Raw genomic sequence first — 55,831 nt, forward strand, 5'->3', positions numbered from 1 at the left:
CCTCGGTTTCGGCCGGAACGAACCCCTCCAGCGTCCCGGACCCGTAGCAACTCACGTCAGGGCAGACAGAAGCACCCCCGGCGCACGCCACGGGATTTACCACGCCCACGGCGCGCGCCGAAGGCGCGCTGCGCTGCTGACCTGCGGTTTCGCGGTGACGCAGGACCCTGGGGGTGTGTCACCCGGTGACGCATGCCTGCGTCACCGGGTGACGCAGGTGACGCGGGGTGACGCAGGAATCGGCGGTCTGCGTCACCGCTGTTTCGGCAGGTCACTGGCCGTTTTCGAGGTGTGGGTGACGCAGGTGACGCGGGGTGACGCAGGAATCGGCGGTCTGCGTCACCGCTGTTTCGGCAGGTCACTGGCCGTTTTCGAGGTGTGGGTGACGCAGGTGACGCAGCGTCTTCCTACCTAGGACAAAGAGAGGGTGGTGTCTGTTGTAGGGCGCGGCTCAGAGAGTGAAGAGGGAGCCGCTGCGCGGCGCGCCCCTTACAGGGCGGCGCTGCCGCCGAACAGCAAGAGGAGCACGCGCGGCCGGGTGCTCCTCTTGCTTGTGCGGGCGGTCTCGGTGCCGGCCGGTCAGAAGGCCGCTTCCTGCTCCGGCGAGGGCGGCGCGGCGGCCGGCCGCGCGATCTCGATGTGGCGGGAGGTGTTGGTGCGTCCCCAGTCGATGAGGACGCCGCGGGCGGCGAGGGTGGGCTGAAGGCGCTTGAGGCGGTCGGAGAGCACCTTGCCCGTGGTCGGCCACCCTTTGGGCAGGGGGCGGCATTCCTCGCCGGTGTAGAGGCCGGTGAGGCTGTGCAGCCATTCGGCGGACGTCATTCGCTGCTCGGTGCCCGGGTCGATGCCGGCGGCGTGCTTGAGCACCGTCTGTGCCAACAGGTCGCCCTCGATGACGTCGTCGTTGAGGTCGTCCAGGCTGGCCCGGTAGGCGGCGAGAGCTCCCAGCCCGGTGGCCGCGTCCAGCTGCGCGCACAGGTGCGCAAAGTCCGCCATGCGCAGGTCAGTCGGGATGTCCGCCTCCGCGGCGCGTACCTGCACGGTGAGGTCCAGGAGCGAGCCGAGGATGACGGGCAGCACCTCGGCGAAGTCGGACCACAGTTCCGCCTCCGTACGGCGGACGCGGGGGCGTTCCAGCCGCAGGGGGAGGAGCCGTTCGGCGAGGTCGGGGCGGATGACACCCACATCGATGCCGGTGAGGAGCAGGGGGCGGCGGTAGCCGATGCGGAAGACGTCCCCGTCGGTGAACAGGGCACGCTTGACGTTCTCCGCCCCGGTCACGATGCAGCACATCGCGTCGGACAGTTCCGGCGTCATGTGGGAGAGGTTGTCCAGGGCGGTGACCCATCCGGCAGCCACCGCCGTGATCAGGTTCTCCTCGTCCTTCGGGGCCCGGCGCAGGTCCCCGGTCATGCCCTCGATGATCCGCACGAGCATCCGCCCACCGGTGGACTTGCCCGCGCCCTGGGGGCCGGTGAGGAACGGGGCGGGGACGGGCACGGCCGGTCCCAGGCAGCCGATGAGCCACGCGATGGCCAGGCACTCGGTCTCCGCGGTGGCGAAGTTACACAGCCGCATCAGCAGGTCGATGCCCTTGCGGTTCGTGTCCTTGGCCGGGAGGGGCAGTTCCCCGGTGAGCTGGGTGCGGCGCCAGCAGACTTCCTGTGGGTCGGGGACGGCGAGGTCCCATCCGGTGGGGTGGATGCGCACCGACTGCCCGTCGCTGCGTCCCAGGTCCAGCCAGGTGGCTCCGTCGAATCCGGGGGCGACGCGAATGTGCACGGGCTGCACGTCCTCGGTCAGCGCGAGCGCTTCGATCAGGTCGAGTGCTTCCTTCATGGCGGTGCCGTTAAACACGCCGATGCCGTCCTTGAACAGTCCGACCATGAGTTCCTGCCGGTGACTGCCCGTGGTGCCTTGGGAGCGGATGGGGCGGGCCACGGGGTGGCCGTTGCGCTGCGCGTACACGGTCCCATCCGCGGTGCGGAAGTACCGGAAGTGGGATTGCGCGTAGTCGGTGATGATCTCGCGCGCGGGGTTCTTGTCGTCGTCGGACATGGTCACAGTCCCAACGTCGTGCGGGCGTTGGTCCACGCGTCCATGCAGTGCCGGGCCGTCTCACCCTTGCTCTGCGCAGCGGTGAACAGCCGGGCGATGTGGGTGTCGGTGAGGCAGCCGCACCGGCCGTGCGTCGACAGCACGGCCAGGAACGTCCGGAACACGGTCGCGTGCACCGCGCTCCGTGCCTCCGTGATGCGCTGCTCCGCCATGGCGATGCCACGGTCCAGGTATGCGGGGGTGCGGTGCGGGCACTCCCCGTTCCCGGCTCGTGCCGGCACCACGACGGCCTGCGGCGCCGGGCGGACCGGGGAGGGTTCCTTGACGGCCAGCGCGCGGACAACGTCTGGCAGATCGGCCATCGTGCCGGTGCCCGGGCCGAGGTAGCGGGCATAGGCCATGGTCGACTTGATGTCGACACCGGGGCGCACCGCGTTGTGGGACGACATGGTGCCCCGGTAGATCCAGTGCTCACCGCGCGTCGTCGGCACGATCCGGGTAACGGGCAGGGTCTCGCGCGCCCACGCGACGGCCGCCGCGTCGTCCAGGTCCACCACGGTCAGACCGGCGCCGCCGGGGTGGTAGGCCACGGTGACGGCACGGCGCCATGCGGCCGTCCAGGCCGGGGAGGTGAGGACGGCCGGGTCGGTGGTGGCGGCGGCCCACGCGTGGCAGACACCGGGGCACCGGCACGGGCCCGCGCTCTTCATGTTCGGCCGGCCACCGCACACGTTGCCCGCGCAGCGGCGGCAGTTGCCGAACGGCACCTTCCCCGCCCGCAGGGGCAGCACCGGCACCCCGGTCGCGGCCAGCGTCAGCACGATCTGCAGGAGTTCGGGCAGCCGCGGCCGGGGGCCGGGCACTCGCCGGATGGTGGTGGGTTGGGTCATGCTGGGAGACCTCCACAGGTCAGGTGATGGCAGGTGGACAAGGGCGGCCCCGGTCTTTGGCGAGAGGGGGGCCGCCCTTGGCGTAGCTAGCCGTGGAAGTGGTTGCGCTTGAAGACGGCCCGGCGGATGTTCACCGTGGTCCCGCCGCGGTGGCCGCCGGCTCCGAGTACCTGGACGGCGATCCAGCCGCCGAAGACGACGGCCGCCAGGATGATGAGCTGGGTGACGAACGCGGTCAGCGCGGCGATGAACGAGGTGAGCAGCAGCAGGCCGCCGCACACCGCGAGGAACCCGACGCCCCCGAGGGCGACGTTCACCGCCGTGCGGGAGACGGCCGGCTTCGCAACGACGGGCGCGGGCTGCGGGTGGTCGATGGCGTAGCCGGTGACGGTGCGGCCGTCCGGCAGGACGATGCTCGCCACCGCCGGAACGGTGCCCGGCTGGACGGGGACGACCGGTGCCGGCTGGACGACGGCGGGCGGGAGCGGGGTCGGGTGATAGGCGGTCACGGACCGCTCGGCGGGCACTCGGCGGGCGTGTTCGGGGTACATGCGGAATCCCTTCCGGCGCGAGGCCAGGGAGGCAACGGCACCCCCTTCGGAGTGCCGTACGGAGGGGTGTTTGGAGGGTCTGACCTGCGTGCCTCCCTGACTCCCTGCACGATCATTCGGGCAGGTCAGGGCCAGGGAGGCGGGTCAGGGAGGTGTTCAGGGAGTTCTCCCTGTCTCCCTGACCCGTCGGCGGTTGGCTCCCTGTCGTCAGTCGGCGGAAGCGGAACCCTCGGTGTCGCGGTCGGTCAGGGCGCGGGCGACGCGGTCCCGGGCCACGCACATGACGCCGTCGGACTTGTACGGCCCGGCGCCGGCGTCGTCCAAGACGCGCTTGAGGTCGAGGAACGACCAACCGCCGTACGCGCCCGGGTTGCGTGCGGCGAGCCGGGCGAGGACGTCCTTGGTGCGGACGCGGGGCGCGTCGCCGACGACGGCGGCGATGTCGGCGAGCGAGTCATGCTCCTGGCCCCGCTCGATGGCGTGCAGCGTGGTGATGCCGTCCCGCAGTGCCTTGGCCCGGTCGGTGATCGCGGTGGCGGCGTCGTCATCGATATAGTGCGTGCGCACCGTGATGGACGACTGACCGGCCGGGATGGTGATCCCGTCGGAGGCGACCACCAGCGTGCCCCGGTCCAGGCCGGGCCGGAGCAGGTTCGGTGCGGCCCCGCCGTCGACGGCCTTGTCCCCGAGCGCCATGCGGGCCTGCGACTCCGTGCCCAGGGCGAGGGACGCGCGGGTGTGCGCACCCTCGCGCACGAGCTTGGGCAGGTTCTCGTTGGTCGGGTCCTGAGTGCCCTGCCACATCAGCACGTTCACCGCACGCCCCTGGTTGTGGATCTTCCGGACGGCCATGAAGTACCGGGAGTTCGCCTTGGACCCGCCATAGGGGCGCTTGTCGGCGTCCTTGGCCGGGCACATGAACGCCACCTGCGCCTCATCCACCAGCACGATGAGCGGCGGGAAGGTGGTGCCGGGCGGGGCCTGGATACGGCGGTTCATCTCGTCCACCGCACCCTCAACCATCTCCGTCACCTGGATCACGTGCTCATCCGTCGGCCCCTGGATCAGCGTCGTGGCGAGCCCATCGAACATGGCCCAGTCACCCACACCCTTGAGGTCCCCCATGAGGAACTGCACCGAGCGATCCAGCGACAGCCACAGGGCCAGCGAGCGCAGGGCCACGGTCTTGCCCTGATTGGACAGGCCCGTGATGAGCAGGTGGCGCTGATACAGGGACAGGGCAGCGGCGTCGCCGCGCAGGTCCTGACCCCACGGCGCCTTGCCCTTGGTGTAGTCGGCGGTCATCGTGTCGTCGGTGACCAGCGGGGAGGGGCCGATCGGCTCATCCAGCGCCCCACTGTCGGCGATCCACAGCCGCACCGTCCGCGCGGCCTGCGGGATCGTGATGAACACCTCGTGCTCGTGCCGAGTGAGGTTCTCGGCGAGCTTGCGGCGCTTGCTCTGCACCTCGTTGGTGGACACCCCCGAGGGAAGCGTCACGTCGACCTCCACGCCGCATCCGGCAATCGTGATCGGCCCGAGCATGGACGCGCCGGCGTCGCCCATCTCCTTGATGGCCCGCGCCAGCGCCGGGACGCCCAGGTCTCGGAGGGCCTTGACCACGATGGACGGCGTGATCGGCTCCCCCTCGCCCGAGCGGACGTTCGCCGGGAGCGCCCAGGCGGGGGCGGCGTGCTGCTTACGGCCGACCGACCACAGGGCGAGCAGCGCGAGGAACGGGCCGATCGTGATCGCCGGGCCCCACACCACCTGCACGATCCGGATCAGTAAGGCGATGAAGTCGATGGTCGCGGACAGCGGCGTGACGACGTCCCCGGCCTGGCCACTGTTGAGGGCCATGACGATGCCGAGGGCGACCAGCACACCGACGCTCATGCCGGCACCGACGGCTACGCCCTTGGCGGCGTCCACCGGGGAGTGCAGGAGGTCCATGCGGCGGTGGTGACGGGCGGCGCGGAAGCGCTGCAACCGCTCCTCCCACTCCTCCGCCGCCTCCAGGTTCCCCGCGGCCTCCGCCGCCCGGATCATCCGCTCATACCGCGAGCCGGTACGGCCGTCCCACGCACGGCGGGCCACGATCCGCCCGCCGTTGAACGTGTACAGACCGTGCCGAACCATGGCGCGGCCGGCCGACCGGGTGCGCTCGTGCGTGACCGCGTGCTTCACGGCGCGGCCGGAGCGCACCCACAGCGGCACCGGCCGCGCGGGCGGCGCGTCCGGGACGACGGTGAGCACGGTCGGGGCCGTGTCGCCGGTCGCGGGTTCGGCGGGCGGGTTCGTGTGCTTGTAGAGGTGAACGACGTTCTCAGACATGCTGGGAGATCTCCTGACTGCCCCCAGCGGGGGCGGGAGGGAGGGAGAACCGGGGTGGCCGTATCCGTAGGAAGAGGCGGCCACCCCGGCGCGTGACGGGGCTGGTCACCACCAGCCGGACGACTTCTTGGCGGCCTTGGCGCGGGCGGCGTCGTTGATGAGCCGCAGCCGCTCGGCGTACAGGGCGGACAGTTCCGCGTTCAGCCGCGTCTCGGCGGCGCTGCTGGTGGACTCCATCTGCGTCTCGGCGCGGCCGGTGCTGCGGCCCCGGGCGACGCGGTAGGCGCCGCCGGCGGCGGCGCGGAGCAGAGCGCGGCGCTCACGCCCGTTCAGCGGCCACAACTCACCCCGCTGAACCGCTTCCAACTTCTTCGTGGTCGCTCGAATCTCGCGGTCCAGGCGGCGCAGTCGGCGTTGCTCACAGGGTGCTCCCATCGGGCCCGTGCGGGCCGGGGTCGGCGCAGGGCACGCACGTGCCCAGCGCGGTGGGGATGACGTATCCGGCATCGCGTCGGCAGGAAGGGCAGGTGCGGCGCGCCCGGTTGGCCGCGGCCAGCGCCGCCCGCCGGGCGGGCGTCATGGGCCGGACCGGTAGGGCGAGGTCGACGCGGTACAGGTAGGCGACCAGCGGCCCCCGCCGGCGGCGGGGGCGCTCCAACTGCGCGGCCACGTCCTGACCACCGGGCCGCAGGCCCAGGGCGCGGAGTTGACGGCGCGTGGCGTAGCCGTCCGGGGCCAGGCGCCACCGGTACACCGGCAGCGCCCCCATCACGCCACGCGCTTCCACGCAGCCCGAAGGCGCACCTCGGAGGCGGAGTGACCGGCGGCCCGGAAGCGGGCAGCCATCTCCCGGTAGGAGAGAGCCGGGGTCTCGCTGGTGCGGATGTCGTCGACGATGACGTCCAGGGCGTCATCGGTGAGCGCCGGCGCGGCCTCCAGCGAGCGGGGCGTCAGCGGCTCGGTGGGCCCCCACACGGGGAGTTCCCAGCGGGGTGTGACACCGGGTGTGACGCGGGCCGTCACGCTGGTGAGCGCCCTGCCGGTCTCCTCACCGGCGCGGGCCGTCTCCAGCGTCGACCACGCCCCGGACAGCGTCTGCGCGGTCTTGGCTTGGACGCGTGCGACGCGGGCCCCGGCCTCCGTCACGGCCGTCAGCCGGGTCTCCTCGGTGGCCGCTTCGGCGCGCAGTCGGGCGCGGGCTACGGCCGCTTCGTCGCGCGCTTCCTGCTGGATCCCGCGGATCGCGTCCAGGGCGACCGGGGTGAGCGCGGTGCGCTCCCACAGGCCATGGACCAGCCACAGGGCCTTGGCCGCGAGCGGCAGCCACGCCACGGCCAGCCACGCCCCGGCGGAGTGCTCGACGCTCAGCGCGTGCGCGACCAGAACGGCGGTGGCGAGGACGCCGAACGACCAGCCGACGGCGGTCACCGTGCGGTTGTGGTCACCCTGCGCGGCCAGACGCCGTTCATAGGCGAGGGTGGCCAGCCAACCGCCGTCGATACCGAGACCGACGACCAGCGCGACCAGCCACGGCATCGCCGAACCGAGCCACATCACCACCACCGCGAGGGTGAGCACCATGGACACAGCCGTCATCGCGACGGCCGGCAGTACGGTCTTGGCCCTCATGCGGTGGCCCCTTCCTGCTCGCGCACCGCGACGGCCGAGATCAGAACGACCGGCGTGGAGTCGTCGTCGGGGTCCCGGCTGTCCTCCGTCCAGGACCACGCCGCGTCCGGCGCCACCTCGTAGCCGAGGGCGGCCAGCGCCGCCCGGCGCTCCGCCCCGGTGGGCACCGGCCCGGACCGCTCCCACCGGAAGGTCGGCCAGTCCGGCACTCCGTACAGCACGACGTACAGACGCCACGCGCTGCCGTCGCTCGACATCTGCGCGGTCAGCGTCTTCACGCCGCACCCCCGGGAAGGCTCGCGTCGGCGGTGCGGTTGAGCATGGCGACGCGGGCGGCGAGCGCGCGGCGGCGGGCCCGGCGGATGCGCCGGGTGTCCAGCTCGGTCGGCGTGCGGTCGAGGGTGACGATGTGCGCGTCCAGCAGCTCGATGCCCGCCAGGATGACGGGCATCTCCCGCTCGATCGCGTCCAGCTCGGTGTTCGTCGGCTCCATGAAGTCGGCGAACGCGGTAACAGCGTCCTGAACAGTGACGATGTGGTCCATGGGTCGTGGTTCCTTCCAGCGAGGAACGGCCCGTCGCGGCTCCCGGGGTGCCACCCGGGAGCCGCTTGCCGTTGGAGTCGGTTCCGGCTCCCCTCAACGCCGCTCGTACGAGACGAGCGGCGGAGGCAACCGGCCGCCGCGCGATGCGGCGAGGGTCGGAGGTACGCGGGCCTGAGCCGCGCCGGACACCTTTTGCGGGAGGTGACGGCCCGTACTGCGCGATATGGATCTGTGCCTCAGTCCCGCTCCTCCGAGGAATCGCATCTCGGTCTCTTCGCGTGGCGTGCATGCCCTTGGGCAGATCCGGTCTTTTGAGTCGGTTCGTGTCCCTGACGGGAGGTGACCGACTGGTCTCCGCTCATCTAGGCCGGCATGGTCACGGCCGTTAAGTCCATGGCGGATCACGCTTTTCAGTTTTCGCGCAGGTAGGCACACTTGGAGGTGTTGCACCACATGCTCAACTTGTTGGTACAAGCTGATGCAGTGATGCTGCACTGACGGACAGTGAGACGTCAAGGGGTTAGGGGCCACATGTACCAACAAGTTGCGCGAGTACGTCATGATGGGGCCATGAACAAGCAGCCGAAGTACCGGCAAGTGGCCGACGTCCTGCGCCGCGAGATCGTCAACGGCACCCATGCACCTGGATCGCGGCTGCCCTCTGAGAACGACCTACAGGAGCGCTTCGACGCGTCGCGGAACACCATCCGCAACGGGCTGAGGCTACTGGTCAGTGAGGGGCTGATCTCGTCCAGTCAGGGACTGGGGTACGAGGTCAAGTCGCACGAGGTGTTCGAGCTCAACGCGTCCCGCTTCGAAAACCTGACGTTTCCGCAGAACGGCGACGCGTACAACACAGATGTGACGAACGCTGGGCGCCGGCCGCACCAGACGTTCCGTGTCGAGATGCTGCCGGCGTCGCAGGAGATCGCTGGACGACTGAAGATCGAGCCAAGTACGAAGACGGTACTGCGGTTCTGTCATCGCTACGTGGACGACGTTCCATGGTCCACGCAGGCGACCTACTATCCAGCGTGGCTGGTCGACGCGTCGCCGAGACTCGCTGAGCCTGGAGACATCAAAGAGGGCACAACGTCGTACCTGGCTGCGCAGGGTATCGAGCAGGTCGGGTACTTCGACGAGATCGCGGCACGAATGCCCACCCCGGAGGAAGCGCGACTCTTGGAGATCGGAGCGGGTGTGCCGGTGATGCTCTGGACTCGAACAGGCTACTCAGTAGACCGCCCCATCCGGTGCACCATCACGACGTTCCGGGGGGACCTGAACCGGATGAACTACGAGATTGGCGACCTAGCCGCCCGGAGCGAAGACAAGTGATCGTCACCCCCGCAGAGCCGCACGACGTATCAATACTGCTGGCTTTCCGCGAGGAGGCCGCAGCTTGGCTGCGCGGTCTCGGGTCCGATCAGTGGAGCCGTCCGTACCCGGCTGACAAGCTGCTGGCCACGATCGAGGCGGGCACCGTGTTCATGCTGCGCGACGGGCACACCACTGCCGGCACCATCACCCTGACCCCGGACGCCGAAGACGGGCTGTGGACTGACGAGGAACTGGCCGAACCGGCGATGTTCGTCAATAAGCTCACCGTCGCGCGGGAGTACGCCGGACGGAACATCGGCACTCGGCTGCTCGACTGGGCAGGTGAACGAGCGTACCGGGCGGGCGCCCGTTGGGTTCGCCTGGACGCTTGGACGACAAATGAGGCGCTCCAGCGGTACTACACCACCCGAGGCTTCACGCACGTCCGCACGGTCCGGGAGGGCACTGCGGTGAACGGCGGGCCGCGTGTCTCCGGGTGGCTTGCGCAGCGAGCCGCACGGCCGGCAGACCATGGATTCACGGACCGTACGCCAGCGCCCGAGCGACTCCCGTTCGCAACTTAAACGGGAGTCGCACGACTGCCCGGCCTACCCGATGAGGTGGCGGAGGAAGTCGGTGACGAACTTCTCGACCTCCTCCTTCGCGCTTGCGTCGCGAACGTCGATGCGGTCGATGTACTTGACCCCTGCATGACGAAGAAGCCGTTCCCTGCTCTTGTCGTCAGAGCTACGGCCCTTGTGATGCGGCCCGTCAACCTCGATCACTCCTACGTATCCCCTGTAGGTGACCAGCAGGTCCGGCTCGAAAACGTGGTCACGCACCTTCATCGCGCTGAGAGGGACGATTCCTATCGTGTCGTTGTCTGGGAGTTCTTGCTGCCGCTCACGCAGGACGGCGTAGACACGCCACTCCCACTCGTTCGTGAGGTGCAAACCGTCAGCTTGCGGATGAGCTTGCCCAATCCGCACCTTGCGGGCGTGGTTGGAAGGGCGCGCCTTGCCACCGGCCGCCAATTGCTCCCGCCAGTTGGCCCCCACCTCGGGCAGAATGGCGCGTGCCCGCAGACCCGAGACGCCAAAGTTTTCTCGGTCACAGACCTCTTGCATGGCTGACAACGCGCGCTGTTGCACCTCTTCGGTGAAGCGCTCTAGCTGGGGGTGATCGAGGTCGAGTACGACTTCGAACCAAGGCTTCCCCCAGTCCTCCTCCTGGTACTCCAAGTCGCAGAAGTCGGCCTGCGCCAGCAGAGCAGCGATGTCCTCGTGCCCCCGTTGATGTAGAAGGGTGGCGCTGACGGCCAGAACCTTCTCAGCGCGGGCGCGGGCGAAGTCATCGTGCGAGTAGTTGTCGGGGTTCTGCAAGATCTCCTGGAACGGAACGGAAGCTGCGTTCATGCCCTGATTCTGGCAGCCTCCACTGACAACAGGTCCTGCGGCGGGCGAAGTTGATCAGCCACGGTAGGGATATGAGGGATGGCTGCGCACACGCGTCTGGCGAGGCTGCTCCTCTTCGTGAGTGAGGTCCGAGGTGACATCGCCGGGCCCTCGCTGGGGGTCGCGTCCCGCGAGGTGGTGTAGGCGATCATGCGCCTCGACGTACGGCACGCGGCTCGCGATGATCTCCATGCCGGGCGCGGTACGCGAAGGAGCCCGGTCAGGCGCCGGGAGTGCCCCGACCGGTCGAAGTGCTCAGCGTGACCTGCGAGTTCCGGTCCGCTGATCGGCTGCACCACCCGGCGGGACGCCATCCCTCGATGCCCGTACGCTTCACGCTCGTGAGGGCAGAACGTGCGACGTATCAGCTCTGAATTTTCGGACTCTATGGATAGCGTCAGAACGAAGCGTCAGCGACGCCGTGCAGACGCGGGAGCTTCCGCTCGCCCGTCAGTTCGGCTACGCCGAAGGTGCCAACTCCACACCGTGTGTCCTATGAGAGCCACGGCGACGACGCATGCTGCGGCGCGAGTTGCGTTCCAGGTCATGGCGAAAACCGGACCCTGCGAGTCCGCCTCTACGCTCAATCGCTGAGTCGCTTCAAAAAAGGCGATTAACGGGACAAGCAGACGGAACAAAAGGCCGCCGACTCCGGGTGTTCGTGCTACTTTCCCCACGAGCCCCACAGGCGCACCAAATGCGAAAGCCGCTATTCCCCACACGAGCATTTGCCCCCCACTGGAGGCGCCAGATTCCATTCCCTCCGGAATGGAGGTGGCGAACTCCGTACCGGCCGGAATAGAGGGGCTCGCATCCTTAAACAGGTAGTACGCGACTACGCCGACAGTCAATCCCAAAGATGCGAGCAATGCCGACTCGATTTTGGATCGGCTGAAATAGCCCACCAGTAATGCATAGCAGGCCCATGGCCAACCGCTAGAAAAGACAATACTCAGGGCGACACAAACGGGGTTATCCCATTTTCCGGCAACGGGGCCCACTAGGCCAAGTAACACACCCGCCGCGAGAGACACGGTGGCCGACACAACGCGAGAACACGTAAAGCGTATGATGTCTCTTCCCCGTTCAGTGACGAAAGTCCGAGTTGAAGGTGGTGCCGTTCTTGGGCTGTGCGGGCCGCCGAACAGCCCAAGAACGACTCACCAACCTATCTCACCTTCCGAGGTTCCACCGCTCGGTTCTGCAGCCAGAACCTAGTCGACGCTGTAGTAGGTGTAGCAGGTGTAGCCATGCCCCCCGGTGAGGCTCGCTTGAGAGGTGCTGCGGGCTGCAGCCCAAGCGCGATGTGTACCGCCCGCGATCTTCACCGTGGACGAGTGGCCCTTCGTCAGGTGGTAATAATTCGAGTAGCAGCGCTTATGAAATACCCCGGGGCTGACCTCTGTTGTATACCATCCGTAACACCAGGTGCCACCGCTGGACGGGTTGACGCACGCCTCCGACAGCGCACCAACCGAATCCGCCGAAGCGTCCATCTTGAACGTCACCACACCCCATTCAGAGGGGTTGCCCAGATCTGCAGGAGGCTGGATGCCGTCCCCGCGGTGGTGAACGGTTACGATGGCTCCGGAGGCGCTGGCGGTTGTAGACGCGTCCGCGGCGGCTGGCGCCGCGAGGCCTACACCCGCAATGGCTGCCCCCACGATGGCGAAAGCGACGGTTCTTCCGGCGATCTTCACAAGATTCCCTCCCCTGTTTTCCCTTGTTGGGAACGGGGGAGATCCTTCATAGATCCACACCCGTCGGCAAAGGTAAATCGGTTCTGCTGGCTCAAAACTTCCTTGATCGACTTTTGTGTCACCATCTGGACATTACAACATTTATCGCCGCCCACCTTAAGGCGATAATCTCGATAAATCCATCCGATCCGACACCTCAGCCATCCGTCGCCTTCAGCACTGAAGGTTGGCCAATACCTAACGGTCGGATTTGCCTATCGCGTCGGCGTGCCCCCTTCCCGTTCGCGCGATCCCGGACGCAGGCGATGGCCTCGCGGCGAACTATCCGCGACTCGGTTAACGCTCAACCGGGTGCTGCTATCCCCCGCGCTTCGACCGGTCGGGGCACTCCCGGCGCCTGACCGGGCTCCTTCGCGTACCGCGCCCGGCATGGAGATCATCGCGAGCCGGGTGCCGGACGGCAGGGCGCATGATCGCCTACACCACCTCGCGGGACGCGACCTCGCTGGGCCCCGTTTGGGCCCTCCGAGGTCGACCGACGACGACCAACAACGACCAACAACGACGGCCCAACCGCAGGTCAGCTAAGGTGCGTGGTCCGCTGACCAGGGGCGAAAAACGGGCCCGCCAGACCCAGGGCAAGAAGAAGTAAGCGCCCACGAATAAGCCCCCTGCCTGCGGTTTCTCCGCCGGGAGGGGGCTTGTTGCTGTGCTGGGGCCGTCTCTGGGCCGTCAGGAGCGGCGGTCACCCCGCCACTCGTACGCACCGGGTGACGTCTCGACCACCTCAACCGGGGTAGACCTCACGCACCCGAGTGAGAAGGTCGCGCTGCTCGGCGGCCCACGTCGGCGGTAGTACGAACAACGGGAGAGTGACCGTGATCCCAGTCGACGGCCCGTCGTGCACGGACACCAAGAGCCCGCCGCTCTCCTGGGGCTTGAACCTTATGGAAGGAGTCCGCCCGGAGTTGAGCCACGTCGTGAACCGTCGGGCCTCCAGCCCCGCCAAAGTCTCCTCCCAGTCCTCCAGGTCCTCAGGGAAGAGGGTCACAGCGAAGGAGGCGTTGAGAGACTCCTCAGCCACGATGACGATCTCGCAATCGAGGAGGTCATGCATGGCCGGTCAGGATCCCGGGTTGATAGCGACCCAGGACGCGCACAAAGACACTATGCCCACTGGTTCCGGGCCTGTCGGCCAGATGGATCAAATTGATGACGTCATCCGCAGAGTGCATGGATTCCCTCCCCGAAGTAACCGCGTTCGAGCATCCTGCCGAACCACTGGCTGATCTCACGGTTCGGGGTGCAGACGCTTCACATAGATCTCGGACACGGCTCTGCTGGTCCGTTTCCGGCTGGAGGGCATGAGGTGCGCGTACACGCGGAGCGTCAGGCCGGGGTCCGCATGGCCCAGGTACTCGGCAAGCGCCTCGATGTTCACCGCGCGGCCCGGTGAAGATCAGCCGCTTGGTGACTAGAGGCCCGTCTGCCACCTTCCACGGCAAGGTGATGTCGACTGGCGGGAACCGCTTCATGTGAGCCCGCAGGGCATCAGCGACCGGCCCGGGAAGCGGCACGTCCCGGAGCTTGCCGCCCTTGGGCGGGGCGAAGCTCTTCAGGCGGGGGGATCGCGGTGCACACGGCCGCCCGCGCCCACCTGAAGAGCCGTGGTGCGTCGGGTAGAGCGGAACGGGCCCGGCGACACTCGCCCAAGCCTGCCGTCTGCCCCTTGGAAGGCCCTCAGGATGGCATTCCGGGCGGGGAGGTCCGGTCGCCCCCTGGATTGCCGTCCTCGCGCGCACAAGCAAGAGGAGCACCATGGTCAGGCTGCCAAGGGACGCGCGGCTGTGACTGAGCGCTTCAGTTGGCGGATCAGCGGTTGAGTCGGCGGGCCGGAGCGCTGTACTTGACGGGCGCAGTAGCGCGCCGGGGGTTGTCGGTCATGGGCCCCGGATGCCCCGGGTGGCCGCGAGAGCGATGAGTGGAACACCCAATTTCACCGAGGCAGGCTGTACTCATGCGAAGGCTCTTCCACGGAGCCCCTCCGCCAGGAGTGGGCGGTAACAGCCGGGCCCTTTTCCGAGTCGCGCAGTGCGTGCCGTTCGTGGTCGTACTGGTCGCGCTGGGCATCGAGCTCTCGCCTGCACACTTTCTGGTCACCGGCACTTTTCTCACCGCGATGCCCGCGCTGGCCGCGTTGACGATGGGCCCGAAAGGCATCCTGTTGGTAGCGGCTCTCGCTCTGGCCACTGACCTGGTCTCCCCCGCCTACGACCTCGCGTACTACAGCAACATTGTGAGTCTCCTCCTGGTGTCCCTGGCCAGTGTCACGATGAGCAACGCCATGCGTACGCGCAGGCAGAGCGAGCTCGACCAGGTCCGTCGGATCGCCGTGGCAGCGCAGGAGGCCATCTTGCGTCCGGTACCCGCCCGGCTGGGCCCGGTGCGGGCGGCCAGCATGTACCTCGCGGCTGAGGCGGGGGCGCAGATCGGTGGTGATCTGTACGAGGCTGTGCAGACCCGGTACGGGGTCCGGCTGATCGTGGGGGACGTCCGGGGCAAGGGACTGCCTGCCGTGCGCGCGGCCGCAGCCGTGCTGGGCGCGTTCCGGGTGACCGCGTGCTACGAGGATGAACTCGCGGAGGTGATGAACCACTGCGCGGCTGCGCTGCGACAGGAGAGCGCCGTGCCCGGTGCGGTCGATCAGGAAACTCTGCTGGAGGGGTTCGTCACCGCGCTCGTAGCCCAGGTGTCCGACACACCCGAGGTCCAGGTGGTCAACCGCGGCCATCCGCCTCCGCTGGTGCTGCACCAGGGCAAGGTTCAGGCCCTGATGCCCACCTCACCGCTGCCGCCCCTCGGCCTGGAAGACCTCGTCACCGGTCCTCCCCTCAAGGCGGAGAGCCATCCGTTCGCACCGGGCGACCGTCTGCTGCTGTATACCGACGGCGTGATCGAGGCCCGCAACCCTGACAGCAATGACTTCTTCCCCCTGCCCGAAGCCATGGAGGCGGTGCACACCTGCACCCCGCACGAGTTCCTGGAACAACTGCACCGCGGATTGATCCGCCACACCGCCGGCCGCCTGGCGGACGATGCGGCGATGCTCCTCGTCGACCGTCTCAACGAAGAAGCAGGCAAACACGCAGCCGGCGCGGCTGGCGCCTCCTGAAGTGACAGACCGCAGTGATCTCCCGGCGACGTCCCGAGCGCGGTGCCTGGCGAGTCCCGCCAACTGAAGCGCTCAGTCACAGCGGCCGTAGGCCGCTCCTTCCTGCTCCACCCCCGAGGCGCCGGTATCCCGCTGGCGCCCGCGCCTTGTCGCTTGTCGCTTGTTGCGACAAGGCATGGCTGCACTGTGAGGGAGTCCGAAACGGGCTCTGACCTGCGAGCCGACAAGCGACAAGACAAGCGACAAGCGGCCCAGGGTCCGATAGCGGTCCGGCAGTGCCCCTCTCGTGGGCGCTCAAGGACCAGGTTCCGGGGGCTGCCTAGATGGCACGCTAACCGCTAACGTGCTGGTCACCAGCGGTTTTGGTCGCTAGCGGGGTCGCTGACGTTAGCGGTCCCTGCCGCGAGCGATAGCAGCAGATCGGGCCCAGAGCCGGGCCGAATCCTGGAACCTCTGTGGAACCTCCGAGGTCAACCACCAACGACCGACAACGACCACCAACGACCGCCCTACGGCCGGTCAGTTGAGGTGAGCACCCCACTGACCAGCCCCAAAAACCGGACGGTCGAAACCCAGGGCAAGAAGAAGTAGGGCTGGTGATCATGCCTCCCAACTGCGCATATGGCGCGGGTGGGAGGCCCTTTCACGGCCCGGGGGCGACTCTGGGCCCTCAGTGCTCCGGTTTCTGCGGTCGCAGTGCATGCCGGAGGGCCTTCCGCGCCTGCCCCCGACTGCTCGGCATGAGGTGGGCGTACACCTTCAGGGTCAGGCCCGGATCGGAGTGCCCGAGGTACTCGGCAAGCGCCCTGACGGGAAGCGGTGGGGAACCACGGTGGTCGACGGGCAGCAAGCACGACGACGCCCTCAACCGGATTGCCTGGTCGCGGGGCGTTCACGTGCGGTGGGTGTGGGGCAGCAGCTCGACCCGGTCGGTTGGCTCACCGCAGATGAGCGCGAGCCGGCCACCGGCTTCATCGCCGTCGTCGACTTGGAGCCCGCCACTGGCGAGACCCCGGCTCTCACGACCGCGCCTCCGCTCGGTCCGCGCCCACGGGTGCCGGAGCGGAGGCGCTCTCGTTCCGCGGCTGCTGGGGTAGCGGCGGGTGGGGGAAGCGCCCGGCAGGGGCCGCCGTGGCGCGGTGTCCGGGCCAACCGGCCCGGATGCGGGGGCAGGCGAGGTGAGGGCCGTCGTCCGGCACGAACTGCGAGGGCGTTCTCTTTGACAGGTCCTCGTAGGGGGAGGACGCTGGAAATGCCCTGAAAGTCTGATTAATTCTTTATGGTCGGAGGTGCATGGGAATGCGCCGCAGGATCGTAGCCGCGTTGTCGGCAGGAGCCGCAGGGCTCGCACTCGGAGTGATGCCGGCAACCGGGGCGTACGCCGCGAGCCAGGTCACGGCTGATCGTGGATGTTCCGACTGGAGGGGCGGGGGCTGCGGTTACTACGACGACTACCGCGACTACCGGCACCACGATCGGTACTACGACCGGTACTACGACAACTTCGACAGGAACTTCAACGACGTCGTGGTCATCCTCGTCGCCGTGAGGTGAGCACGGGCGACAGCGCGATCGGCAGTGAACCACCCCCGGGCGGGGGAGGGTTCGTTGTTGGCGTGCGCGTATGACCTTGCGCCTGGAGAAAATCACGCCGGACAACGTGGAAGCCGCGCTCAGGCTGCGCGTTCGGCCTGAGCAGGAGAGGAACGTCGAGCCGGTCGCGGTCTCGCTCGCCGAGGCGTACGCGTGGGGCGACACGGCTTGGCCGCGGCTGATGGTCGACGGGGACCGGCCCGTGGGCTTCGTCATGGCGTTCCTCGACATCGCGTGGAACCCGGCCGCGGACCCCGAGGACCGGCGCAGCGGTCTGTGGCGCCTGAACATCGCCGCGGACGGACAGGGACGCGGGTACGGGCGCTTCGCAGTGCGCGCCGTCGCCGAGGAGATCAGGCGGCGCGGACGGGACCGCCTCTTCACGACCTGGGAACCGGGGGATGCCGGGCCCGGCGCGTTCTACCTGAAGCTGGGCTTCCGGACCACCGGCGAGACGAGTGGTGGCCAGACCGTGGGGGTACTGGACCTGGCTGCCGCCTCGTGAGCGGCCATGGGTCTCGGTAGCGCGATCCGCTCCGGCCGCTCGCACCGGGCCGTCCGACGGCCGTTCATCACGAGAGGCCGTTCGCCCCGGCAGGCCGTTGGGCCCGGCAGGGCCGATGGGCCCCGTCCACGCGGACGGGGCCCATCGGGCGCACGGACGGTCAGCCGCACTGGCACGGCGCGCCCGACTGGCAGCCGCAGCCGCAGCCCGAGCCGCAGCCGCAGGCACCGAGCAACGGGAGCCGGCGCGGCTCCCGGGGCACTTCGACGGACACTTCCTGGCGCGGGTCGGTCGTGGGGGAGTCGGCCATGGGATCCTCCTCAAAGGCGCACATTCGACGCCTCTCCCCATTGCATGCCCACTCGACCCGGCGCATCAACGGCGCACGGAGGCCATGCCGACGTGAGCCGTTCGTGCCCGCCCGGCCGAAGCGCCGCTCGACGGCGCGCCGCCGGGCCCGGTCGAAGTACCGTTCGCACGCCGCAGCCCACAGCTGACCGGGCCTGTCACCTGCTCCCGACCTCGACGCCCCGTCGGCCGGTCACGCGCCCTCGACCCGCGTCTCCGGCTGCAGTTCGTCCGCGTGCTCGCCCGTGACCAGGTACACGACGCGCTTGGCCACGGCCACGGCGTGGTCGGCGTACCGCTCGTAGTAGCGCCCGAGCAGCGTGACGTCGACCGCGGTCTCGATGCCGTGCTTCCAACGGTCGTCGATCAGATGCGTGAAGAGGGTGCGGTGCAGCAGGTCCATCTCGTCGTCGTCGGTCTCCAGCTGGAGCGCCAGGTCGACGTCCTTGGTGATGATGACCTCCGCGGCCTTCGCCATCAGACGCTGCGCGAGCTGCCCCATCTCCAGGATGGTCGCGTGCAGGTCCCGCGGGACCGCCGATTCCGGGAAGCGCAGCCGGGCGAGCTTGGCCACGTGCTGGGCCAGGTCGCCGGAGCGCTCCAGGTCCGCGCTCATCCGCAGCGAGGTCACCACGATGCGGAGGTCCGTCGCGACGGGCTGCTGGCGGGCGAGCAGGGCTATCGCCCGGGCCTCCAGGTCGTGCTGCAGATCGTCGACCTTCTGGTCCGCGGCGATCACACTCTCCGCGAGCTTGAGATCGGCGTCGAGCATGGCCGTGGTGGCGCGCCCGATCGCCGAGCCGACCAGCCTGGCCATCTCGACGAGGCCCTCGCCGATCGAGTCCAGTTCCTCGTGGTACGCGTCCCGCATGGGGGTTCCCTCTCTTGAATGCGTCAGGGGTCCGGGTGGGGCTGAACCCCCACGCTCCCACGTTCCGTCCGCAACGCGTCCGGATCCACCCTCCCAAGTGAACCGCTCCCCTCCCCTCGGTGAACTCTGGGCGACGACTGTTCGAGGTGCCACTCGGATGGTTGGGAGAGCCGCGGCGAGGGTGCATAACCTGGATGCATGGACGTGAACGCGGCGGTCGCCGCATTGGCTGCGATCGCCGGGGCGTGCACCGGCGTGATCGCCATGCTGGCGTTCCGCTGGAGCGAGCGCGACCAGGCGAGACCCACCCGCAGCTCCCTGCACACGGACGCCGTGCTGCCGCCCGGCGTCGACACCGTGCTCTCCGTGCTGCGCTCCTCGGCGGTCGTGCTCGACGAGAGCGACTCCGTCGTCAAGGCCAGCTCGGCCGCGTACGCGCTCGGCCTGGTCAGGGGCGGGAAGCTGGCCGTGGAGCCCATGCTCCACATGGCCCGCGACACGCGCCGCGACGGCGAGATACGGCAGGTGGAGCTCGACCTGCCGCGGCGCGGCACCGGACGCGGCGAGGCGCTCGCCGTCTCCGCCCGGGTCGCGCCGCTGGGCTCCCGGCTGGTGCTGCTCCTCGTGGAGGACCTCACCGAGGCCCGGCGCATCGAAGCGGTACGGCGCGATTTCGTCGCCAATGTGAGCCATGAGCTCAAGACGCCGGTCGGCGCGCTCTCCCTGCTCTCCGAGGCCGTCATGGACGCCTCCGACGACCCTGAGGCGGTCACCCGCTTCGCCGGCCGGATGCAGATCGAGGCGACCCGGCTCACCAACCTCGTACAGGAGCTCATCGACCTCTCCCGGGTGCAGAACGACAACCCGCTGGAGGACGCCGAGCCCGTACGCGTGGACGAACTGGTCGCGGAGGCCATCGACCGGTCCCGCCACACGGCGTCCACCAAGCAGATCACCATGGCCGTCGGGGGCACCGCCCGGGGCGACGGCACCGCCGGCCTGCATGTCTGGGGCAACCGGGGCCAGCTGGCGGCGGCCCTCGGCAATCTCGTCGAGAACGCCGTCAACTACTCCCCGGCCCGCACGCGCGTCGGCATCGCCGCACGCCGTGTCACCGCACCCGGCGGGGACCAGATCGAGATCGCCGTGACCGACCAGGGCATCGGCATCTCGGAGAAGGACCGCGAGCGGATCTTCGAACGCTTCTACCGCGTCGACCCCGCCCGCTCCCGCGCGACCGGCGGCACCGGTCTGGGCCTGGCCATCGTCAAGCACGTGGCCGCCTCGCACGGCGGGGAGGTCACGGTGTGGAGCACGGAGGGCCAGGGCTCCACCTTCACCCTGCGGTTGCCGGAGGCGGGCTCCGTCAGGGACCGTACGCAGGTCCCGGGCGGCCATCATGTCGACGACGGACCGTACGACTCCGATCCGGCCTCCGATCCCGATCCCGATCCCGACCCCGACTCCGGTCCCGATTTCGCTCCCGGCTCCGGTCCCGATCCCGACGCCGCCTCCGCTCACCGGGCAGATCCCGGTGCGGAGCCGGGCCACCGCCGCGATCCGGACTCCGACTCCCCTCCCGGTCCTCATCTTCGGACCCCACCACGCGAACCACTGCCTGCCCCGGAGGTCCTTCCGTGACCCGAGTGCTCGTCGTCGAGGACGAGGAATCCTTCAGCGACGCTCTTTCCTACATGCTCCGCAAGGAGGGCTTCGAGGTCGCCGTCGCGACCACCGGGCCCGAGGGGCTCGACGAGTTCGAGCGCAACGGAGCCGACCTCGTCCTGCTCGACCTGATGCTGCCGGGACTGCCCGGCACCGAGGTCTGCCGCCAGTTGCGCGGCCGGTCCAACGTCCCGGTCATCATGGTCACGGCGAAGGACAGCGAGATCGACAAGGTCGTCGGCCTGGAGATAGGGGCCGACGACTACGTGACGAAGCCCTTCTCCTCGCGGGAGCTGGTCGCCCGCATCCGCGCGGTCCTGCGCCGCCGCGGCGAGCCGGAGGAGGTCGCCCCGGCGGCACTGGAGGCCGGACCGGTGCGTATGGACGTCGACCGCCACGTCGTCACCGTGGCGGGCGGCAAGGTCGACCTTCCGCTGAAGGAGTTCGACCTCCTGGAGATGCTCCTGCGCAACGCGGGCCGCGTGCTGACCAGGATGCAGCTGATCGACCGGGTCTGGGGCGCGGACTACGTGGGTGACACCAAGACCCTTGACGTCCACGTCAAGCGCCTCCGCGCCAAGATCGAGCCCGACCCGGGCGCCCCGCGCTACCTGGTGACGGTGCGCGGCCTCGGCTACAAGTTCGAGCCGTAGACCGGTCCCGGCCGCGCCCGCGGTCGCTCGGGCGGCGCTCCGGCGCCGCCCGACACCTGCGAAGGCGGCCCCGCCAGGAAGTCCTGGCGGGGCCGCCTTCGTCTGCTCGGTGCGGCGTCGGGACACGGCGTGTGAGGCGGGGGGTGTCGCGCCCCGCCTCACACGCCGTGGGCGACGGGCGTCAGTGACCCGCGTCCTGGGACGCGGAGGCGGAGTCCGACGGGGTCGGCTCGCCGCTCTGCTCAGCGTCCTCCGGCTCCCCGCTCTCGCCGTTCCCGGCCTCGTTGCCGTGGGCGCCCTCCGCGGGGGCCGAGCCCGTCGGGCTGGCGGCCGGGGACGAGGCCGGGGGCTGGGGCAGGCTGGACGGACCGTAGTCGCGGTAGTAGCCGGCGGCCGGGACGACGAAGGCGTCGATCGTGACGTCGCCGGTCTCGCTGAAGCGGAAGACGATCCGCTGGACGTCGCCGAGCCGGCCGGCCTCGGTGCTGTTGTCGATGACGCCGGAGGGGTTGCCCTTGCCGCCCAGGACGACCGAGCCGCCGGGCGCCAGCGTGATCGGGCCGGAACCGGTGGCGGCGGACAGCTTCACCGTCGACTTGGTGCCCGGCAGCGTGACGGAGTCGAGCGTCTGCTCCTTGGTGCCGTCGTTGAACAGGGTCGCCGACACGGCGGCCTGGCCCTGGACGCCGGGCTGCGGCTGGGTGATCACCGTCGCGTTCTGGATCTTGATGTCGCCCACCGAGGTCTCGGCGTTGTCCGGCCTGACGCCGAGCGTCTGCGCGTCATTGCCCGCGGCGCATGCGGAGAGGGAGGCGATCGAGATCAGGAGGGCAGTCGCGGCGAGGGCGCCGCGTCGAAGGCTGCTGCTCACGGCGGCGGCATCTCCTAGGACGTACGGACGGGGTGAAGATCGGTCAGCGGGCTTAGGTTACCGACCCCCCGTCGGCGCCCCGCACCCGACCCGCCCCGACACGGCGGGGGCGCCCCGGCCTCCCTCCCGCGGCCGGATCCGAACTGTGCGCCAGGCCGGATTTCATCCGTCGTTCACATAAGCGTCGTCGCCAATTCCGCGGCCGCCGCGCATTCCGCCGGAAAGCCGCGACGGGGCCACGGTGATCTTCCTGTGATCCTCCGGCGATCTCCGGATGATCAATTCGGGATTCCTTCTCGGGTGTCCCGCCGGACGGGTGACCGAGCCTCGAACGGAGTAGACGAAGTAGACTGCTGAGAACCCGGCAAATCGGGACTTTCGTCCGCTCTGAAGGGGGTTGTGAGGCGGGTAACGCCCGCGTTTCCGGGCGCCCGTGCAGCCGCTCCCACCTGCGAATACCCTCTTCCGGAAGCCGCCCGCAGCACGTCCCTGTTGCTGTTGTCAAGCCCCGAGATATGCCCTGACCTGCGAAAACGTCATTCAGAAGAAGCCGTTCTCGTGTTACCCTGGATAGCCACGGAAGGGGTACCTGTCACATGACGTTCAAGGTTGGCGACACCGTGGTCTATCCCCATCACGGGGCCGCGCTGATCGAGGCCATCGAAACTCGCCAGATCAAAGGCGTGGACAAGACCTACTTGGTGCTCAAGGTCGCCCAGGGCGACTTGACGGTTCGTGTGCCGGCGGACAATGCGGATCTCGTCGGCGTGCGCGACGTGGTCGGTCAGGACGGGCTGGACCGGGTCTTCGACGTGCTGCGTGCGCCGTACGCCGAGGAGCCGACGAACTGGTCCCGTCGCTACAAGGCAAATCTCGAGAAGCTCGCCTCCGGCGACGTCATCAAGGTCGCCGAAGTGGTGCGTGACCTGTGGCGCCGCGAGCGTGAGCGCGGTCTCTCCGCCGGAGAGAAGCGCATGCTGGCCAAGGCTCGCCAGATCCTGGTGAGCGAGCTGGCTCTCGCGGAGAACACCAACGAGGACAAGGCCGAGGCCCTGCTCGACGAGGTCCTCGCGTCCTGACGCGCGTCCTGCTGTGAAGCAGGGCCTGAAGCCGGTGGTCCGGCGCCAGGCGCGTGTCCACGGTGCAGAACTGAATGCCGCGGTGCCCGCTGACCCAGCTGGAAGGTTGTGTCGCCGGGCACTGCGGCATGTTCACCGCGCCCACCGCTCGTCGTTCCGTTCCCTGCTGTGTGCCCCCCGTCCCCTGCCTGCCCTCCGGCGTGCCGGGCCGGGCGGACGGCCGGCTCGACCGGTCGTCACGGAAGGGTCCGGTCGAGGGCGTCGCGCCCGGCGCTCCCCAACCCTCGGTCGGGGTACGCCCAGGCCATACCCATATCGGCCGAGTGAACAAACCTGGCCATGTCAATTCCCCCTGGGCATGCCGAAAAAGGAGGCCGTTCCTTTCCGGCCTCCGGCGGCTTCCCGCGACTTCCCGCGACTTCCCGCGACTTTGATCTCCGGAGTGGAACCGATGTCAGAACAGACGCGCACGGGCCGCACCGCCGTGGTGATTCCCGCGGCAGGCCGGGGCGTCCGGCTCGGCCCGGGCGCCCCCAAGGCGCTCCGCGCGCTCAACGGCACGCCCATGCTGATCCACGCCGTACGCGCCATGGCGGCCTCACGCGCCGTATCGCTCGTCGTCGTGGTCGCCCCTCCGGACGGCGCCCCCGAGGTCAAGAACCTCCTCGACACGCACGCGCTCCCCGAGCGGACCGACTACCTCGTCGTGCCGGGCGGCGACACCCGCCAGGAGTCCGTGCGCCTCGGCCTCGAAGCCCTTCCCGAGACCGTCGGCACCGTCCTCGTGCACGACGCGGCCCGCCCGCTCGTCCCCGTCGACACCGTCGACGCGGTGATCGCGGCCGTGCTCGACGGGGCGCCGGCCGTCGTCCCCGCCCTGCCGCTCACCGACACCGTCAAGGAGGTCGAGCCGCGGGAGAAGGGGGAGCCCGAGCCCGTCGTCGCCACCCCCGAGCGCGCGCGGCTGCGCGCCGTGCAGACGCCGCAGGGCTTCGACCGCGACACGCTCGTCCGCGCCCACGAGGCCGTCGCGGTCAGCGGTGAGGGCGCCACCGACGACGCGGGGATGGTCGAGCGGCTCGGCGCCCCGGTGGTGGTCGTGCCCGGCCACGAGGAGGCGTTCAAGGTGACCCGTCCGCTCGACCTCGTTCTGGCCGAGGCCGTGCTCGCCCGCAGGAGGGCCAACGATGGCTTCTGACCCGCCCGTGCCGCCCGCGGCGCCCACCCCCGTCCTGCCGCTCGTCGGCATCGGCACCGACGTCCACGCCTTCGAGCAGGGCCGCGAGCTGTGGTGCGCGGGACTCCTCTGGGAGGACTCCGACGGCTGGGGCCTCGCCGGCCACTCCGACGGGGACGTGGCCGCCCACGCCGCCTGCGACGCCCTGTTCTCCGCCGCGGGCGTCGGCGACCTCGGCGCACACTTCGGGACGGGCCGGCCCGAGTGGTCCGGCGCCTCCGGTGTCACGCTGCTCGCCGAGGCGGCGAGGATCGTGCGGGCCGAGGGCTTCGAGATCGGCAACATCGCGGTGCAGGTCATCGGCGTGCGTCCGAAGATCGGCAAGCGTCGGGACGAGGCGCAGAAGGCGCTGAGCGCCGCGGCGGGCGCTCCGGTCGCGGTCTCCGGCACGACGACCGACGGGCTCGGGCTGACCGGCAGGGCCGAAGGGCTGGCCGCGATCGCCACGGCACTCGTCTTCCGCGCGTCCTGAGCCGTACGGGACCCTCGGTGGGGTAGACGCGGTTGTGACGTCAACGAACTCCTGCGCACGCATCCCGGTGCGCCGAAGTCCAGGAAGGACCCCACCGTGACCGCCGCACTCAGCGACAAGCTCAAGGACATCCTCGACGGCCCCGTGTTCGTCGATCTCGCCACCATCCAGCCCGACGGCAGTCCTCAGGTCTCCCCGGTCTGGGTCAAGCGGGACGGCGACGACCTGCTGATCTCCACGACCCTCGGCCGGCGCAAGGAGAAGAACCTCCGGCGCGACCAGCGGGCCACCGTGGTCGTCCAGCCCTTCGACGAGCCGTACGTCTACGCCGAGGTCCGCGGTACCGTCACCCTCACCGAGCAGGGCGGCCAGGAGCTGATCGACGAGCTGTCGATGAAGTACACCGGCAAGAGGTACGCCGAGTTCAACCCGGAGTCGGGCAAGGACGCGCCGCGGGTGGTCGTCCGGATCACGCCGCGGAAGGTCGTCGGACCGCTCGCCTGAACCGGCCGCAGGTCGTGGTCCGCCGCCCCGGTCACAATCCAGTCCCCGCGTCCCGCAAGGGCGCGGGGCACTGCCGGCGGCCCACTACTCTTGAGGCGTGACTATTCGGCTGTACGACACCAGCGCCCGGCAGATCCGCGACTTCGTCCCGCTCACGCCGGGCTGTGTCTCGATCTACCTGTGCGGCGCGACCGTGCAGTCCGCCCCGCACATCGGGCACATCCGGTCCGGACTCAACTTCGACATCATGCGCCGCTGGTTCGAGTACCGCGGCTACGACGTCACGTTCGTCCGCAACGTGACGGACATCGACGACAAGATCATCACCAAGGCGGCCGACCAGGGACGCCCCTGGTGGGCGATCGGGTACGAGAACGAGCGCGCGTTCAACGCGGGCTACGAGGCCCTCGGCTGCCTGCCGCCCAGCTACGAGCCGCGCGCCACCGGCCACATCACCGAGATGGTCGAGATGATGCGCGGCCTCATCGAGCGCGGCCACGCCTACGAGGCCGACGGCAACGTCTACTTCGACGTGCGGTCGTTCCCCGGCTACCTCGAACTCTCCAACCAGGACATCGACGATCTGCGTCAGCCCACCGGGGAGAACGAGACCGGCAAGCGCGACGCACGCGACTTCGCCATGTGGAAGGCGGAGCGGCCGGGTGAGCCGTCCTGGGAGACCCCGTGGGGACGCGGCCGGCCCGGCTGGCACCTGGAGTGCTCGGCCATGGCCCACAAGTACCTCGGTTCCGCCTTCGACATCCACGGCGGCGGGCTCGACCTGGTCTTCCCCCACCACGAGAACGAGATCGCGCAGGCCAAGGCCTTCGGCGACGACTTCGCGTCGTACTGGGTGCACAACGCCTGGGTGACCATGAGCGGCGAGAAGATGTCGAAGTCGCTCGGCAACTCGGTTCTCGTCAGCGAGATGGTGAGGAACTGGCGGCCCATCGTCCTGCGCTACTACCTGGGCACCCCGCACTACCGCTCGATGATCGAGTACAGCGAGGAGGCCCTGCGCGAGGCCGAGTCCGCGTTCGCGCGGATCGAGGGCTTCATCCAGCGGGTCACCGAGAAGGCGGGCAAGACGGTCGCTCCGGCCGCCGAGGTGCCGCTCGCGTTCGCCGAGGCCATGGACGACGACCTGGGCGTCCCCCAGGCGCTCGCGATCGTCCACACCACCGTGCGCCAGGGCAACTCGGCGCTGGCCGCCGACGACAAGGAAGAGGCCGTCGCCCGGCTCGCCGAGGTGCGTGCCATGCTCGGCGTCCTCGGTCTCGACCCGCTGGACCCGCACTGGGCCGGCGAGGCCGACCGCGGCGAGGACCTGCACGGCGTGGTCGACACGCTCGTCCAGCTCGTCCTCCAGCAGCGCGAGTCGGCACGGGCGCGCAAGGACTGGGCCACCGCCGACGCGATCCGCGACCAGTTGAACCAGTCCGGGCTGGCCGTCGAGGACGGCCCCGACGGACCGCGCTGGACACTCGCACCGCGCTGACCGGCGACAATGTGCCGCCCGGGGATCCGGGCGGCACACTTTCATACGTACGTACACACGCACATGGGACCCGAGCGGCACCGTCCGGGACCCACGAGGATCCAGGGAAACAGGTAGTCATGGCCGGGAACAGCCAGCGCAGGAACCGCCGCACGTCCAACAAGAAGGGCGCGACGGTCGGCAGCGGTGGCAAGCGGCGCCGCTCCCTCGAGGGCAAGGGCCCGACCCCGCCCGCGTCCGCGCGCAAGGGCCATGTGAAGAACCGCATCGCCAACGCCAAAGCCAAGCAGGCCCAGCGGCGTCCCGTCGCCCGCCGCGGCGGCAAGGGCTCGTCCGAGATGGTCGTCGGACGCAATCCCGTCTTCGAGGCGCTGCGCGACGGCGTGCCCGCGACGACCCTGTACGTCCAGCAGTTCATCGACAACGACGAGCGGGTGCGCGAGGCGCTGCAGCTCGCCGGGGAGCGCGGCAACATCCACCTGATGGAGGCGCCGCGCGCCGAGCTGGACCGGATGACGAACGGGCTCAACCACCAGGGCCTCGTCCTGCAGGTCCCGCCGTACGAGTACGCCCACCCCGAGGACCTCGCGGCCGCCGCCTTCGACGACGGCGAGGACCCGCTGATCGTGGCCCTCGACGGGGTCACCGACCCGCGGAACCTGGGCGCCGTCGTCCGTTCCGTGGCGGCGTTCGGCGGACACGGCGTGGTGGTGCCCGAGCGCCGGGCGGCGGGTATGACCGCCGGGGCGTGGAAGACCTCCGCCGGTACCGCGGCCCGCACTCCGGTGGCCCGTGCCACCAATCTGACCCGGGCCCTGGAGGCCTACCAGAAGGCGGGCATCACCGTGGTGGGCCTCGCGGCGGACGGCGAGGTCGAGGTCGGAGAACTGGAGGCCCTCGACGGGCCGGTCGTCATCGTCGTCGGCAGCGAGGGCAAGGGGCTGTCCCGGCTCGTCGGCGAGACCTGCGACTTCCGCGTCCGCATCCCCATGCCGGGCGGGGCGGAGTCGCTCAACGCCGGGGTCGCGGCGGGCGTGGTCCTCTACGAGGCGGCGCGCCGCCGGGGCTGACGGAGGCCGCCGGCACCTCGGACCCGGGGCGGGAACGCCCCGGCGGAGGCCGCCGGCGGTACGGAGCCGGGGGCGTGTGTCCCCGTCGGCGCACGTCCGGGGTGTATGCCCGGCGCACACTCCGCGCCGGGCCGCAGGGCGGTACCCGAGCCGGGAACGATCTTGACGGGTCTCGGACATTCCGGGGCCGTCAAGGCAGTGTCCTAAGGACAGGTCACTCGGTTAGATGAGTGTGGACACCAGAACGCCCCGGCCCGGGTTCGACGATCAGCTCCCCCTGAACACGCCCAAGGTGGACTGCGACCCGGCGCAGGTCATCGTGAACCACGCCAGCTTCCGGGTGAAGCTCGGCCCCAGTCAGACCAGGCGCCCCGTCCGGGGGATGGTCGACACCACCAGGATCCCCGCCCTCAGCGGTGCCGGTGCGCGTACCGTGGCGCGGCGCCGGGCACCCGTCGTATGGAGCGGGAGGTCGGCCCCGGGCGACCCCGGAGCCTCGGGGCTGCTGCAGGCCGTGCGCAGTGCGGGATCCGTCACCCGTGGCGGGCGCGCGTTCGACGCCCCCCGGCCCTTCGACGGCGGACACGGCCTCGACCTCGGCGCCGCCACGCAGGTCATGCCCCGGGTCGACGTGGCCTCCGCCCCGGACACCCTGGCCACTCCCGTCATCGGCGCCCAGCGCCGGGAGCCGCTGCTGCCCCCGATGCGGCAGGCGGAGGGCGCGTACGACGCCTACGAGCCGTACGGCGAGGAGGCCGAGGAGGCGACCGACTTCGGTCCCCGCGACGGCCGTGAGGCCCGCGACGGCCGCCGGACCGCGACCGCCTCGCACGGCGGCGTCCGGCACGCCTACTACCCCGGCCGCCGGATGAACCTCGGCGTCGTCCTGCTCCCGCTCCGTGTCTTCCTCGGTCTCATCTCCGTCTACGCCGGCATGGGCAAGCTCTGCGACCCCGTCTACTTCGACGGCGGAGAGCGCGGCTCCATGATCAAGTGGCTGGCCTCCCTGGAGCCCTGGACCCTCGCGGAGCCCCTGCGCGACTTCGCCCTCGCCCACCCGGTCGGCGCGGGGCTCACCGTCGCGTTCCTCCAGGTCGTGGTCGGTGTGCTCACCGTCCTCGGTCTGTGGCAGCGTGTCGCGGCCGTTGTGGGCGCGTCGCTGTCCGCCGCCCTGATCATGACCGTCAGCTGGCGGACGGTCCCGGTGTACGACGCGCCGGACATCATGAACCTCGCCGCCTGGTCCCCGCTGATCATCGCCGGCGCACCCGTCTACTCCGTCGACGGCCGCCTCGCGGGCGAGGCCTGGCGCAAGCTCGGCCCGCGTTCCGAACTGTGGGAGCTGCGGCGCCGTGTGCTGCGGCGCGGCGGCATCCTCGCCGCCGTCGTCGTCGGTCTGGCGCTGCTGGTGGGATCGGTCCTGGGCGGCGCCGTACGCTCCACGGAACTCGTGACCGTCCCGGGCCCGAACGTGGACCCGACCAACCATCTCCCGGGCGCCGCGCTTCCCAGCGAGTCGGGCCGGCGCAGCCCGACCCAGCAGGCCGAGCGGAGCGCCCAGCCCGCCAGGAGCGAGTCGAGCAGCCCCGCCGCGGAGCGGGCCGAGCCGTCCGAGTCGGCCGGCGAGACCGGCAGCGCCGGCGAGGTGGGCCGGCCCAGTGAGTCCCGGGGTACCGACGGGCAGCAGGCGCCCGTCCAGTCCGAGCCCCTGGACCCGCCGTCCGGCAGCTCTGGCCCGTCCTCGTCCGGAGCCGGTGACTCGGGCGGCACGGACGGCGGTACGGGCGGTTCGGTCGGCGGCTCCGACGGGGGAGGCGGCAACGGCGGTACGGGTGGCGGCAACGGCGGTGGCAGCGGCGGCAACCGGAACCCGATCGGCGGACTCCTCGGCTAGTGCTGTGACCGGGAAGGTTCGCCGGGGTGGCGGTTGGAGCGCTTGGATGTGCGGTGACGGTCGTTCCGACCGCTGGAGGTGTGGTGGCCGAGCCTGTGCGGGTGCGCAGACTGACCGATCAGGAAGGGCAGAAGCTGCAGCAGATCGTGCGCCGGGGCAGTACGAGCTCAGTGCGCTACCGCCGCGCGATGATGCTGCTGGCATCCGCCGGCGGAAACCGCGTCCCGGTGATCGCCCAACTGGTCCAGGCCGACGAGGACACGGTGCGGGATGTAATCCACCGGTTCAACGAGATCGGCCTGGTCTGCCTGGACCCGAACGCCCGCCACCCCGAGGTGCTCGCCGCCCAGCGCAAGGAACGCGCCCGCATCCGCAGCGAGAAGGGCATCCGCTGGGGCGGACGCCCTATGTCCAACGCGGCCTGACCAGGAGCCGGGCCGCATCCCCGGCACATCACTAACCGACCCGCTGCATCGCCTTCCGGTGCCGTTCCGCCATCGCGGCCCCGGACTCGCGACGGGCCATCCTGCGCAGGACGGATGGTGCGAGGAGCAGCCCGGCGACTGCCCAGGCGCCCAGCACGCCCGCTGTCTCCAGGTGCCGCCAGGATTCGCCGATCTCGGCGGCGACCGCATCGGCCGGCAGCAGCGCCGAGCGGAGACCAAGGCCGAGCCAATACACGGGGAACATCTGCCCGACGGTCTGCAGCCACTCAGGCAGCTCGGACAGGGGGAAGTAGATCCCGGAGATCACGATGAGTCCCATCACCGGGAGCATCAGCAAGCCGACGGTGCGCGGACTGCTGACCAGTGAGCCGATGACGGCGCCGATCGGCAGGGTCGCCAGGAGACCCAGCGGCACCACCCACATCAGCGTCAGCAGCGCTCCGCCGCCCTGCCGGGCCACCCCGTCCACCAGGAACACGCCGACGGCGAAGGGGAGGGCCATGGAGACGAGAGCCGTACCCGACACCATGATGATCTTTCCGACCAGGTGGCCGACCATGCCGTGCGGCACGGCCTTGGCCCGCAGCAGGGTGCCGTCCTCGCGCTCGGTCGCGAGCAGCTGTGCCGTGGTCATCATGCCGGTAAACGCGAGCGTCATGCCCAGCATGCTCGGCAGCATGAATGCGCCGGTCGAGATGCCGACGCCCTTCAGCGGGTCGTCCTTGAGTAGGAACAGCGGCACGAGGAGCAGGACCGTCCAGAGTGCGTAGCCGAACACGTCCTGGGCGGTGGTGAAGGTCTGCCGGAGTTCCGTCCAGCCGCGCCGCACTCCTACTCCCGCCGCGTACCACACCGGACTCATCGCGATCCCTCCCCGAAAGCGTGCACCGTCCGCTCATCGGGAACGCTCCCCGCCTCGAGCTCCCGCACCATCGTCAAGTAGGTGTCCTCCAGGCTCGCCCGGCGCACCTCCAGCCCGCCGATCGCCTCGCCGTGCTCCTCGAACAGCCGACGAACGAACCGGGTGGGCTCGGCCGTCGCCTCCTCGAAGGGCCGCCCGGCCCGTGTCCAGCGCACAGTGGCCTCGGCCGATGCCTGCCGAGACAGCTCCTCGGCCGAGCCATCGGCCACGATCCGGCCGCCGGCCAGAATCAGGATCCGGTCAGCGAGCCTCTCCGCCTCGGCAAGGTCGTGCGTGGTCAGCAGAACAGTGGTGTTCTCGTCCGCCAGCCCGCGTACCAGGCCGTGGAACTCGTTCCTCGCCTCCGGGTCCAGACCCGCCGTCGGCTCGTCCAAAAACAACACCTCAGGCCTGCCTACGATGCCGACGGCCACGTCGAAACGCCTGCGCTGCCCGCCAGACAGAGTTCCGACCCGCTTGTCCGCCTGCTCGGTCAGACCCACTGCGGCGAGGAGCTCGTCAACGTCCCAGGGCCGCCGCACAAGGGCGGTGGAGTACGGCGCGTAGTACGAGCCAAGATGGGCCAGCAGTTCCCGCACCCGCCACTTGCCGTGGTCGCGCCAGGACTGCAACACGATGCCCAGGCGCGCACGCCACTGCTCGTCCCCGCCAGCCGGATCGGTGCCGAGGACGGTCACGTCACCGGCCGAGCGCATCCGGAAGCCTTCCAAGACCTCGATCGTGGTCGTCTTGCCCGCGCCGTTCGGGCCGAGCAGCAGGACGACTTCGCCTCGTCGGGCCGTGAAGCCGACACCCTTCAATACGTCCTGGCTGCGGTAGCGCATCCGCAGATCCCGTACGGCGATGACCGTGTCGCTCTCTGGCGGTGGGCTGCTCCCAACCCCGGATAAGGCGTGAGCGGTCGTCATCGGTGTTCCCCCGTCCCTCTCGTGGTCCGTTCTCTGGGATCAGGGGCCGGAGGCCGTGCCGACGTCTGTGGTCATGGGACGTGTCTACGGCCGTGGCTGCCACCTGGCAGCAGCCGTTCGGGCCCTCCCGGACGAACACATTACCGAACGGATCAGGTATCTCATCCTGTTCCACCGACCCGGCGAACGTTCCCGGTCAGAGCACTAGTAGTGCTTGGTCAGGTTGGTTGTGGCGGTGCGTGTCCTGTGGGCTCGGTGTGGCGTTGAGTCTGCGTGACTCCGATGGCTGCCCGGCTCGGGGAGGACGGCAATCGTCAGGCTCTGGCCAACTTCATCACCACCAGCCCCTGGGACCCGGCACACATCCGGGCCCAGCTCGCCTGGCGGATGGAGGAGGCCATCGGGCCGGACGCCCTGGTCGTCGACGACACTGGGTTCCTGAAGGACGGGACTGCCTCGGCATGCGTGTCGCGGCAGTTCACCGGCACCGCGGGCAAGGTCACCAACTGCCAGGTCGGCGTCTCGCTCCACCTCGCGTCCGACCGCGCCTCGGCAGCGGTCAACTGGCGGCTGTTCTTGCCCCAGACCTGGGATCCCGCCTCACCGAAGGCCGATGCGGCCAAGGTCGCCCGCCGCACCGCCTGCGGCATCCCGGACGACATCGGGCATGTGGAGAAGTGGCAGCTGGCCCTGGACATGCTCGATGAGACCCGCTCTTGGGGCATCGAGGTGCCGCTGGTCGTTGCGGACGCCGGATACGGCGACGCCGCCGCGTTCCGGCACGGAGTGCAGGCCCGCGGCATGAACTACGTGGTGAGCATCTCCACCACGCTCACAGCCCAGCCCGCCGACGCGGTGCCGGTGGCCGAGCCGTACTCCGGGACCGGACGCCCACCGGTGGCGAAGTATCCCGAGAGGCCACGGTCGGTGAAGGAGCTGGTCATCGCGGCGGGACGGAAGGCGGCCCGGCCGGTGCAGTGGCGGGAGGGCTCCCGGCCCGGCACCGGCCGCTCGGGCCGCAAGCGCATGTACTCCCGCTTCGTGGCCCTGCGCATCCGGCCCGCCGGACGCGAGGTCCGCCAGGCCACCGACGGCCCGGAACTGCCCGAATGCTGGCTGCTGGCCGAATGGCCCGCCGCCGAGGCCGAGCCGATCCAGTTCTGGCTGTCCGACCTGCCCTCCGACACCCCGCTGACCACCCTGGTCCGGCTCGCCAAGCTCCGCTGGCGCATCGAGCACGACTACCGGGAGATGAAGCAGACCCTGGGCCTGGCCCACTTCGAGGGCCGCACCTGGAACGGATGGCACCACCACGTCACCCTCGTCTCCGTCGCGCACGCCTTCTGCACCCTGCAACGACTGGCCCGGGCCCCAAAAGACACGGCGCCGGCCTGAGCCTCTACCACGTCGTCCGCGAGCTGCAGACACTCCTCGCGACCTGGACCGGCGCCTGCCCCACCCGCCACCGCGACATACCCACCCCGATGACAACCTGACCAAGCACTACTAGGGCGCGTTGCGAAAGGCCCTCTGGCCCGGGACGCCCGGCACGCAGCGAGGTGCCGTGCGGGGCGTCGCGAGCCGATGGACCCATCCGACCACGGTCCTGGACCGCATACGGCCCAGGACCGGCGGGGAGGGGCGGTCATCGAGCGCGAGTGGTGCTCGGTGACCGCCCCTTCCTCGATGACCGCTTCTGCGGGTCCGGCGTGTGAACGCCCTGCCCGGTTCGCCTTCCCGCCCCGGGACTTACGTCCGCAGGGAGGCCGAGCCCGGCGGAGGAGGCGGCGCACGGGGGAACCGGTGCGGAGCGGCGCGCGCGAGAGATGTGTTGCGAGAGGGGTGGGTTGCGGGGGTGTCGGGGCGAGGCGCGGGCTTCTCAGCGCGGCGGCTGGGAGGTGAGTTCCCTCGCGGCCTCGGTGAGGTCCTTGGCCGTGTCGATCGCCCGCCAGTACGCCCCCTGCGGCAGCGGGAATCCGGCCAGTGAGCGCTCCCGCGCCAGCCGGGGGAACGTGGTCCGCTCGTGGTCGCCGCGGTCGGGCAGCAGATCCGTGAAGGCCGCTGAGAACACGTACACGCCGGCGTTGATCAGATACGGCGACGGCGGCGACTCGATGAAGTCGAGGACATGGCCGAACTCGTCCGTCTCGACGGCGCCCCACGGGATACGGGGGCGGGCCAGGGCGAGCGTGGCAGTGGCGTCGCGTTCCGCGTGGAAGTCGGCCATCTCACGCAGCGAGAAGCGGGTCCAGATGTCGCCGTTCGTCGCGTACCAGGGCTCCTCCGGGTGCGGGAGGCTCTTCGCGGCGTGCTTCAGGCCGCCGCCGCGGCCCAGCGGCTCCGTCTCGACCACGGTCGTGACGCGCAGCGGCAGCACGGCCGAGTCGAGCCACTCCTGCAGTACTTCGGCGAGGTGCCCGCACGAGACCACGACGTCCGTGACGCCTTCGGCGGCGAGCCAGGAAAGCTGATGGCCGATGATCGGGGTCCCCGTTCCGGGGATCTCGACCATCGGCTTGGGGCGGTCGTCGGTGTACGGGCGCAGCCGGGATCCCTGGCCGCCCGCCAGGACCACGGCCTGGGTCGGATGGATCTGCATAGGGGCACGATATGCGGTGCCCCTCCCGCGGGTCCTCCGGCCCCGCCCCTTCGGCCGCTCCCGGCCGGGAGGGCGTCAGCCGCTCCAGTTGCCCTGTGCCTGCTGCGAGACGCCGGCGGCGAAGGAGGTGTCGCAGACGGGGCGGGAGAACGACTGGGCGCGCGTGGGCCCGTAGCGGGCGACGGCGGCACGGCCCAGGTCGCGGGCGATCGTCATACAGTGTCGTGCCAGTGACGGACGGCCCTCGACGGCGCGCTGGAGATTGGTGAGCGCGACCCCCGGGTCCTTCTGCTGCAGGTCCGTGAGGAGCTTCTCGCGGAGGACCTCGTGCGGGGCGCGGGACGCGGCGCGGACCGACACGTTCTCCGAGGACGCGGTGAGCATCTGGGACTCGGTACTGCGGTTCGCCCACGGGACGCTGGTGACCGCCAGGGTTCCGGAGAGCACCAGGACGACGGGCAGGACGAGGGCGAGAGTACGGCCGATACGGCGGGCTGCTGTCTGGGTCACGGAGGCGAGCGTAGCGGCCGGTAGTGGTGTGGGGACATTTAGTCACCCCCGCGAGGGATGTTTCGAGGGAATCTTTCGAATCGCAGGTTGACGCCGGTGTGTGAATAGCCCGGTTTGGCCGGGTATTTATCGGTACATGGCAGCGGCCCCCTCGCGGGAGGCGAGGGGGCCGCTGCCATGTGGCGTCGTGCGTCAGTCGCTCAGGCGCTCGCCCGTCGACGTCGAGAAGACGTGCGTCTCGCCCGGCCGCGGGACGACGTGCACCTCCGAGCCCTTCTCGGGCACGGACCGGCCGTTGACCCGGACCACGAGGTCCTTCATCTCGCCGCCGACCTCGGCGGTGCCGTACACGTAACCGTCCGCGCCGAGCTCCTCGACGACGTTCACGGTCACGGCGAGGCCCGCCGGAGCGTCGTCGGTGTCCTTGGACAGCGACCGGGCGGCGGCTCCGTTCAGCTCCACCACGTCGAAGTGCTCGGGGCGCACGCCGACCGTGACGGTGCGGTCGCCGCGGTCCGCTGCCGCCGACAGCGCCTCGCGGCTCACCGGGACGACGCTGTTGCCGAACTTCACACCGCCGTCGGTGATCGGTACCTCGACGAGGTTCATGGCCGGGGAGCCGATGAAGCCGGCGACGAACAGGTTCGCCGGGCGGTCGTACATGTTCCGCGGCGAGTCGATCTGCTGCAGCAGACCGTCCTTCAGCACGGCGACGCGGTCGCCCATCGTCATGGCCTCGACCTGGTCGTGCGTCACGTACACCGTGGTGATCCCGAGGCGGCGCTGGAGGCTCGCGATCTGCGTGCGGGTGGAGACGCGGAGCTTGGCGTCGAGGTTCGACAGCGGCTCGTCCATGAGGAAGACCTGCGGCTCGCGCACGATGGCGCGGCCCATCGCCACACGCTGCCGCTGACCGCCGGAGAGCGCCTTCGGCTTGCGGTCCAGGTACTCGGTCAGGTCGAGGATCTTCGCCGCCTCCTCGACCTTCTGCCGGATGGTGGCCTTGCTGACGCCGGCGATCTTGAGCGCGAAGCCCATGTTGTCCGCGACGGTCATGTGCGGGTAGAGCGCGTAGTTCTGGAACACCATGGCGATGTCCCGGTCCTTCGGTGGGAGGTGGGTGACGTCGCGGTCACCGATGCGGATCGCTCCGCCGTTGACGTCCTCGAGCCCGGCGAGCATCCGCAGGGATGTCGACTTGCCGCAGCCGGAGGGGCCGACGAGGACGAGGAACTCGCCGTCCTCGATCTCGATTTCGAGGCCGTCGACCGCGGGCTTCGTGGAGCCCGGGTAGATCCGGGTCGCCTTGTCGAACGTGACAGTGGCCATGGTGATGCGTCCCTTCACCGGCAGGAACGTGCCGGACGATCCGAGTAAAGGAAGGATGGGTCTAGTCCACCGAAGTGAACTCCGGGTGACGGTACCCTGCGCCGGCCGTTCTGTCAGTAGTCGGAGGCACCGGAGTTCCCGGTGGGCACGCTCGCTGATCCGGTTACACTCGTCCGCAGTGCCTCCTTAGCTCAGCTGGCCAGAGCAACGCACTTGTAATGCGTAGGTCGTCGGTTCGAATCCGACAGGGGGCTCCAGCGATGCCCCGGCTCAGATGTTCTCTGAGCCGGGGCATCTGGTTTTCGGCGACGCTCGGCCCACTCCATGCGGTTGCCGGTGCAAGACGGTCCGCCGATCATCGTGTCGGTCTTCGACGCGGCGCAGCGGCCTGCCGGAGGCGGCCGAGGGAGGGCCCTCGTTCGAGGCGTCCGTCGACTTCACCTCGGGCACCGAACGGGGACCCACGGTGAGCGTCGTGTCGGACGGCCCGGCGGGCGCATCCCGGCCCCCGACGAGTGGGGCCGACGAGCAGGGCGACGTCGACGACTCCGGCGAGAGGTCCGTCCGCACCGTCTCCAGGGGACGTTCGCCGTCCGGGGGTGCCGGATGCGGTCAGCGGCGGCCCGAGATCCGGTTCGCCAGGGTGGCGATGCGTGCCGTCTCCGCCGTGTGGTGGGTGAGTTCACGGCGGTCGGCGCGGCGGTAGGCGGCGTAGAGGGTGTGGACGCCGAGCCAGCGGAGGGGCTCGGGTTCCCACTTGCGGACCTTGTGGTTGACCCAGGGGAGCGCGGTGAGATCGGTGGGGCCGGCCTGGCCGGAGTCCTGCTGGATGAGGTCGCGGAGGGTGCGGGCGGCGAGGTTCGCCGTCGCCACACCGGAGCCGACGTAGCCGCCCGCCCAGCCGAGGCCGGTTGCGCGGTCCAGGGTGACGGTGGCGCACCAGTCGCGGGGGACGCCGAGGACGCCGGACCAGGCGTGGGTGATCTCCGTGCCGGCGAGCTGGGGGAAGAACCGGACGAGCACCGCCCGGAGGGCGTCGACGGTGGCGGCGCGGGTGCTGCCGTCGTTGTCCGTGCGGGATCCGTAGCGGTAGGGGACGCCCCGGCCGCCGAGCGCGATGCGGTCGTCGGCGGTGCGCTGGGCGTACATGTACGCGTGGGCCATGTCGCCGAGGGTCTCGCGGCCGGACCAGCCGATCTGGTCCCAGACCTCCTCCGGGAGCGGCTCGGTGGCGATCATGGAGGAGTTCATGGGCAGCCAGGTCCGGCGCTGGCGTGCCAGCGAGGCGGTGAAACCCTCGGTGCAGCGCAGGACGTAGGGCGCGCGGACGGTGCCGTACGGGGTGACCGCGTGCTTGGGCCTGATCTCCGTGACGGGGGTGGACTCGTGGACGGTGACGCCGAGTGACTCGACGGCGTCGGCGAGTCCCTTGAGGAGTCTGACCGGGTGCAGCCGGGCGCCGTGCGGGGTCCAGCTGGAACCGACGGCTCCGGCGACACGGACGCGGTCGGCGGTCTCCCGGGCGCCGTACAGTTCGCGGTCCTTCTCGCCGAAGGCGACCTCGGTCGCGTGGAAGGACTTGAGGCGGGCGAGCTGGGCGGGGGTGTAGGCGACCTGGAGGACGCCGCCCCGGTGGACGTCGGCGTCGATGCCTTCCGCCGCGGCGGTGCGGACCACCTCGGCGACGGTGTCGTTCATGGCCTGCTGGAGGCGTACGGCGGCGTCATGGCCGTGGCGGCGGGCGTAGCGGTCGCGGCCCGCGATGCCGTTGTAGAGCCAGCCTCCGTTGCGTCCCGAGGCGCCGTAGCCGCAGAACCTGGCCTCCAGCACGGTGATGTTGAGGAAGGGGACGGCCTTCTTGAGGTAGTACGCCGTCCACAGTCCTGTGTATCCGCCACCGACGATGCACACGTCGGCGGTCGTGTCGCCCGGCAGGGGTTCGCGCGGTGCGGGTATGCCGTCGTCCGCGTACCAGAAGGAGATGCCGCCGTTGATCGTGCTCGTCATGGGCCGTTCGTACACCCGTGGCCGCTCGGCTGTCCAGGCGGGGCGGGAACGGTGTGCGCTCCGGGCCGGCGCGGGCAGGTCCTGCTCAGGCGGGGTCGAGGGCGAGTCGCCCGGTCCTCACCGTCCTCACCGCGAGGCTCGCCGCCTCCAGGGCGCTGGTGAACGACACCTCGGAGAGCAGCCCGGGGGCCGCGACCTGGTCGCCCGCCAGGAAGACGCCGTCGCCCCGGTCGATACGAGGACGGTCCCGCCATGTCGTACCGGGGCGGTCGACGGCCCCCGTGCGGCCCGCGGCGACGGACTCGCGACGCCAGGTGGTGCGTTCGCGCCAGCCGGGGAAGCCGAGGCCGAGAAGGTGTTCCGCGCGGGCGACACCGTCGGCCCGGGTCTCGTCGGGGCCGAGGGGGAACTGGGCCTGGACGAGTTGCTCCCCGGAGGGGGCGAGGGACGGGTCCTGCGCGGTGAAGCGTTCGAGCCAGCCCGGGGCGTCGAGATCGGAGATCGCGAAGGGGTCGCCCCTGCGGCTGCGCAGTGCCAGGTCGACCAGTGCCGTGCGTCCGCTCTCCCAGCGCAGGGTGTCCTCGCCGAGGAGCCGCCGGGCGGCGTCGAGGGAGGTGGCGACGATGACCGGGCCGTCCTCGGGAAGCGTGTCGACCCGGGACCCGGTCTCGATCCGGACGCCCGAGTTCCAGGCGTGGTCGACCATCCGCTCGATCAGGCCTCCCCAGCCGCCGCGCGGGTAGCGGGCCTCGGGCGGGAGCTTCGTCGCGCGACGGAGCCGCTGGTGGACGAAGGCCGCGGAGAGCGAGCCCGGGTCGTGGTGGAACAGCGCGACGGCACTGAGGTTGGCGGCGGCACGCGCGCCCTCCTCACCGACGAGGCCGGCGGCCCAGGACAGGAAGTCGCTGTCCACGGGGGCTTCGCCGGGACCGTGGCGCAGGAGTCGCAGCAGCGCGGCGGGCGGGAGGCGGCGGAGCCGTCCACCGTGGTGGAGCCGCAGCCGGGCGGCTTCCCGCGGAGGGAGCGGGGCGAGCGGCCCGATCAGGTCGCGCTGTGCCAGCCAGGTCCAGTGCGGCCCGCCCGCGTAGAGGGCGTGGGGGCCTTCGTTCGTGCGGTAGGGGCCCTTCGCGGTGCGGGCCCTGCCGCCCGGCGTGCGGTGGGACTCGTGGAGGGTGACACGGGCGCCCGACTCCGCGGCCGTGATGGCCGCGGTGAGTCCGGCGAAGCCGGCGCCGATGACGGTGATGCGGGGCTTGGTGGCCACGGTCTGCTCCGTTCGTCGTCTTTCCCCCTGGGACGGACGGCGGAGCGGGCTTTGTGACATCGGCGCCGGGGCGCTGTCAGTGGTGTGCGTCACCATGGGCCCATGGTGACGAGGACGGGGAAGACACGGGTGGCGGCGGCACGGCGGCCGGCGGTGCGGTTGCCGCCGCTCCGTCCGTACGGGGGCGGCGGGCTGGAGCCGGACGGCGACTACGACGGGCTGGAGCTGGCCGGCCTGGACCTGTCGGCCGGGGACGGGGCGGGCGCGCGGTTCCTGGACTGTGCGCTGCGGGACTGTGTGCTGGACGAGACCTCGCTGGTGAACGCGCGGTTCATCGACTCGGTCCTCACGGGCGTGCGCGGCGTCGGGACGGATCTCGCGGGCGCCTCCCTGCGGGACACGGAGGTCGTGGACGCGCGTTTGGGCGGCGTGCAGCTGCACGGCACGGCGCTGGAGCGCGTCGTGGTGCGGGGCGGGAAGATCGACTACCTGAACCTGCGCAACGCCCGGCTGAAGGACGTGGTGTTCGAGGGGTGCGTGCTGTCGGAGCCGGACTTCGGGGCGGCGCAGCTGGAGCGGGTGGAGTTCCGCGACTGCGTGCTGCGCGGGGCGGACTTCGGCGGAGCCCGGATGCGGGACGTCGATCTGCGGAAGGTGAGCGAACTCGATCTCGCCAGGGGCGTGGAGGGGTTGTCGGGAGCGGTGATCAGTACGGCTCAACTCCTGGACCTGGCGCCGGCGTTCGCGGCGCGGGCAGGGGTGCGAGTGGAGGACTGAGCGCGCAGTGTGCCCCGGGGCGGCTCCGGGGCGGGAAGCCTGCGGGGCATGGGTGCGAGGGGGCCGGATGCCTCAGGGAAGGCGGGGGAAGCGGGCCAGGAGGTCCCAGACGACGGGGTTGTCGGCGAGCCCCTCGTGCATGTCCGTGAGGTCGGCGACGAGGTCGTGCAGGAAGTCACGTGCCTCGCGGCGCAGTTCGCCGTGGTTGAAGGTGAGTGGGGCCTCGTCGCCGGGCATCCAGTCGGCTTCGACGTCCACCCAGCCGAAGCGGCGCTCGAAGAGCATGCGGTCGGTCGACTCGGTGAAGTCGATCTCCGCGTACTGCGGTTGCGCTGCCCGGCTGCCCTTCGGGTCCCGGTCCAGTCGCTCCACGATGTCGCACAGCGCCCATGCGAAGTCGAGCACCGGCACCCATCCCCACGCCGTGGACACCTCACGGTCGGCCTTGGTGTCCGCGAGATAGACGTCGCCGCAGAAGAGGTCATGGCGCAGGGCGTGGACGTCCGCGGTCCGGTAGTCGGTCTGCGGAGGGTCCGGGAAGCGCCGGGAGAGGGAGTAGCCGATGTCGAGCACGCTCCGATGGTGTCACGGCGAAGGGACTCGTTCGCACGTTTGCACGTTCCGAGGCGATTGCCGACGGGTTCCGGGTGGGCGCGGCCCTCGACGCGGCGGTGTCGCTCGCGCGGAGGAGATCCACCGCGGCACTGCCTGTTCCCGAGCGTGAGCCGTACGAGTCCCGGGACACCCGCCCGAGAGTGCGTGCCTCGGCATGCCGGGGAAAAGAGATCCCCGGCATGACCGCGGAGGAAGCGTTCGCCGTGTTCGGTGCCGCCGCCCCCGAGGGGCGGCGTGCGGAGTCCGTCGAAGGGGAGATCCGTGCGATGCCGGCCGCCGACGGCCGGCGTGAAGAGATCGTGTCGGAGACCACCGGACAGGTCCGTGGACACCGCGGGCCGCGGCCGGCTGCCGCGACGGGTGCCGGCGTCAGGGCAGGAGTCGCCGCTCCTTCGCAACCGCCACCGCGCCCGCGCGGGTGTCGACGCCCAACTTGGCATAGATGCGCCCCAGATGGGTCTTCACCGTGGCCTCGCTGATGAACAGCGCACGGGCGATCTCCCGGTTGCCCAGGCCCCGGGCGAGCTGGCCCAGGATGTCGAGTTCGCGTGCGGTCAGCGCGGGGCGGGCGGTACCGCGCAGGTGGTCCATCACCCGGCTCGCGACCGGGGCCGACAGGGCGGTGCGGCCCTGGGCCGCGGAATGGATCGCGGCGAACAGCTCCTCGGGGCGTTCGGCCTTCAGCAGATAGCCGGTCGCTCCGGCCTCGATGGCCCGGGTGACGTCCGCGTCCGTGTCGTACGTCGTCAGGACCAGGACGCGCACGGCGGCGCCGGGCAGCGCCGTGATACGGCGGGTCGCCTCCACGCCGTCGATGCCCGGGCCCAGCTGCAGGTCCATCAGCACCACGTCGGGCGTCAGCTTCGCCGCCATGGCGGCCGCCTCCTCGCCGCTGCCCGCCTCGCCGACGACCTCGATGCCGGGCTCGCTGCCGAGGAGTGCGAGCAGTCCGGCCCGTACGACGGCGTGGTCGTCACAGAGCAGGATCCGTACGGTCATGACGACTCCGGGTTCACCGGGTTCACCGGGTTCACCGGGTGTTCGGAGTTCTCGGAGTTCTCGGGGTTCCGGGGCCTCCTCGGGGTCTCCAGCGGGATCGCGGCCGACAGCACCGTGCCCTCGCCGGGCGCGGACTCGACGGTCAGGGTGCCGCCCAGTTGCCGCGCCCGCGCCCGCATCGCGGGCAGTCCGTGGCCGCGGACGCCCCGGGCCGCACCCGTCGGCTCGAAGCCCCGGCCGTCGTCCGCGATGTCGAGGACGACCTGGTCGCCGAGGTACGAGAGGGTCAGCGCGGCGGAGCCCGCCTCGGCGTGCTCGCGAACGTTGGCCAGGGCGCCCTGAGCGATGCGCAGCAGCGCCGACTGGACGCGGTCGGGCAGCGGGACCGCCGCGCCGTCGATCCGGAAGCCCGCGGACTCGCGTTCGGCGAGTGCCCGCAGCGCCTCCTCCAGGCCCCCGCCCTCCGCGAGATCGACCGGTGCGAGGTCGTGGACGAAGCGGCGGGCCTCGGCGAGGCTGCGCTCCGTGATGGACTCGGCGGTACGGACGTGGCGCCGCGCGGCAGCCGGGTCCCCGTCCCAGACGCGGTCGGCGGCCTGCAGCAGCATCTGCTGGCTGGACAGCCCCTGGGCGAGGGTGTCGTGGATCTCCATGGACAGGCGCTGGCGCTCGGCGAGCGTGCCCTCGCGGCGCTCGGTCGCGGCCAGCTCACGACGGGTCCTGAGCAGATCGACGATCAGCGCCCGCTGCCGGGCGGAGAGGCGTTCGGCGTGGACGAAGACCGCGGTCGCGATGGCGGCGACCGCGGGCGGCGCGATCACCAGGTTCGGGTCGAAGCCGCCGTGCGCGAGCTCGAGCTGCGCGGCGACGACGAAGGCGGTGAGCAGGGCGACCAGTACGAGCGCGGCGCGCGGGGGGAGCGTGCGCAGACCGGTGTAGAAGAGGGGCACCGCGCACCAGGCGAAGCTCGGCGCGAGCACGACGAGGACCATCCAGACGGCGACGACGGTGCCCAGCCAGGCGAGGCGGCGGGGTGTCGCCAGGGAGCCGAGGACCGGGCCGAGGACGTACAGCCCCGCGAGTGCCGCAGAGAGCCCGATGACCCACGGGGAGCGGTCGCCCCAGGGATGCCGCAGCAGATAGCGCACGAGCGAGGCGCCCAGCAGCAGGAAGAACGCGGCGTGCATGACCCGTGCGAGCCACCGGGCGTCGGGGTCCGGGACGGGTGACCGGAGCTCGCCGGGGGTCTGGTCCACCGTCCACCACTCCTCGCCGAACTCCACGGACGTCCCCATCGTGACCCGGCGGGGCCAGGTGCGCATCAGCCGATCGGCTGACACGGACGTCGCCCTTCACGGTGGCCGGACGCATCCGCTCCGCCGACCGTAGGGGGCCGTGCGCGGCCCGAGGATCGATGGCGGGGCGACGAGCGTCGCCCCGCCCGCCCCGCCGACCGCCTCGGCCGGCCGACCTGCGGACCGGCCGCCGATCGCCCGCATGCCTGCACGGTCGGGTGTCTGTCTGCCCGCTGGCACGGATTCCCGGGGCCGGCTGTCCGCCCGTTCACCCGTTGAGGAGTGGTTGTCCCATGAAGAAGTTCTCGCTGCGTGCCCGCGTCCTGACCGTTGCCGTCGCAGCCGCCGCGCTCGGTGCCGGCACCTTGGGCGCGGTCTCCGCGAACGCCTCCGCCCCGGCCGCCGCCCTGCCGGCCGGGGCGGCGGCCGACGCCGCGAACCGCAATCTGCACCAGACCACGCATCTGACCGTCGCCGCGGCCACCGAGGCGGCCCAGGCCGTGCTGGAAGCCGCGCAGGACGAGAACCAGCGCGTGACCGTGGCCGTGGTCGACCGCAACGGCAACACCGTCGTCGTCCTCCGGGGCGACGGTGCGGGCCCGCAGTCGTACGAGTCCGCGGAGCGCAAGGCGTTCACCGCGGTCTCCTGGAACGCGCCCACCTCCGAGCTGGTCGAGCGGCTGCCGCAGGCGCCGAACCTGAAGGACATCCCCGGCACGCTGTTCCTCGGCGGCGGCGCGCCGGTCCGGGCGAAGGGGGCCCCGATCGCGGGCATCGGCGTCGCGGGTGCCCCGAGCGGTGACCTCGACGAGAAGTTCGCCCGTGCCGGAGTCGCCGCCCTCGCCCGGTAGCCCGCACGCCGTGCTGCCCGCGCCGGGGAGCACGGCCGAGGTACGGGAAAGGCGCGGTGCGCCGCACGTGCGGCAGATCACCGCACCGCCCGACGGAGTCGGACATTCCACACATAGGATCGCCATGTGGATCAGCGATGCCTCCTCCGTGCCCTGGTGCCCGTCGCCGCCCTCCTCGTGCTCACGGCTTCCGCCTGCACGGAGAGCGGCGCGGGCGCCGGCGCCGTCGGCAGGCCCGGAGCCGCGGGGCTGAGCGACCCGTACTTCCCCGGTCAGGGCAACGGCGGCTACGACGTACGGCACTACGGCCTCGACCTGGACTACGACCCGAAGTCGAACCGGCTCGGCGGCACCGCGAGCATCACCGCTCGGGCCACCCAGGACCTCAGCGCCTTCAACCTCGACCTGCACGGCCTGACCGTCGACGGCGTGACCGTGAACGGCGCACCCGCCGAAACCGTCCGCTCGGGCGACGAGCTCAGCGTCCGCCCGCGCGAGGCCGTCGTCGACGGCAGCACCTTCAGGACCGTGGTCCGGTACTCCGGCACCCCGAAGGCCGTGAAGGACCCGGACGGCTCCGAGGAGGGCTGGCTGAAGACCGAGGACGGAGCCCTCGCGCTCGGCGAGCCGCAGGGCTCGATGGCGTGGTTCCCCGGCAACCACCACCCCAGCGACAAGGCCACGTACGACATCACCGTCACCGTGCCGAAGGGGCTCACCGCCGTCTCCAACGGGGAGCTCAGGTCCCAGCGGCCCGTGGCCGGCGGGAGCCGGACCGCGTTCGCGTGGCACTCGCCCGAGCCGATGTCGAGCTATCTCGCGACCGTCGGCGTCGGCGAGTACGACGTGAGGACCTCACGCCCCGCGCGGGGCGTGCCCGAGTTCACGGCCGTGGACAGGACCGTCGCCGCTCAGAGCGAGAAGGTGCGCGCCCGTATCCCCGAGGTGCTGGAGTGGGCGGAGGAGAACTTCGGCCCTTACCCCTTCTCCTCCACCGGGGCGATCGTCGAGCGCGCGGACGACCTCGACTACGCGCTGGAGACGCAGACACGGCCCGTGTACCCGGCCGGCGCGTTCAACGAGGAGTTCCTCGTCCATGAGCTGGCCCACCAGTGGTACGGCAACTCGGTCTCGCCGAAGGCGTGGAAGGACGTGTGGCTGAACGAGGCCTTCGCGACGTACGCGGAGTGGCTGTACGACGAGGACTTCGGGGACGTTCCGGCGCAGGAGCACTTCGAGAAGGAGTTCGAGGACGACGGCAACTGGGCCTTTCCGCCCGCCGAACCGCCGACGGACGACCTCCTCGGGGCGCCGGTCTACGGGCGCGGGGCGATGGTCCTCCACAAGATCCGGCAGGCGGTCGGCGACGACGGGTTCTTCGCTCTGCTGAAGGACTGGCCGCGGGAGCACCGCCACGGCAACGCTTCCACGGAGGACTTCACCGCCTTCGTGGAGGAGGAGACCGGCAAGGACCTCACGGAGCTGTGGGACGTATGGCTGTACGGGAACGGCAGGCCCGCGAAGCCGTGAAGCCCGCCGGACGGCGGCCGCACCCGCCGTCCGCCGGACGTTCCGGGGCGTGGGTGCCGGAGGGGTGTGAGGTGCCGGAGGTCCCGGCCGGGACGGCGGACGGGACCTCCGGGGCGCGTGTGTCAGACGTTGACGCCGAAGTCCTGGGCGATGCCGACGAGGCCCGAGGCGTAACCCTGGCCGACCGCGCGGAACTTCCACTCCGCGCCGTTGCGGTACAGCTCGCCGAAGACCATCGCGGTCTCGGTGGCGGCGTCCTCGCTGAGGTCGTAGCGGGCGATCTCCGCGCCGCCGGCCTGGTTCACGATGCGGATGTAGGCGTTGCGCACCTGGCCGAAGTTCTGGCCGCGGTTCTCGGCGTCGTAGATGGAGACCGGGAAGACGATCTTGTCCACGTCCGCGGCGAGGCCGGACAGGTTGACGTTGATCTGCTCGTCGTCGCCGCCGCCCTCGCCGGTGCGGTTGTCACCGGTGTGGACGATGGACTGGTCCGGCGTCGACTTGTTGTTGAAGAAGACGAAGTGGCCGTCGGAGACGACCCTTCCGCCGTTGTTGACCGCGATCGCGGAGGCGTCGAGGTCGAAGTCGGTGCCGGTGGTGGTGCGGACGTCCCAGCCGAGGCCCACCGTGACGGCGGTCAGGCCCGGTGCCTCCTTGGTGAGCGAGACGTTGCCGCCCTTGGACAGGCTTACAGCCATGGGGAGGTGCCTTTCCTGGTCGAGTGCAGTGCGGTCGGGCTTCGTGCTTCCCGAAGCTACCGTCACCGTCCATAACGCGGACCGGGTGCCACCGGGTTCCCCGCGGTCGGTGAAAAGAACGTGACGCGGGCCGTCCGTCGACGCGACCATGGGACGTATGTCCGGGCCCTATCTCATCCGCGGCTCGGTCTCCCTGCCGGAGGCCGAGCTCATGTGGCGTTTCTCGCGGTCGTCGGGTCCCGGCGGCCAGCACGTCAACACCAGCGACTCCCAGGTGGAGCTGCGCTTCGACCTCGCGGCCACGGAGGCACTGCCGACCGTGTGGAAGGCGCGGGCGCTGGAGCGCCTCGCGTCCCGGCTGAACGACGGCGTGATCAGCGTCCGGTCGTCGGAGCACCGCTCCCAGTGGCGGAACCGGGAGGCGGCGGCGGTCCGTCTGGCGGCGCTCCTCGCGGAGGCCAGCGCTCCGCCGCCGCGCCCGCGACGGCCCACGAAGATCCCCCGCGGCATCAACGAACGCCGCCTGCGGGAGAAGAAGCGCCGGGGCGAGACCAAACGCGGCCGGAGCGCCCGCGACTGGTGACCGGGGCGAGCCCCCGTCACCCTGCTCATCCCCGGACCGTCTCCGGGCCCGGTCCGTCGGAGTTCCCGAGCCCGCTCCGTCGCTGTACCCGGCCCCGCCTGTCCGGACCCGCGCCCCCGGACGCGGGTCCGCGTCGTGCCCGGATGCGGCCCCGCGCCGGCCGGGCGTCCGCTCCGCCCCGTTGCCTTTCTCGTGGCCCCGAAACGGGGCTTCCGGCCCCGTCCGCCGGAGCCGCCGTACGTCAGCCCAGGTGCCGGTAGCGCCCCCGGAAGTAGGTCAGGGGGCCGCCGTCCGAACTGGGGAGGCCCGCCTTCAGGACACGGCCGATCACGAGGGTGTGGTCGCCGGCCTCGACGCGCTGCTCGGTGCGGCATTCGAGGACCGCCAGCGCCCCGCCCACCAGGGGTGAGCCGCACAACTCCCCGCGGGTGTAGGCGATGTCCTCGAAGAGGAGCCGGTCGCTGATGCGTCCCTTCATCGAGAACCGTCCAGCGATGTGCCGCTGGCTCTCGGACAGCACCGACGCGCCCCATGTGGGTTGTTCGGCCAGCAGGTCGTCCATGCGCGAGCCGTTGCGCAGGCTCACGAGGACCAGCGGCGGGTCGAGAGAGACCGACATGAACGCCGTCGCGGTCATACCGACGTCCTCGCCGCGCGGCCCGTCCTCGGTCAGGGGCGGTTCGTGCGCCGTGATCAGCACCACCCCGGCGGCCAGCCGGGACATCGCGGCACGGAACTCGTCGTCGCTCACCCCCTCAGCATGGAGGATGGTCGCGGGACTCGGGCTGGGACTCGTCTGCTGCACGGCCGAACGCTAACCTCGTCCCGCACCCCGTCACATCGGGCCGGAGGACCAGCCGGGTCCTAGGACTCCGGGCCGGGGGAGCACGCTCGGTCGACCGGCGGCCGGATCCCCGCCCCGCGCCCCCGGTGCCCGTCCGGATTTGCGTTCCGGAAGGACGGAAGGCCTCCGCGGCGCACGCCATCCCCAACATCATCTGTTGTGACTTGAGTCACAGAGACCGGTATTTGTTGACCCTGTGTACCGAGTGGGCAGCTCGCTGTGATTCAGTGGCGGGGACACTGCGCCGAAAGGGTGCACCAGCGAAGTCGATGAGGAACCTGGAGTCAGCTGTTCGAGGTCTCGGGGAGAGCGAGCGATGGAGACCGAGTCGGAGCCGTACGTCCGTCTTGCGACCCTGAGGCAGCTGCATCAGGTCGTGGCGAACCTCAACACGGCCCGCAGCCTGGCGGACACGCTGCAGACCGTCGCCGACGGCATCGTGGCCGGGCTGGGGTACGAGCTGGCATGCGTCAATCTCGTACGCCCTGACGGGGACCTCGTCGTCGCCGCCTTCGCCGGGAACACCGCGGCGGAGGCCCTGATCACCGGGCGCGTCGGCTCCCGGACCTCCTGGGAGCGCCGGCTCGGCATGGGCGAGGCCTGGGGCGAATTGCGCTTCATACCCCACACCGAGGGCTGGGTGCTGCTGGAGGACGACGTTCCGCAGTGGTACACGGAAGGCCCCGAGCCGCGCTTCGCGGGCGAGTGGCACCCCCAGGACCGGCTCTACGCGCCGATGTACGCCTCGGGCGGCGGGCGTGAACTGCTCGGCGTCATCTCGGTCGACAAGCCCCGCAACGGACGCCGTCCTGGCGCATGGGGCCAGGAAGCGCTCCAGATGTACGCGTCCCAGTCGGCGATTGCGATCAGCAACGCCCGGCTCCGAGCAAACATGCAGCGCGCGTTGGTCCGCCTGGAGCGCGAACAGCAGGCCCTGCGCGCCAGCGAGGAGTCGTTCCGGCAGGCGTTCGAGTACGCGCCGAGCGGCATGGCCATCGCGGAGATGGGTGGCGACCAGCAGGGCAGGCTGCTCCGCGCCAACGACGCCCTCTGCCGGCTGCTCGGCCGTCCCGCGTCGGCGATGCGCCGCTACTCCTTCGCCGATCTGGTCCACCCCGAGGACATCGGCACCCTGCTGAGGACCTCCGCCGAGGGCGGCCGCGCCGAGTTGCGCCTCGGCCGTCGCGACGGCACGTACGTCTGGGTGTCGCTGCGCAACTCCGTCGTCGCCGACACCGCCGACGGCCCCCGCTTCCTGCTCACTCACGTCGAGGACATAGAGGAGCGCAAGCGGCACGAGCTCCACCTCGCGCACCGGGCCAGCCACGACGCGCTGACCGGCCTGCCCAACAACGCCGAGCTGCGTGCCCGGCTCAGCGCCCGGCTGTGCGAGCGGCCCCAGGGGGTGCGGCAGGAGGCCGGCCGGGCCCTGGACGTGCCGGACTACCCGTACGGCGACTACGCGGACGGCGGCTACGGCGAGAACGGCTACGCGGGTGGATACGGCGAGGGCGACGCCGAGAGCACCTTCCGCACCGACGGATTCGACTTCGACGGGCCCGGCGTCCCCTACGACCACCATGTGCACGCCGTCGCGCCCGCCACGGACGGTGAGACCGACGACGGTACGAAGGGCCTCGCCGTGCTCTTCTGCGACCTGGACGGCTTCAAGTCGATCAACGACCGCTTCGGGCACAACACCGGCGACGCCGTCCTGATCGAGGTCGCGCGCCGACTCACCACCGGTGTGCGGGACGGGGACACCGTCGCCCGGCTCGGAGGTGACGAATTCGTCGTCCTCGCCGACGGCCTCGGTGCCGCCGACGCCGCCGACCTGGCCGTTCGCCTGCGGAACGCGATCATTCCGCCGATCCGGGTGGACGGAAGGGCGGTCCGGGTCGGGGCGAGCTTCGGAATCGGCTGGGCGGTCTGCGGAATGTCCGTCGAAGAGGTGCTGCAGTCCGCCGACCAGCGGATGTACATCGAGAAGCGGTCCCGGGCCAAGGTCCACAGACGCGCCGGATAGCGGAAAGGGGGGAACCGGTGGGGCCCCGAGCACCGTCCTTGGAATAGCTCAGACGGGGTAGGCTCGGCCGGTCGGCGACGGCTGGCGAGCAAGGATAGGAGTGACCCAGGGATGACGGCCGGGAACAACGGCGCGAGCAAGCCCGAGGACGACGATCCGTTCGGCTATCTGTACGCGGACGGGCAGCAGGCGGGCACCTCAACTCCCCGCCAGGGCGGCTACGGCTACCCCGGTCCGGCCGCCCAGCCCGGTGTGCCCAGGACGTCGTACAACCAGGTCAGAACGGTCGGCGAGCGCCAGTACGGGCAGCAGCAGGCCGGCCAGCAGTACGGCCAGGTCCCGCACCAGCCGCAGTACGGCCAGCAGCCCAGCCCCCAGTACGCGGCGCCGGAGACCTACCCCGGCGGCGCCCCGACCCGCCAGGTCCCCGTGCCCTCGGACGGCGGAGGCGGCCGGAGCCGCGGGCCGAACACCAGGGGCCTGCTCGTCGGCGCGGTCGCCGTCGTGGCCGTGGTGGTGATCGGTATCACCGCCGCGTTGATGACGAGCGGCGACGACAAGGCCGAGAACCCGCAGGCCGGCCAGAACACCACCGCACCCGCGGACGAGGTCGGCCCGAGCGAGGACCCGGCGAAGGACGACGAGGAGAAGCCGGCCGAGCTGCCGAAGCAGGACGCGGCGACGCTGCGCCTCGGCCCGCCGGCGGCGCTGGCGAAGGACATCAAGGGCGCGGAGGGCGCCGACGGCGCGTATGTGACGTTCAACGGCCGGGGCGGCTCGGCCAGCTGGTCGGTGGACGTCCCGGCCGATGGCGCGTACACGCTGTTCATCACCTACAGCGTGCCGGGCAAGGACGCCAAGACCTCGCTCACGATCAACGACGGCCAAGCCCGCTCGATCAACATGTCGAACTTCGCGAAGGCCGAAAAAGGCGACTGGGAGAAGGGCTGGACGCGCACCTACGCCTATGTCGACCTGAAGAAGGGCCCCAACACGTTGAAGATCTCGTGCGAGCAGGGCGACAAGTGCGACGCCCTCCTCGACCAGGTCTGGCTGGAAGCCGGTCAGTCCAAGGGCTGACCGGGCCACTGGCCGCCTCGGCCGGCACGTCGCCCCAGACTTTCCCGGGGCGGCGGAGCACGACCGTGGAAGGGTTCCGGATGAGCCGCGCGTCGTGGTCGGGTCGGCCCGTCTGTCGCTGCGGATGGTCCGCGAAGCACCGGGGACGGAGGCCGAGTTCAGCGACGACCACATCGCCCTGTCGGTGTTCCCGTTCGATGACCAGATGTTGGTAACGCCGCACGTCACGAACCTGCTCGGGCACGAGTCACCCATGCTGCACCTTCGACGCCTCGGTGATGACGGCCTGTACGACCGGTTCGCCCCGCACGTGGCGGCACTCTGGGAGACGGGCCGCCCGGTCTGGTCGTGAACGCGGGAAAGCGCCCCTTGCCCGACCGTGACGGCCGCGCAAGGGGCGGTATTCGTCAACATGCCCGCCCCGGCCCCGCCTGAGCGGCGACCGTGGACCTGTGACCGCCCTGCCGCAGGGGGCAGTCGGGAGCATGAGCAGAGCCGAATCGAACCGAGTCAACGAGCTCGGTCGTTCCCTGCCGAGTAGTTGACGTGAACTCCGGGCGAGAGGCCGCACTTGACGTCACGCCGTCGGGGCGTGCTCCGTCACCGTGATCCGGGAGAGCAGGTCCTCGTAGGAGGCGCGGTCGAAGTCTCCGGCCGTGGGGGCGAGGACGGTGGCCGTGGCGAGCGCCACGGCGCGGACGAGGCGGTCCGGCCAGGGGAGGGCCTCGACGAGGCCCGAGAGCAGCCCGGCCACGGCCGAGTCGCCGGCGCCGGTGGGGTTGCCGAGGACCTTTTCGGGCGGGGTTGCCTGCCAGATGCCCTCCGGCGTGGCGGCGAGGACGCCGTCGGGGCCGAGGGAGGAGACCACCGTGCGGGCGCCGCGGCGGCGTGCGGCATGCGTGGCGCGCAGCGGCTCGCGGGATCCGGTGAGCTGGGCCAGCTCGTGGGCGTTCGGCTTGACCAGGTCGGGGCGGGCCGCGATGCCGCGGCGCAGCGGTTCGCCGCTGGTGTCCAGCAGGGCCGGAACCCCGACCGCTCGGGCTCGGCGGACCAGCTCGGCATAGGCTCCGACGTGGATGCCCGGCGGGAGGCTGCCGCACAGCGCGACCGCTTCGGCCTTGCGCAGCAGCGAGTCGTACGTGGTGAGGAACGCGGCCCATTCCTCGGGAGTGACCGTCGGGCCCGGCTCGTTGAACTGGGTGGTGTCACCGGTTGCGGCGTCGACCACGGCGATCGTGCGCCGGGTGTTCCCGGCGACCGGCACGAGCGCGTCGCGCACGGGCAGCCCGGCCAGTCGATCGCGCAGGGTCTCGCCGTTGGGGCCGCCGGCGAAACCGGTGACGACCGCCTCGTGGCCGAGCGCGGCCAGCACCCGGGCGACGTTCAGCCCCTTGCCGCCCGGGCGTTCGCCGACCTCGGAGACCCGGTGGGAGCTGTGCGGGACGAGGGAGGGGACGCGGTACGTCAGATCGAGGGCGGTGTTCAGCGTGACCGTGAGGATCACCGTGACACCCCCTGAGCATGCGTTCGCCTTCGCCGGACGGGTCCTGATCATGCCAAAAACCGAGCGGTTGGCCCAGTCCCCCCGTAGGCCGGCCGCCCCGACCCGCCGCACTCCGGCCGTTATGGCTCGACCACCCACGCGCCCTTGCGCATCACTCCCTTGAGCATGAAGTCGGCGTCCAGCACGACGAGATCGGCGTCCTTGCCGGGCTCGATCGACCCCACCCTGTCGTGGAGGCCCAGCAGCCGTGCCGGGTTCGCGGAGATCGCCTGGACGACGTCCTCCACGGGCAGTCCGTCGACGGTCGCGGCCCGGCGGAAAACGGTGTCGAGGGTGAGGGTGGAGCCGGCGATCGAGCCGCCCTCCACGAGCCGGGCGACGCCCTCCTTGACCTCGACCTCCAGTGGCCCGAGGTGGTAGACGCCGTCGCCGAAGCCCGCCGCGTCCATCGCGTCCGTGATGAACGCGACCCGCGCGGCACCCGCGCGGTGGAAGGCCAGTTCCAGCGCCGCCGGGTGCAGATGCGTACCGTCGTTGATCAGCTCGACGGTGACCCGTTCGTCCTCCAGCAGTGCGGCGATCGGCCCGGGTGCCCGGTGGCCGAGGGCGGGCATGGCGTTGAAGAGGTGTGTGGCGACCGTTGCGCCCGCGTCGATCGCCGCGACGGTCTGCTCGTAGGTGGCGTCGGTGTGCCCGACCGCGGCGATCACGCCGTGCTCGGCGAGCAGCCGTACGGACTCGATCCCGCCGGGCAGTTCGGTGGCGAGGGTCACCATCCGCGCGGTGCCGCGGGCGGCGTCGAGCAGCTTGCGCACCTCCGCCGGGTCGGGGTCGCGCAGCAGTTCCCCGCTGTGGGCGCCCTTGCGGCAGGGCGAGATGAACGGGCCCTCGAAGTGGATGCCGGCCAGGTCGCCCTGCTCCACCAGCTCCGAGAGGAATCCGGCGCGGCGGGCCAGGAAGTCCATGTCGCCGGTCACGGTGGAGGCGACCGTCGTGGTGGTGCCGTGCTCGTGGTGGGTGCGTACGCCGGTGAGCACGTCCTCGGCCGACCCGGAGGTGAACGAGGCTCCTCCGCCGCCGTGGTTGTGCATGTCCACGAAGCCGGGTACCAGCCAGCGGCCGGACAGGTCGACGCAGGGGGCGTCGGCGGGGGCGTGCCCGGCGATCCGGGTCCCCTCGACGGTCACCCGCCCGTTCTCGACGACCCCGGTGGGCAGCACCACCCGGGCGCCTGTGAGAACCATCCGGTCGGCCATCAGCCGGTTACCTCCGTGGTGAGTGTGTCGGACGTGTCGAGCAGGTCCCAGGCGAGGAGCCCGGCGCCGAGGCAGCCGGCGGTGTCCCCGAGGGCCGCCGGGACGATCGTGGGCGGCTTCTGGAAGGTGACGCGTGTCTCCACCGCGGCCCGCAGCGGTGTGAACAAGGTTTCTCCTGCCTCCGCCAGCCCGCCACCGACGATCAGCGTCCGGGGGTCCAGCAGGGTGAGGGCGGTGACCAGCCCGTCGGCGAGGGCGTCGACCGCCTGCTGCCACACGTGTGCGGCGGTTCCGTCCCCGGATGCGACGGCCTTGGCGCAGTCGGCCGCGTCGGCCTCCGGGTCGCCGCTCGCGGCCGCCCACGCGCGGGACACGGCGGAGGCGGAGGCGAGGGTCTCCAGACAGCCGCGCTGTCCGCAGCCGCACTCCGGGCCGCCCGGCCGGACGACGATGTGGCCGATCTCGCCGGCGCAGCCGTGCGCGCCCTCCTCGATCGCGCCGCCGATGCCGATGGCCCCGGCGATGCCCGTGCCGAGCGGGACGAACAGGAAGCGGTCCGTGCCGCGGCCCGCCCCGATGCGGCCTTCCGCGAGACCGCCGGTGCGGACGTCGTGGCCGAGGGCGACGGGCACCCCGCCGAGCCGTTCGCGGAGCAGTGCGCGCAGCGGGACGTCGCGCCAGCCGAGGTTGGCCGCGTAGACGGCGACGCCGTGCCCGGTGTCGACGATGCCGGGCACCGCGACACCGGCTGCCACGGCGCTCCGGCCGTACCGTTCCTCGCCGTGGGCGCGCAGCTCCGCTGCGAAGCCGAGGACGGCCTCGACGACGGCCTCGGGCCCGCGCTCCCTGCCGGTCGCCCGGCGTGCCTCGTACAGCAGCGTGCCGTCCGCCCCGACGAGGGCGGCCTTCATCCCGGTGCCGCCCACATCGAGGGCGATGACGTGTCTCACGGGTACAGTCTCGCGCGCCGGACCAGAAAAGGTCTAGTCCACTACTCGGATTGTTGCGCGCGTATACAAAGCGGTGACCGCTCCCGTTTCGCAATCCTCCGTAGTGTGGTGTAGACCTCTACCTTTAAGGATCAAGCACAACAAGGTGGGGAACAGAGCGTGCAGCGGCGCTACATCTCTCTGGTGGCGGCGGGGGTCGCACTCGGTACGGCCATCGCCCTGACGGGGTGCGGCAGCACGGGGGGATCGGACGACGTGACCCTCCGGCTGGTCGCCGCCGACTACGGGAACGGCGCGGAGCACTCCTCGCGGAAGTACTGGGACGAACTCGCGGACCGGTTCGAGGCGGGCAACCCCGGCGTCACGGTCGACGTCGAGGTCCACTCCTGGAAGGACGTCGACCGCGAGGTCGCCGAGATGGTGGCCGGCGGCAACGCCCCGGACATCGCCCAGATCGGGGCCTACGCCGACTACGCCAACGAGAACAGGCTGTACCGTGTCGACGAACTCGTCACGATCCCCACGCAGGCCAACTTCCTGCCGGAGCTGAGCGAGGCGGGCCAGACCGGGCGGGTGCAGTACGGCCTGCCGTTCGCGGCCAGCACGCGGCTGCTGTTCTTCAACGAGAAGCTGTTCGCCGACGCCGGCGTCGAGGCCCCGGCAGACTGGCCGCAGCTGCGTGCCGCGGCGGAGCGGCTGAAGGCGCGCGGGGTGAAGTACCCCTTCGCCCTGCCGCTCGGCTCCGAGGAGTCCCAGGCCGAGACGATGATCTGGATGCTGAGCGGGGGCGGCGGCTACCGCGACCGCAACGGCGGCACCTACGACATCGACTCCAGGCAGAACGTCGCCACGTTCACCTGGCTGAAGGACAACCTCGTCACCCCCGGGCTCACCGGACCCGTCGCGCCCGGGAAACTCGACCGCGC

At 70.8% G+C, this 55,831-nt stretch carries 52 protein-coding genes, 1 tRNA gene and 4 pseudogenes (1 of these 57 cut by a window edge); 25 read left to right on the forward strand and 32 right to left on the reverse strand.

Annotated features, from left to right (window positions below; all coding sequences use genetic code 11):
• Positions 1-579: 579 nt before the first annotated feature.
• The 9 genes from QMZ92_RS24270 to QMZ92_RS24310 all read right to left on the reverse strand — a co-directional run bounded on the left by QMZ92_RS24270 (position 580) and on the right by QMZ92_RS24310 (position 8,006).
• Positions 580-2,058 (reverse strand): AICE element replication initiation protein, encoded by a 1,479-nt coding sequence (locus QMZ92_RS24270; RefSeq protein ID WP_283299646.1) that lies wholly within the window; start codon positions 2,056-2,058, stop codon positions 580-582.
• A gap of 2 nt (positions 2,059-2,060) precedes the next feature.
• A complete protein-coding gene (locus QMZ92_RS24275; RefSeq protein WP_283299589.1) occupies positions 2,061-2,948 on the reverse strand; it encodes a bifunctional DNA primase/polymerase in 888 nt (295 codons plus the stop codon).
• A gap of 86 nt (positions 2,949-3,034) precedes the next feature.
• Positions 3,035-3,499: a hypothetical protein gene (locus QMZ92_RS24280; protein ID WP_283299590.1), complete on the reverse strand. Its 465-nt coding sequence runs from the start codon at positions 3,497-3,499 to the stop codon at positions 3,035-3,037.
• A gap of 207 nt (positions 3,500-3,706) precedes the next feature.
• Positions 3,707-5,833, reverse strand: coding sequence for an FtsK/SpoIIIE domain-containing protein (locus QMZ92_RS24285; RefSeq protein WP_283299591.1), 2,127 nt, complete (start codon positions 5,831-5,833; stop codon positions 3,707-3,709).
• Between the two features lie 105 nt (positions 5,834-5,938).
• Positions 5,939-6,268, reverse strand: coding sequence for a hypothetical protein (locus QMZ92_RS24290; protein ID WP_283299592.1), 330 nt, complete (start codon positions 6,266-6,268; stop codon positions 5,939-5,941).
• Entirely contained in the window at positions 6,252-6,602 is a 351-nt protein-coding gene (locus tag QMZ92_RS24295) for an RRQRL motif-containing zinc-binding protein (RefSeq protein WP_283299647.1), read from the reverse strand. The genes QMZ92_RS24290 and QMZ92_RS24295 overlap by 17 nt, the downstream gene beginning before the upstream one ends.
• A complete protein-coding gene (locus tag QMZ92_RS24300; RefSeq protein ID WP_283299593.1) occupies positions 6,602-7,462 on the reverse strand; it encodes a protein spdB in 861 nt (286 codons plus the stop codon). The genes QMZ92_RS24295 and QMZ92_RS24300 overlap by 1 nt, the downstream gene beginning before the upstream one ends.
• A complete protein-coding gene (locus QMZ92_RS24305; RefSeq protein ID WP_283299594.1) occupies positions 7,459-7,740 on the reverse strand; it encodes a DUF6303 family protein in 282 nt (93 codons plus the stop codon). Before QMZ92_RS24305 ends, QMZ92_RS24300 begins: the two co-directional genes overlap by 4 nt.
• Positions 7,737-8,006 (reverse strand): DUF6284 family protein, encoded by a 270-nt coding sequence (locus QMZ92_RS24310; protein WP_283299595.1) that lies wholly within the window; start codon positions 8,004-8,006, stop codon positions 7,737-7,739. The genes QMZ92_RS24305 and QMZ92_RS24310 overlap by 4 nt, the downstream gene beginning before the upstream one ends.
• Before the next feature lie 570 nt (positions 8,007-8,576).
• Here QMZ92_RS24310 and QMZ92_RS24315 point away from each other — a divergent pair.
• The gene (locus QMZ92_RS24315; RefSeq protein WP_283299597.1) at positions 8,577-9,344 is read left to right on the forward strand and encodes a GntR family transcriptional regulator; all 768 of its coding nucleotides are present in this window, start codon (positions 8,577-8,579) and stop codon (positions 9,342-9,344) included.
• Positions 9,341-9,910 (forward strand): GNAT family N-acetyltransferase, encoded by a 570-nt coding sequence (locus tag QMZ92_RS24320; RefSeq protein WP_283299598.1) that lies wholly within the window; start codon positions 9,341-9,343, stop codon positions 9,908-9,910. Before QMZ92_RS24315 ends, QMZ92_RS24320 begins: the two co-directional genes overlap by 4 nt.
• 24 nt (positions 9,911-9,934) lie before the next feature.
• On the opposite strand, the gene QMZ92_RS24325 is transcribed toward QMZ92_RS24320, so the two are convergent.
• The 4 genes and pseudogenes from QMZ92_RS24325 to QMZ92_RS24340 all read right to left on the reverse strand — a co-directional run.
• A complete protein-coding gene (locus QMZ92_RS24325; RefSeq protein ID WP_283299599.1) occupies positions 9,935-10,741 on the reverse strand; it encodes a hypothetical protein in 807 nt (268 codons plus the stop codon).
• A gap of 1,253 nt (positions 10,742-11,994) precedes the next feature.
• Positions 11,995-12,480, reverse strand: a complete 486-nt coding sequence (locus QMZ92_RS24330) for a lactococcin 972 family bacteriocin (RefSeq protein WP_283299600.1) — start codon at positions 12,478-12,480, stop codon at positions 11,995-11,997.
• A 787-nt stretch (positions 12,481-13,267) separates the two neighbouring features.
• Positions 13,268-13,597: a DUF5959 family protein gene (locus tag QMZ92_RS24335; protein ID WP_283299601.1), complete on the reverse strand. Its 330-nt coding sequence runs from the start codon at positions 13,595-13,597 to the stop codon at positions 13,268-13,270.
• 174 nt (positions 13,598-13,771) lie between these two features.
• Positions 13,772-14,090, reverse strand: a pseudogene (locus QMZ92_RS24340) (site-specific integrase); the annotation flags it as partial.
• Positions 14,091-14,584: 494 nt separating this feature from the next.
• On the opposite strand from QMZ92_RS24340, the gene QMZ92_RS24345 reads away from it, so the two are divergent.
• Positions 14,585-15,652: a PP2C family protein-serine/threonine phosphatase gene (locus QMZ92_RS24345; RefSeq protein WP_349307757.1), complete on the forward strand. Its 1,068-nt coding sequence runs from the start codon at positions 14,585-14,587 to the stop codon at positions 15,650-15,652.
• Between the two features lie 670 nt (positions 15,653-16,322).
• Here QMZ92_RS24345 and QMZ92_RS24350 read toward each other — a convergent pair.
• Positions 16,323-16,463: pseudogene (locus QMZ92_RS24350) on the reverse strand (site-specific integrase); the annotation flags it as partial.
• 488 nt (positions 16,464-16,951) lie between these two features.
• On the opposite strand from QMZ92_RS24350, the gene QMZ92_RS24355 reads away from it, so the two are divergent.
• Complete coding sequence (locus QMZ92_RS24355) at positions 16,952-17,206, forward strand: hypothetical protein (protein ID WP_283299603.1); 255 nt, start codon at positions 16,952-16,954, stop codon at positions 17,204-17,206.
• A gap of 70 nt (positions 17,207-17,276) precedes the next feature.
• Positions 17,277-17,750, forward strand: coding sequence for a GNAT family N-acetyltransferase (locus QMZ92_RS24360; RefSeq protein ID WP_283299604.1), 474 nt, complete (start codon positions 17,277-17,279; stop codon positions 17,748-17,750).
• A gap of 160 nt (positions 17,751-17,910) precedes the next feature.
• On the opposite strand, the gene QMZ92_RS24365 is transcribed toward QMZ92_RS24360, so the two are convergent.
• Entirely contained in the window at positions 17,911-18,060 is a 150-nt protein-coding gene (locus QMZ92_RS24365) for a hypothetical protein (RefSeq protein ID WP_283299605.1), read from the reverse strand.
• A 231-nt stretch (positions 18,061-18,291) separates the two neighbouring features.
• On the reverse strand, positions 18,292-18,969 hold the full coding sequence (phoU, locus tag QMZ92_RS24370; RefSeq protein WP_283299606.1) for a phosphate signaling complex protein PhoU: 678 nt from the start codon (positions 18,967-18,969) through the stop codon (positions 18,292-18,294).
• A 198-nt stretch (positions 18,970-19,167) separates the two neighbouring features.
• On the opposite strand from phoU, the gene QMZ92_RS24375 reads away from it, so the two are divergent.
• Entirely contained in the window at positions 19,168-20,610 is a 1,443-nt protein-coding gene (locus QMZ92_RS24375; RefSeq protein WP_283299607.1) for a sensor histidine kinase, read from the forward strand.
• Between the two features lie 5 nt (positions 20,611-20,615).
• Positions 20,616-21,287 carry a two-component system response regulator PhoP gene (gene phoP, locus QMZ92_RS24380; RefSeq protein ID WP_472926734.1) on the forward strand — a complete coding sequence of 224 codons (672 nt, stop codon included), beginning with the start codon at positions 20,616-20,618 and terminating at the stop codon, positions 21,285-21,287.
• Positions 21,288-21,468: 181 nt separating this feature from the next.
• On the opposite strand, the gene QMZ92_RS24385 is transcribed toward phoP, so the two are convergent.
• On the reverse strand, positions 21,469-22,158 hold the full coding sequence (locus QMZ92_RS24385) for a DUF461 domain-containing protein (RefSeq protein WP_283299608.1): 690 nt from the start codon (positions 22,156-22,158) through the stop codon (positions 21,469-21,471).
• A gap of 596 nt (positions 22,159-22,754) precedes the next feature.
• On the opposite strand from QMZ92_RS24385, the gene QMZ92_RS24390 reads away from it, so the two are divergent.
• From QMZ92_RS24390 to QMZ92_RS24425, 8 genes and pseudogenes are all read left to right on the forward strand, one after another.
• On the forward strand, positions 22,755-23,237 hold the full coding sequence (locus QMZ92_RS24390) for a CarD family transcriptional regulator (protein ID WP_017945956.1): 483 nt from the start codon (positions 22,755-22,757) through the stop codon (positions 23,235-23,237).
• 451 nt (positions 23,238-23,688) lie between these two features.
• Complete coding sequence (gene ispD / locus QMZ92_RS24395; protein ID WP_283299609.1) at positions 23,689-24,435, forward strand: 2-C-methyl-D-erythritol 4-phosphate cytidylyltransferase; 747 nt, start codon at positions 23,689-23,691, stop codon at positions 24,433-24,435.
• Complete coding sequence (gene ispF, locus QMZ92_RS24400) at positions 24,425-24,946, forward strand: 2-C-methyl-D-erythritol 2,4-cyclodiphosphate synthase (protein ID WP_283299610.1); 522 nt, start codon at positions 24,425-24,427, stop codon at positions 24,944-24,946. The genes ispD and ispF overlap by 11 nt, the downstream gene beginning before the upstream one ends.
• A 96-nt stretch (positions 24,947-25,042) precedes the next feature.
• Entirely contained in the window at positions 25,043-25,450 is a 408-nt protein-coding gene (locus QMZ92_RS24405) for a PPOX class F420-dependent oxidoreductase (protein ID WP_138054516.1), read from the forward strand.
• 97 nt (positions 25,451-25,547) lie between these two features.
• Complete coding sequence (gene cysS, locus QMZ92_RS24410) at positions 25,548-26,948, forward strand: cysteine--tRNA ligase (protein WP_283299611.1); 1,401 nt, start codon at positions 25,548-25,550, stop codon at positions 26,946-26,948.
• A gap of 119 nt (positions 26,949-27,067) precedes the next feature.
• Positions 27,068-28,018 (forward strand): 23S rRNA (guanosine(2251)-2'-O)-methyltransferase RlmB, encoded by a 951-nt coding sequence (gene rlmB / locus QMZ92_RS24415; protein ID WP_283299612.1) that lies wholly within the window; start codon positions 27,068-27,070, stop codon positions 28,016-28,018.
• 226 nt (positions 28,019-28,244) lie between these two features.
• On the forward strand, positions 28,245-29,912 hold the full coding sequence (locus QMZ92_RS24420; protein ID WP_283299613.1) for a DoxX family membrane protein: 1,668 nt from the start codon (positions 28,245-28,247) through the stop codon (positions 29,910-29,912).
• An 83-nt stretch (positions 29,913-29,995) separates the two neighbouring features.
• Positions 29,996-30,229: pseudogene (locus QMZ92_RS24425) on the forward strand (helix-turn-helix domain-containing protein); the annotation flags it as partial.
• Positions 30,230-30,368: 139 nt separating this feature from the next.
• Here QMZ92_RS24425 and QMZ92_RS24430 read toward each other — a convergent pair.
• Positions 30,369-31,220, reverse strand: a complete 852-nt coding sequence (locus QMZ92_RS24430; protein WP_283299614.1) for an ABC transporter permease — start codon at positions 31,218-31,220, stop codon at positions 30,369-30,371.
• Positions 31,217-32,188 (reverse strand): ABC transporter ATP-binding protein, encoded by a 972-nt coding sequence (locus QMZ92_RS24435; RefSeq protein ID WP_283299615.1) that lies wholly within the window; start codon positions 32,186-32,188, stop codon positions 31,217-31,219. Before QMZ92_RS24435 ends, QMZ92_RS24430 begins: the two co-directional genes overlap by 4 nt.
• A gap of 273 nt (positions 32,189-32,461) precedes the next feature.
• Between QMZ92_RS24435 and QMZ92_RS24440 the strand changes: the two are divergent.
• Positions 32,462-33,583 (forward strand): annotated as a pseudogene (locus QMZ92_RS24440) (IS701 family transposase); the annotation flags it as partial.
• Positions 33,584-34,067: 484 nt separating this feature from the next.
• On the opposite strand, the gene QMZ92_RS24445 reads toward QMZ92_RS24440, so the two are convergent.
• From QMZ92_RS24445 to QMZ92_RS24455, 3 genes are all read right to left on the reverse strand, one after another.
• The gene (locus QMZ92_RS24445; protein ID WP_283299616.1) at positions 34,068-34,787 is read right to left on the reverse strand and encodes a nucleotidyltransferase family protein; all 720 of its coding nucleotides are present in this window, start codon (positions 34,785-34,787) and stop codon (positions 34,068-34,070) included.
• A 75-nt stretch (positions 34,788-34,862) separates the two neighbouring features.
• Positions 34,863-35,297 carry a hypothetical protein gene (locus tag QMZ92_RS24450; protein ID WP_283299617.1) on the reverse strand — a complete coding sequence of 145 codons (435 nt, stop codon included), beginning with the start codon at positions 35,295-35,297 and terminating at the stop codon, positions 34,863-34,865.
• Positions 35,298-35,489: 192 nt separating this feature from the next.
• Positions 35,490-36,626 carry an ABC transporter ATP-binding protein gene (locus tag QMZ92_RS24455; RefSeq protein ID WP_283299618.1) on the reverse strand — a complete coding sequence of 379 codons (1,137 nt, stop codon included), beginning with the start codon at positions 36,624-36,626 and terminating at the stop codon, positions 35,490-35,492.
• Between the two features lie 180 nt (positions 36,627-36,806).
• Between QMZ92_RS24455 and QMZ92_RS24460 the strand changes: the two genes are divergently transcribed.
• Positions 36,807-36,883 (forward strand) — tRNA-Thr (locus tag QMZ92_RS24460).
• A gap of 355 nt (positions 36,884-37,238) precedes the next feature.
• On the opposite strand, the gene QMZ92_RS24465 is transcribed toward QMZ92_RS24460, so the two are convergent.
• Positions 37,239-38,633, reverse strand: a complete 1,395-nt coding sequence (locus QMZ92_RS24465; RefSeq protein ID WP_283299619.1) for an NAD(P)/FAD-dependent oxidoreductase — start codon at positions 38,631-38,633, stop codon at positions 37,239-37,241.
• 85 nt (positions 38,634-38,718) lie between these two features.
• Complete coding sequence (locus tag QMZ92_RS24470) at positions 38,719-39,897, reverse strand: NAD(P)-binding protein (RefSeq protein ID WP_283299620.1); 1,179 nt, start codon at positions 39,895-39,897, stop codon at positions 38,719-38,721.
• 102 nt (positions 39,898-39,999) lie between these two features.
• Here QMZ92_RS24470 and QMZ92_RS24475 point away from each other — a divergent pair, with 102 nt between their 5' ends.
• Positions 40,000-40,674, forward strand: coding sequence for a pentapeptide repeat-containing protein (locus QMZ92_RS24475; RefSeq protein ID WP_283299621.1), 675 nt, complete (start codon positions 40,000-40,002; stop codon positions 40,672-40,674).
• Between the two features lie 72 nt (positions 40,675-40,746).
• Here the strand turns inward: QMZ92_RS24475 and QMZ92_RS24480 are convergent, their stop codons facing one another.
• The 3 genes from QMZ92_RS24480 to QMZ92_RS24490 all read right to left on the reverse strand — a co-directional run bounded on the left by QMZ92_RS24480 (position 40,747) and on the right by QMZ92_RS24490 (position 43,475).
• Positions 40,747-41,247 carry a hypothetical protein gene (locus QMZ92_RS24480; protein WP_283299622.1) on the reverse strand — a complete coding sequence of 167 codons (501 nt, stop codon included), beginning with the start codon at positions 41,245-41,247 and terminating at the stop codon, positions 40,747-40,749.
• A gap of 411 nt (positions 41,248-41,658) precedes the next feature.
• The gene (locus tag QMZ92_RS24485; RefSeq protein WP_283299623.1) at positions 41,659-42,288 is read right to left on the reverse strand and encodes a response regulator; all 630 of its coding nucleotides are present in this window, start codon (positions 42,286-42,288) and stop codon (positions 41,659-41,661) included.
• The gene (locus tag QMZ92_RS24490) at positions 42,285-43,475 is read right to left on the reverse strand and encodes a sensor histidine kinase (protein ID WP_283299649.1); all 1,191 of its coding nucleotides are present in this window, start codon (positions 43,473-43,475) and stop codon (positions 42,285-42,287) included. The genes QMZ92_RS24485 and QMZ92_RS24490 overlap by 4 nt, the downstream gene beginning before the upstream one ends.
• Positions 43,476-43,876: 401 nt before the next feature.
• Between QMZ92_RS24490 and QMZ92_RS24495 the strand changes: the two genes are divergently transcribed.
• Entirely contained in the window at positions 43,877-44,434 is a 558-nt protein-coding gene (locus tag QMZ92_RS24495) for a GlcG/HbpS family heme-binding protein (RefSeq protein ID WP_283299624.1), read from the forward strand.
• 126 nt (positions 44,435-44,560) lie between these two features.
• Positions 44,561-45,964, forward strand: a complete 1,404-nt coding sequence (locus tag QMZ92_RS24500; RefSeq protein ID WP_283299625.1) for a M1 family metallopeptidase — start codon at positions 44,561-44,563, stop codon at positions 45,962-45,964.
• A 122-nt stretch (positions 45,965-46,086) separates the two neighbouring features.
• Here QMZ92_RS24500 and QMZ92_RS24505 read toward each other — a convergent pair whose 3' ends face one another.
• Positions 46,087-46,662: a TerD family protein gene (locus tag QMZ92_RS24505; RefSeq protein ID WP_269729706.1), complete on the reverse strand. Its 576-nt coding sequence runs from the start codon at positions 46,660-46,662 to the stop codon at positions 46,087-46,089.
• A gap of 148 nt (positions 46,663-46,810) precedes the next feature.
• On the opposite strand from QMZ92_RS24505, the gene arfB reads away from it, so the two are divergent.
• Entirely contained in the window at positions 46,811-47,245 is a 435-nt protein-coding gene (gene arfB / locus QMZ92_RS24510; RefSeq protein ID WP_283299626.1) for an alternative ribosome rescue aminoacyl-tRNA hydrolase ArfB, read from the forward strand.
• Positions 47,246-47,486: 241 nt separating this feature from the next.
• Here arfB and QMZ92_RS24515 read toward each other — a convergent pair whose 3' ends face one another.
• Positions 47,487-47,996, reverse strand: coding sequence for a flavin reductase family protein (locus QMZ92_RS24515; RefSeq protein WP_283299627.1), 510 nt, complete (start codon positions 47,994-47,996; stop codon positions 47,487-47,489).
• A 409-nt stretch (positions 47,997-48,405) separates the two neighbouring features.
• On the opposite strand from QMZ92_RS24515, the gene cdgB reads away from it, so the two are divergent.
• The 3 genes from cdgB to QMZ92_RS24530 all read left to right on the forward strand — a co-directional run bounded on the left by cdgB (position 48,406) and on the right by QMZ92_RS24530 (position 51,547).
• Positions 48,406-50,115 carry a diguanylate cyclase CdgB gene (gene cdgB, locus QMZ92_RS24520; RefSeq protein WP_283299628.1) on the forward strand — a complete coding sequence of 570 codons (1,710 nt, stop codon included), beginning with the start codon at positions 48,406-48,408 and terminating at the stop codon, positions 50,113-50,115.
• A gap of 111 nt (positions 50,116-50,226) precedes the next feature.
• Entirely contained in the window at positions 50,227-51,195 is a 969-nt protein-coding gene (locus QMZ92_RS24525; protein WP_283299629.1) for a carbohydrate-binding protein, read from the forward strand.
• Between the two features lie 94 nt (positions 51,196-51,289).
• Complete coding sequence (locus QMZ92_RS24530; protein WP_349307758.1) at positions 51,290-51,547, forward strand: hypothetical protein; 258 nt, start codon at positions 51,290-51,292, stop codon at positions 51,545-51,547.
• 225 nt (positions 51,548-51,772) lie between these two features.
• Here QMZ92_RS24530 and QMZ92_RS24535 read toward each other — a convergent pair whose 3' ends face one another.
• From QMZ92_RS24535 to QMZ92_RS24545, 3 genes are all read right to left on the reverse strand, one after another.
• Positions 51,773-52,699 carry a 1-phosphofructokinase family hexose kinase gene (locus QMZ92_RS24535; RefSeq protein ID WP_283299650.1) on the reverse strand — a complete coding sequence of 309 codons (927 nt, stop codon included), beginning with the start codon at positions 52,697-52,699 and terminating at the stop codon, positions 51,773-51,775.
• 119 nt (positions 52,700-52,818) lie between these two features.
• The gene (gene nagA / locus QMZ92_RS24540) at positions 52,819-53,955 is read right to left on the reverse strand and encodes an N-acetylglucosamine-6-phosphate deacetylase (protein WP_283299630.1); all 1,137 of its coding nucleotides are present in this window, start codon (positions 53,953-53,955) and stop codon (positions 52,819-52,821) included.
• A complete protein-coding gene (locus QMZ92_RS24545; RefSeq protein ID WP_283299631.1) occupies positions 53,955-54,905 on the reverse strand; it encodes an ROK family protein in 951 nt (316 codons plus the stop codon). The genes nagA and QMZ92_RS24545 overlap by 1 nt, the downstream gene beginning before the upstream one ends.
• Before the next feature lie 159 nt (positions 54,906-55,064).
• Here QMZ92_RS24545 and QMZ92_RS24550 point away from each other — a divergent pair, with 159 nt between their 5' ends.
• A protein-coding gene (locus QMZ92_RS24550; protein WP_283299632.1) for an ABC transporter substrate-binding protein crosses the window boundary here: on the forward strand, positions 55,065-55,831 show its 5' portion. 511 nt of this gene lie beyond the right edge of the window; only the first 767 of its 1,278 coding nucleotides appear in the window; its start codon is at positions 55,065-55,067; its stop codon lies off the right edge, out of view.

The organism is Streptomyces sp. HNM0645, from assembly GCF_030056615.1.
GTDB classification, from domain to species: domain Bacteria; phylum Actinomycetota; class Actinomycetes; order Streptomycetales; family Streptomycetaceae; genus Streptomyces; species Streptomyces marianii.

Coding starts and splice junctions, on each gene's coding strand:
- QMZ92_RS24310 (WP_283299595.1), bottom strand. CDS start 8,006: ATGGACCACATCGTCACTGTTCAGGACGCTGTTACCGCGTTCGCCGAC.
- QMZ92_RS24315 (WP_283299597.1), top strand. CDS start 8,577: ATGAACAAGCAGCCGAAGTACCGGCAAGTGGCCGACGTCCTGCGCCGC.
- QMZ92_RS24455 (WP_283299618.1), bottom strand. CDS start 36,626: ATGGCCACTGTCACGTTCGACAAGGCGACCCGGATCTACCCGGGCTCC.
- QMZ92_RS24270 (WP_283299646.1), bottom strand. CDS start 2,058: ATGTCCGACGACGACAAGAACCCCGCGCGCGAGATCATCACCGACTAC.
- QMZ92_RS24295 (WP_283299647.1), bottom strand. CDS start 6,602: ATGGGGGCGCTGCCGGTGTACCGGTGGCGCCTGGCCCCGGACGGCTAC.
- ispD (WP_283299609.1), top strand. CDS start 23,689: ATGTCAGAACAGACGCGCACGGGCCGCACCGCCGTGGTGATTCCCGCG.
- QMZ92_RS24445 (WP_283299616.1), bottom strand. CDS start 34,787: ATGCAGATCCATCCGACCCAGGCCGTGGTCCTGGCGGGCGGCCAGGGA.
- QMZ92_RS24430 (WP_283299614.1), bottom strand. CDS start 31,220: ATGAGTCCGGTGTGGTACGCGGCGGGAGTAGGAGTGCGGCGCGGCTGG.
- QMZ92_RS24300 (WP_283299593.1), bottom strand. CDS start 7,462: ATGAGGGCCAAGACCGTACTGCCGGCCGTCGCGATGACGGCTGTGTCC.
- QMZ92_RS24290 (WP_283299592.1), bottom strand. CDS start 6,268: ATGGGAGCACCCTGTGAGCAACGCCGACTGCGCCGCCTGGACCGCGAG.
- QMZ92_RS24465 (WP_283299619.1), bottom strand. CDS start 38,633: ATGACGAGCACGATCAACGGCGGCATCTCCTTCTGGTACGCGGACGAC.
- QMZ92_RS24285 (WP_283299591.1), bottom strand. CDS start 5,833: ATGTCTGAGAACGTCGTTCACCTCTACAAGCACACGAACCCGCCCGCC.
- QMZ92_RS24375 (WP_283299607.1), top strand. CDS start 19,168: ATGGACGTGAACGCGGCGGTCGCCGCATTGGCTGCGATCGCCGGGGCG.
- QMZ92_RS24505 (WP_269729706.1), bottom strand. CDS start 46,662: ATGGCTGTAAGCCTGTCCAAGGGCGGCAACGTCTCGCTCACCAAGGAG.
- QMZ92_RS24490 (WP_283299649.1), bottom strand. CDS start 43,475: ATGCACGCCGCGTTCTTCCTGCTGCTGGGCGCCTCGCTCGTGCGCTAT.
- QMZ92_RS24420 (WP_283299613.1), top strand. CDS start 28,245: ATGAGTGTGGACACCAGAACGCCCCGGCCCGGGTTCGACGATCAGCTC.
- QMZ92_RS24280 (WP_283299590.1), bottom strand. CDS start 3,499: ATGTACCCCGAACACGCCCGCCGAGTGCCCGCCGAGCGGTCCGTGACC.
- QMZ92_RS24325 (WP_283299599.1), bottom strand. CDS start 10,741: ATGAACGCAGCTTCCGTTCCGTTCCAGGAGATCTTGCAGAACCCCGAC.
- phoU (WP_283299606.1), bottom strand. CDS start 18,969: ATGCGGGACGCGTACCACGAGGAACTGGACTCGATCGGCGAGGGCCTC.
- QMZ92_RS24360 (WP_283299604.1), top strand. CDS start 17,277: ATGACCTTGCGCCTGGAGAAAATCACGCCGGACAACGTGGAAGCCGCG.
- QMZ92_RS24365 (WP_283299605.1), bottom strand. CDS start 18,060: ATGGCCGACTCCCCCACGACCGACCCGCGCCAGGAAGTGTCCGTCGAA.
- QMZ92_RS24390 (WP_017945956.1), top strand. CDS start 22,755: ATGACGTTCAAGGTTGGCGACACCGTGGTCTATCCCCATCACGGGGCC.
- QMZ92_RS24275 (WP_283299589.1), bottom strand. CDS start 2,948: ATGACCCAACCCACCACCATCCGGCGAGTGCCCGGCCCCCGGCCGCGG.
- rlmB (WP_283299612.1), top strand. CDS start 27,068: ATGGCCGGGAACAGCCAGCGCAGGAACCGCCGCACGTCCAACAAGAAG.
- QMZ92_RS24525 (WP_283299629.1), top strand. CDS start 50,227: ATGACGGCCGGGAACAACGGCGCGAGCAAGCCCGAGGACGACGATCCG.
- arfB (WP_283299626.1), top strand. CDS start 46,811: ATGGGACGTATGTCCGGGCCCTATCTCATCCGCGGCTCGGTCTCCCTG.
- QMZ92_RS24335 (WP_283299601.1), bottom strand. CDS start 13,597: ATGCATGACCTCCTCGATTGCGAGATCGTCATCGTGGCTGAGGAGTCT.
- QMZ92_RS24475 (WP_283299621.1), top strand. CDS start 40,000: ATGGTGACGAGGACGGGGAAGACACGGGTGGCGGCGGCACGGCGGCCG.
- QMZ92_RS24495 (WP_283299624.1), top strand. CDS start 43,877: ATGAAGAAGTTCTCGCTGCGTGCCCGCGTCCTGACCGTTGCCGTCGCA.
- QMZ92_RS24355 (WP_283299603.1), top strand. CDS start 16,952: ATGCGCCGCAGGATCGTAGCCGCGTTGTCGGCAGGAGCCGCAGGGCTC.
- cdgB (WP_283299628.1), top strand. CDS start 48,406: ATGGAGACCGAGTCGGAGCCGTACGTCCGTCTTGCGACCCTGAGGCAG.
- ispF (WP_283299610.1), top strand. CDS start 24,425: ATGGCTTCTGACCCGCCCGTGCCGCCCGCGGCGCCCACCCCCGTCCTG.
- QMZ92_RS24435 (WP_283299615.1), bottom strand. CDS start 32,188: ATGACGACCGCTCACGCCTTATCCGGGGTTGGGAGCAGCCCACCGCCA.
- QMZ92_RS24485 (WP_283299623.1), bottom strand. CDS start 42,288: ATGACCGTACGGATCCTGCTCTGTGACGACCACGCCGTCGTACGGGCC.
- nagA (WP_283299630.1), bottom strand. CDS start 53,955: ATGGCCGACCGGATGGTTCTCACAGGCGCCCGGGTGGTGCTGCCCACC.